The organism is Streptomyces sp. NPDC017529 (assembly GCF_044329785.1).
Taxonomy (GTDB): domain Bacteria; phylum Actinomycetota; class Actinomycetes; order Streptomycetales; family Streptomycetaceae; genus Streptomyces.
In genome coordinates, this window is sequence record NZ_JBIRJY010000001.1 from 763,895 (window position 1) to 819,751 (window position 55,857).

General features: G+C 73.6%; 52 protein-coding genes and 2 pseudogenes (2 of these 54 only partly in view). 27 read left to right on the forward strand and 27 right to left on the reverse strand.

Going from position 1 to position 55,857, the window contains the following annotated elements; translation table 11 throughout:
• On the forward strand, window positions 1-111 hold the end of the coding sequence (locus ACH4K4_RS02960; protein ID WP_398164319.1) for an MBL fold metallo-hydrolase. Its footprint begins 702 nt before the window's first position; 111 of the gene's 813 nt are visible here — the last part of the coding sequence; the start codon falls outside the window, past its left edge; the stop codon is at window positions 109-111.
• A 20-nt stretch (window positions 112-131) separates the two neighbouring features.
• The gene (locus ACH4K4_RS02965) at window positions 132-725 is read left to right on the forward strand and encodes a DedA family protein (protein ID WP_398164321.1); all 594 of its coding nucleotides are present in this window, start codon (window positions 132-134) and stop codon (window positions 723-725) included.
• Here the strand turns inward: ACH4K4_RS02965 and ACH4K4_RS02970 are convergent.
• The 3 genes from ACH4K4_RS02970 to ACH4K4_RS02980 form a co-directional block, all read right to left on the reverse strand.
• Window positions 722-1,798 (reverse strand): MBL fold metallo-hydrolase, encoded by a 1,077-nt coding sequence (locus tag ACH4K4_RS02970; RefSeq protein WP_398164322.1) that lies wholly within the window; start codon window positions 1,796-1,798, stop codon window positions 722-724. The two genes, ACH4K4_RS02965 and ACH4K4_RS02970, sit on opposite strands and share 4 nt — an antisense overlap.
• Window positions 1,799-1,908: 110 nt before the next feature.
• Window positions 1,909-3,117, reverse strand: coding sequence for an aminotransferase class I/II-fold pyridoxal phosphate-dependent enzyme (locus ACH4K4_RS02975; RefSeq protein ID WP_398164323.1), 1,209 nt, complete (start codon window positions 3,115-3,117; stop codon window positions 1,909-1,911).
• A 185-nt stretch (window positions 3,118-3,302) separates the two neighbouring features.
• Window positions 3,303-4,109, reverse strand: a complete 807-nt coding sequence (locus tag ACH4K4_RS02980) for an ANTAR domain-containing response regulator (protein WP_398164325.1) — start codon at window positions 4,107-4,109, stop codon at window positions 3,303-3,305.
• Between the two features lie 194 nt (window positions 4,110-4,303).
• On the opposite strand from ACH4K4_RS02980, the gene ACH4K4_RS02985 reads away from it, so the two are divergent.
• The gene (locus ACH4K4_RS02985) at window positions 4,304-5,536 is read left to right on the forward strand and encodes a PAS domain-containing protein (protein ID WP_398164327.1); all 1,233 of its coding nucleotides are present in this window, start codon (window positions 4,304-4,306) and stop codon (window positions 5,534-5,536) included.
• Window positions 5,537-5,551: 15 nt separating this feature from the next.
• Here the strand turns inward: ACH4K4_RS02985 and ACH4K4_RS02990 are convergent, their stop codons facing one another.
• Window positions 5,552-6,367 carry a SigB/SigF/SigG family RNA polymerase sigma factor gene (locus ACH4K4_RS02990; protein ID WP_398164329.1) on the reverse strand — a complete coding sequence of 272 codons (816 nt, stop codon included), beginning with the start codon at window positions 6,365-6,367 and terminating at the stop codon, window positions 5,552-5,554.
• Between the two features lie 314 nt (window positions 6,368-6,681).
• Here ACH4K4_RS02990 and ACH4K4_RS02995 point away from each other — a divergent pair, with 314 nt between their 5' ends.
• The 3 genes from ACH4K4_RS02995 to ACH4K4_RS03005 all read left to right on the forward strand — a co-directional run bounded on the left by ACH4K4_RS02995 (window position 6,682) and on the right by ACH4K4_RS03005 (window position 9,973).
• Window positions 6,682-7,773, forward strand: a complete 1,092-nt coding sequence (locus ACH4K4_RS02995) for an enolase C-terminal domain-like protein (RefSeq protein WP_398164330.1) — start codon at window positions 6,682-6,684, stop codon at window positions 7,771-7,773.
• A gap of 202 nt (window positions 7,774-7,975) precedes the next feature.
• The gene (locus tag ACH4K4_RS03000; protein ID WP_398164332.1) at window positions 7,976-9,064 is read left to right on the forward strand and encodes a cyclase; all 1,089 of its coding nucleotides are present in this window, start codon (window positions 7,976-7,978) and stop codon (window positions 9,062-9,064) included.
• A gap of 33 nt (window positions 9,065-9,097) precedes the next feature.
• The gene (locus tag ACH4K4_RS03005) at window positions 9,098-9,973 is read left to right on the forward strand and encodes a geranyl diphosphate 2-C-methyltransferase (RefSeq protein WP_398164334.1); all 876 of its coding nucleotides are present in this window, start codon (window positions 9,098-9,100) and stop codon (window positions 9,971-9,973) included.
• A 36-nt stretch (window positions 9,974-10,009) separates the two neighbouring features.
• Here ACH4K4_RS03005 and ACH4K4_RS03010 read toward each other — a convergent pair whose 3' ends face one another.
• From ACH4K4_RS03010 to ACH4K4_RS03020, 3 genes are all read right to left on the reverse strand, one after another.
• Window positions 10,010-10,411 (reverse strand): phage holin family protein, encoded by a 402-nt coding sequence (locus ACH4K4_RS03010; RefSeq protein WP_398164336.1) that lies wholly within the window; start codon window positions 10,409-10,411, stop codon window positions 10,010-10,012.
• 149 nt (window positions 10,412-10,560) lie between these two features.
• Window positions 10,561-10,962: a hypothetical protein gene (locus ACH4K4_RS03015; RefSeq protein ID WP_398164338.1), complete on the reverse strand. Its 402-nt coding sequence runs from the start codon at window positions 10,960-10,962 to the stop codon at window positions 10,561-10,563.
• A gap of 504 nt (window positions 10,963-11,466) precedes the next feature.
• On the reverse strand, window positions 11,467-11,748 hold the full coding sequence (locus ACH4K4_RS03020; RefSeq protein WP_398164339.1) for a DUF6158 family protein: 282 nt from the start codon (window positions 11,746-11,748) through the stop codon (window positions 11,467-11,469).
• A 106-nt stretch (window positions 11,749-11,854) separates the two neighbouring features.
• Here ACH4K4_RS03020 and ACH4K4_RS03025 point away from each other — a divergent pair, with 106 nt between their 5' ends.
• From ACH4K4_RS03025 to ACH4K4_RS03055, 7 genes are all read left to right on the forward strand, one after another.
• Entirely contained in the window at window positions 11,855-12,175 is a 321-nt protein-coding gene (locus tag ACH4K4_RS03025) for a DUF2795 domain-containing protein (RefSeq protein ID WP_398164341.1), read from the forward strand.
• Window positions 12,176-12,261: 86 nt separating this feature from the next.
• A complete protein-coding gene (locus tag ACH4K4_RS03030) occupies window positions 12,262-12,690 on the forward strand; it encodes a CBS domain-containing protein (protein WP_398164342.1) in 429 nt (142 codons plus the stop codon).
• Window positions 12,691-12,772: 82 nt separating this feature from the next.
• Complete coding sequence (locus ACH4K4_RS03035) at window positions 12,773-14,254, forward strand: bifunctional phosphatase PAP2/diacylglycerol kinase family protein (protein WP_398164343.1); 1,482 nt, start codon at window positions 12,773-12,775, stop codon at window positions 14,252-14,254.
• Between the two features lie 80 nt (window positions 14,255-14,334).
• Window positions 14,335-15,150, forward strand: coding sequence for a class I SAM-dependent methyltransferase (locus tag ACH4K4_RS03040; RefSeq protein WP_398164344.1), 816 nt, complete (start codon window positions 14,335-14,337; stop codon window positions 15,148-15,150).
• 54 nt (window positions 15,151-15,204) lie between these two features.
• Entirely contained in the window at window positions 15,205-16,383 is a 1,179-nt protein-coding gene (locus ACH4K4_RS03045; protein WP_398164346.1) for a CapA family protein, read from the forward strand.
• A gap of 66 nt (window positions 16,384-16,449) precedes the next feature.
• On the forward strand, window positions 16,450-16,800 hold the full coding sequence (locus ACH4K4_RS03050) for a VOC family protein (RefSeq protein WP_398164348.1): 351 nt from the start codon (window positions 16,450-16,452) through the stop codon (window positions 16,798-16,800).
• Window positions 16,800-17,402, forward strand: coding sequence for a TIGR03086 family metal-binding protein (locus ACH4K4_RS03055; protein ID WP_398164349.1), 603 nt, complete (start codon window positions 16,800-16,802; stop codon window positions 17,400-17,402). Before ACH4K4_RS03050 ends, ACH4K4_RS03055 begins: the two co-directional genes overlap by 1 nt.
• A 20-nt stretch (window positions 17,403-17,422) precedes the next feature.
• Here the strand turns inward: ACH4K4_RS03055 and ACH4K4_RS03060 are convergent, their stop codons facing one another.
• The 3 genes from ACH4K4_RS03060 to ACH4K4_RS03070 all read right to left on the reverse strand — a co-directional run bounded on the left by ACH4K4_RS03060 (window position 17,423) and on the right by ACH4K4_RS03070 (window position 21,466).
• Window positions 17,423-18,346: an NADP-dependent oxidoreductase gene (locus tag ACH4K4_RS03060; RefSeq protein WP_398164351.1), complete on the reverse strand. Its 924-nt coding sequence runs from the start codon at window positions 18,344-18,346 to the stop codon at window positions 17,423-17,425.
• A gap of 90 nt (window positions 18,347-18,436) precedes the next feature.
• Entirely contained in the window at window positions 18,437-20,440 is a 2,004-nt protein-coding gene (locus ACH4K4_RS03065) for a DUF5107 domain-containing protein (protein ID WP_398164352.1), read from the reverse strand.
• Window positions 20,441-20,560: 120 nt separating this feature from the next.
• On the reverse strand, window positions 20,561-21,466 hold the full coding sequence (locus ACH4K4_RS03070) for an arginase family protein (protein ID WP_398164354.1): 906 nt from the start codon (window positions 21,464-21,466) through the stop codon (window positions 20,561-20,563).
• Between the two features lie 148 nt (window positions 21,467-21,614).
• Between ACH4K4_RS03070 and ACH4K4_RS03075 the strand changes: the two genes are divergently transcribed.
• Window positions 21,615-21,950, forward strand: coding sequence for a DUF6204 family protein (locus ACH4K4_RS03075; protein ID WP_398164356.1), 336 nt, complete (start codon window positions 21,615-21,617; stop codon window positions 21,948-21,950).
• Between the two features lie 4 nt (window positions 21,951-21,954).
• On the opposite strand, the gene ACH4K4_RS03080 is transcribed toward ACH4K4_RS03075, so the two are convergent.
• From ACH4K4_RS03080 to ACH4K4_RS03095, 4 genes are all read right to left on the reverse strand, one after another.
• Window positions 21,955-22,332, reverse strand: a complete 378-nt coding sequence (locus ACH4K4_RS03080; RefSeq protein ID WP_398164358.1) for a glyoxalase superfamily protein — start codon at window positions 22,330-22,332, stop codon at window positions 21,955-21,957.
• Entirely contained in the window at window positions 22,332-22,874 is a 543-nt protein-coding gene (locus ACH4K4_RS03085) for a GNAT family N-acetyltransferase (RefSeq protein ID WP_398164360.1), read from the reverse strand. The genes ACH4K4_RS03080 and ACH4K4_RS03085 overlap by 1 nt, the downstream gene beginning before the upstream one ends.
• Before the next feature lie 101 nt (window positions 22,875-22,975).
• Window positions 22,976-23,734 (reverse strand): 4'-phosphopantetheinyl transferase family protein, encoded by a 759-nt coding sequence (locus ACH4K4_RS03090; RefSeq protein WP_398164361.1) that lies wholly within the window; start codon window positions 23,732-23,734, stop codon window positions 22,976-22,978.
• Between the two features lie 64 nt (window positions 23,735-23,798).
• Window positions 23,799-24,764 (reverse strand): DUF2867 domain-containing protein, encoded by a 966-nt coding sequence (locus ACH4K4_RS03095; protein WP_398164362.1) that lies wholly within the window; start codon window positions 24,762-24,764, stop codon window positions 23,799-23,801.
• 51 nt (window positions 24,765-24,815) lie between these two features.
• Here ACH4K4_RS03095 and ACH4K4_RS03100 point away from each other — a divergent pair, with 51 nt between their 5' ends.
• The 3 genes from ACH4K4_RS03100 (at window position 24,816) to ACH4K4_RS03110 (ending at window position 27,124) form a co-directional block, all read left to right on the forward strand.
• A complete protein-coding gene (locus ACH4K4_RS03100) occupies window positions 24,816-25,529 on the forward strand; it encodes a TetR/AcrR family transcriptional regulator (RefSeq protein WP_398164363.1) in 714 nt (237 codons plus the stop codon).
• A 150-nt stretch (window positions 25,530-25,679) separates the two neighbouring features.
• The gene (locus tag ACH4K4_RS03105; RefSeq protein WP_398164365.1) at window positions 25,680-26,867 is read left to right on the forward strand and encodes a cytochrome P450; all 1,188 of its coding nucleotides are present in this window, start codon (window positions 25,680-25,682) and stop codon (window positions 26,865-26,867) included.
• A 56-nt stretch (window positions 26,868-26,923) separates the two neighbouring features.
• Complete coding sequence (locus tag ACH4K4_RS03110; RefSeq protein ID WP_398164367.1) at window positions 26,924-27,124, forward strand: ferredoxin; 201 nt, start codon at window positions 26,924-26,926, stop codon at window positions 27,122-27,124.
• Window positions 27,125-27,184: 60 nt separating this feature from the next.
• Here ACH4K4_RS03110 and ACH4K4_RS03115 read toward each other — a convergent pair whose 3' ends face one another.
• Entirely contained in the window at window positions 27,185-28,147 is a 963-nt protein-coding gene (locus tag ACH4K4_RS03115) for a helix-turn-helix domain-containing protein (protein ID WP_398164369.1), read from the reverse strand.
• Between the two features lie 75 nt (window positions 28,148-28,222).
• On the opposite strand from ACH4K4_RS03115, the gene ACH4K4_RS03120 reads away from it, so the two are divergent.
• Window positions 28,223-28,705 (forward strand): nuclear transport factor 2 family protein, encoded by a 483-nt coding sequence (locus tag ACH4K4_RS03120; RefSeq protein ID WP_398164371.1) that lies wholly within the window; start codon window positions 28,223-28,225, stop codon window positions 28,703-28,705.
• Between the two features lie 54 nt (window positions 28,706-28,759).
• Here the strand turns inward: ACH4K4_RS03120 and ACH4K4_RS03125 are convergent, their stop codons facing one another.
• The 9 genes from ACH4K4_RS03125 to ACH4K4_RS03165 all read right to left on the reverse strand — a co-directional run bounded on the left by ACH4K4_RS03125 (window position 28,760) and on the right by ACH4K4_RS03165 (window position 40,581).
• Window positions 28,760-30,637 carry a CocE/NonD family hydrolase gene (locus ACH4K4_RS03125; protein WP_398164373.1) on the reverse strand — a complete coding sequence of 626 codons (1,878 nt, stop codon included), beginning with the start codon at window positions 30,635-30,637 and terminating at the stop codon, window positions 28,760-28,762.
• 270 nt (window positions 30,638-30,907) lie between these two features.
• Entirely contained in the window at window positions 30,908-31,591 is a 684-nt protein-coding gene (locus ACH4K4_RS03130; protein ID WP_398164374.1) for a lipoprotein, read from the reverse strand.
• 107 nt (window positions 31,592-31,698) lie between these two features.
• Window positions 31,699-31,941, reverse strand: a complete 243-nt coding sequence (locus ACH4K4_RS03135; RefSeq protein ID WP_398164375.1) for a DUF6059 family protein — start codon at window positions 31,939-31,941, stop codon at window positions 31,699-31,701.
• Window positions 31,942-32,093: 152 nt separating this feature from the next.
• Window positions 32,094-34,085, reverse strand: coding sequence for a prolyl oligopeptidase family serine peptidase (locus tag ACH4K4_RS03140; protein WP_398164377.1), 1,992 nt, complete (start codon window positions 34,083-34,085; stop codon window positions 32,094-32,096).
• Window positions 34,086-34,242: 157 nt separating this feature from the next.
• On the reverse strand, window positions 34,243-35,622 hold the full coding sequence (locus ACH4K4_RS03145; protein ID WP_398164378.1) for a M20/M25/M40 family metallo-hydrolase: 1,380 nt from the start codon (window positions 35,620-35,622) through the stop codon (window positions 34,243-34,245).
• The gene (locus tag ACH4K4_RS03150) at window positions 35,615-36,448 is read right to left on the reverse strand and encodes a M55 family metallopeptidase (protein ID WP_398164523.1); all 834 of its coding nucleotides are present in this window, start codon (window positions 36,446-36,448) and stop codon (window positions 35,615-35,617) included. The genes ACH4K4_RS03145 and ACH4K4_RS03150 overlap by 8 nt, the downstream gene beginning before the upstream one ends.
• 210 nt (window positions 36,449-36,658) lie before the next feature.
• Window positions 36,659-37,039 (reverse strand): hypothetical protein, encoded by a 381-nt coding sequence (locus ACH4K4_RS03155; protein ID WP_398164379.1) that lies wholly within the window; start codon window positions 37,037-37,039, stop codon window positions 36,659-36,661.
• A gap of 229 nt (window positions 37,040-37,268) precedes the next feature.
• A complete protein-coding gene (locus tag ACH4K4_RS03160; RefSeq protein WP_398164381.1) occupies window positions 37,269-38,000 on the reverse strand; it encodes a class I SAM-dependent methyltransferase in 732 nt (243 codons plus the stop codon).
• A gap of 52 nt (window positions 38,001-38,052) precedes the next feature.
• A complete protein-coding gene (locus ACH4K4_RS03165; RefSeq protein ID WP_398164383.1) occupies window positions 38,053-40,581 on the reverse strand; it encodes a SpoIIE family protein phosphatase in 2,529 nt (842 codons plus the stop codon).
• 372 nt (window positions 40,582-40,953) lie between these two features.
• Here ACH4K4_RS03165 and ACH4K4_RS03170 point away from each other — a divergent pair, with 372 nt between their 5' ends.
• Window positions 40,954-41,880, forward strand: coding sequence for an AraC family transcriptional regulator (locus ACH4K4_RS03170; RefSeq protein WP_398164524.1), 927 nt, complete (start codon window positions 40,954-40,956; stop codon window positions 41,878-41,880).
• 104 nt (window positions 41,881-41,984) lie between these two features.
• Entirely contained in the window at window positions 41,985-42,848 is an 864-nt protein-coding gene (locus tag ACH4K4_RS03175; protein WP_398164384.1) for a carbohydrate-binding protein, read from the forward strand.
• Between the two features lie 54 nt (window positions 42,849-42,902).
• Here ACH4K4_RS03175 and ACH4K4_RS03180 read toward each other — a convergent pair whose 3' ends face one another.
• Window positions 42,903-45,374, reverse strand: coding sequence for an MFS transporter (locus ACH4K4_RS03180; RefSeq protein WP_398164385.1), 2,472 nt, complete (start codon window positions 45,372-45,374; stop codon window positions 42,903-42,905).
• Between the two features lie 270 nt (window positions 45,375-45,644).
• Window positions 45,645-46,088, reverse strand: coding sequence for an SRPBCC family protein (locus ACH4K4_RS03185; RefSeq protein WP_398164386.1), 444 nt, complete (start codon window positions 46,086-46,088; stop codon window positions 45,645-45,647).
• Between the two features lie 121 nt (window positions 46,089-46,209).
• Between ACH4K4_RS03185 and ACH4K4_RS03190 the strand changes: the two are divergent.
• Window positions 46,210-46,812, forward strand: a pseudogene (locus ACH4K4_RS03190) (radical SAM protein); the annotation flags it as partial.
• On the opposite strand, the gene ACH4K4_RS03195 reads toward ACH4K4_RS03190, so the two are convergent.
• Complete coding sequence (locus tag ACH4K4_RS03195) at window positions 46,803-47,429, reverse strand: HEAT repeat domain-containing protein (RefSeq protein ID WP_398164387.1); 627 nt, start codon at window positions 47,427-47,429, stop codon at window positions 46,803-46,805. The pseudogene ACH4K4_RS03190 and the gene ACH4K4_RS03195 overlap by 10 nt on opposite strands.
• Window positions 47,430-47,787: 358 nt before the next feature.
• Between ACH4K4_RS03195 and ACH4K4_RS03200 the strand changes: the two genes are divergently transcribed.
• The 6 genes and pseudogenes from ACH4K4_RS03200 to ACH4K4_RS03225 form a co-directional block, all read left to right on the forward strand.
• Window positions 47,788-49,659, forward strand: a complete 1,872-nt coding sequence (locus ACH4K4_RS03200; RefSeq protein WP_398164388.1) for a 3-hydroxyacyl-CoA dehydrogenase family protein — start codon at window positions 47,788-47,790, stop codon at window positions 49,657-49,659.
• Between the two features lie 139 nt (window positions 49,660-49,798).
• Window positions 49,799-50,611 (forward strand): TetR family transcriptional regulator, encoded by an 813-nt coding sequence (locus tag ACH4K4_RS03205; RefSeq protein ID WP_398164390.1) that lies wholly within the window; start codon window positions 49,799-49,801, stop codon window positions 50,609-50,611.
• A gap of 418 nt (window positions 50,612-51,029) precedes the next feature.
• Window positions 51,030-52,367, forward strand: a complete 1,338-nt coding sequence (gene ccrA, locus ACH4K4_RS03210) for a crotonyl-CoA carboxylase/reductase (protein ID WP_398164392.1) — start codon at window positions 51,030-51,032, stop codon at window positions 52,365-52,367.
• A gap of 16 nt (window positions 52,368-52,383) precedes the next feature.
• A pseudogene (locus ACH4K4_RS03215) lies at window positions 52,384-54,414 on the forward strand (protein meaA); the annotation flags it as partial.
• Window positions 54,411-55,373, forward strand: coding sequence for a CoA ester lyase (locus ACH4K4_RS03220; protein ID WP_360123943.1), 963 nt, complete (start codon window positions 54,411-54,413; stop codon window positions 55,371-55,373). The pseudogene ACH4K4_RS03215 and the gene ACH4K4_RS03220, both read left to right, overlap by 4 nt.
• 5 nt (window positions 55,374-55,378) lie before the next feature.
• Window positions 55,379-55,857 carry the 5' portion of a MaoC family dehydratase gene (locus tag ACH4K4_RS03225; protein WP_398164526.1) on the forward strand. It continues 43 nt past the right edge of the window, so the window shows 479 of its 522 coding nt (coding positions 1-479); the start codon lies at window positions 55,379-55,381; its stop codon lies beyond the right edge, outside the window.

Sequence of the window (55,857 nt, forward strand, 5' to 3'; positions counted from 1 at the left end):
TTCCACTCGCCGGGCGACGAGTTCGCCCGGCAGGCCGGGCTGCTGGCGCCGGGGGTGGCGGTGCACCGGCTCGCGCACGGCGAGTCCGTACGGCTGGCGGGCGCGCGGTGATCGGCGGCCTGGCGGGCGGTGTGCCCGCCGAGACGCAGCAGGTGGTGGGCTATCCGTCGCTGTTCCTGCTGGTTGTGGTGGGGTCGCTGGTGCCGGTGGTGCCCACCGGCGCGGTGGTCAGCTCGGCCGCGGTGGTGGCCTTCCACCAGGACGCGCCGTGGGCGCTGCCGGCGGTCTTCGGGGTCGCCGCGCTCGCCGCCTTCCTCGGGGACCTGGGCCTGTACTGGTTCGGGCGGCGCGGTGTGCGCTCCAGGAACGGGACGCGGTGGCTGGAGCGGCTGCGCGACCGCGCCACGCCGGAGCGGCTGGCGCGGGCGCAGACCAAGCTGCGCGAGCACGGGGTGCTGGTGCTCGTGCTGTCCCGGCTGGTGCCCGCCGGGCGGATCCCGGTGATGCTGGCGTGCCTGCTGTCGCGGATGCCGGTACGGACCTTCGCCCGCGGCGACCTGCCGGCCTGCCTGGCCTGGGCGGTGACGTACCAGCTCATCGGCCTGCTGGGCGGTTCGCTGTGCAGCGAGCCGTGGCAGGGGGTGGCCGCGGCGGTCGGGCTGACGCTGGTGATCAGCACGGCCCCCGCGGTGTGGCGCCGGCTGCGCCGCGGACCGCTTCCCTAGCCCTCGTCCGCGCTTGCCGCCGGCCCGCCGTCCAGGAAGCGCGACGCGCCCACCGCCAGGTCCCACAGTTCCTCGCGCGGGCGGCCGGTGGCCTCCCAGGCGGCACGCACGCGGCGCAGCGGTTCCAAGGGCGCCTCGGCGGACAGCAGGAACGTGGACCAGTGCATCGGGGCCATCGCGCGGGCGCCGAGGTCCTGGCAGGCGCGTACCGCCTCCTCGGGGTCGGTGTGCACCGGGCGCAGCATCCAGCGCGGGTCGTACGCGCCGATCGGCAGCAGCGCCAGGTCGATGCCCGGGAACCGGCCGCCGATCTCCTCGAACCAGTGGCCGTAGCCGGTGTCGCCCGCGAAGTACACCCGGCGCCCGTCCGGGGCGGTCAGCACCCAGCCGCCCCACAGGGAGCGGCAGGTGTCGGTGAGGGTGCGCTTGCTCCAGTGGTGGGCGGGCACGAAGTCGAAGCGGACCGGGCCCTCGGGCCCCGGCAGTTCGGCCGCCTCCCACCAGTCCAGGTCGGTGACGTGGGTGAAGCGGCGGCGGCGCGCCCAGCGGGCGAGGCCGGCGGGCATCAGGAGCGGGGTGTCGGGCGGCAGGCGTTTCAGGGTGGGCGCGTCGAGGTGGTCGTAGTGGTTGTGGCTGACGACGACCGCGTCGACCGGCGGCAGGTCCTGCCAGCGGACGCCGACCGGGGTGACCCGGGCCGGGGTGCCCAGGATCTTGCGGGACCACACGGGGTCGGTGAGTACGGTCAGGCCGCCGATGCGCAGGACCCAGCTGGCGTGGCCCGCCCAGGTCACGGCGATGTCCCGGGGGCCGGCCTGGGGCATCGGGCCGGGTTCGAAGGGGAGGTCGGGGATGCCGAGGAGCGCTTCGGCGGACGGCCGCAGTTTGCCTTCGCGGGCGATCCGGGCCAGGGCGCGGACGCCGGGCAGCGGGGCGGTGAGCCGGTCGGTGAAGTCGCGCGGCCACGTCCTGACCTCGTTCAGGGGGCGGACCGGTGCGGGCGGGTGCCGGTACGGGTGGGGTCCTGGGGGCGGGAGAGGCTCGGTGAGGGAACGTTCGGTCTGTTCGGTCATCGAGGAGCTCCATTCGGTGGGCATGACCGGTGGTGGTGCCGGGCGGGGTCGGTGGCCGCGGCGCGGGCGGCCGGCGCGACGGCGCGCGGGCCCGCGGCGTGGCCGGCCGGCTACGAGGGGCCGGGGACCGCGAGGGCGGCGAGCGTGGCGGACAGGGAACTCAGCGCCTCGGTGACGTGCGGGAGCCGGAGGGGGTCGCCGGCGTCCAGGACGCGCTGCCGGTGCGCGGTGCCGGTGCCGAGCAGCGCCTCGGTGCCCAGCCGTACCCGCAGCGCGTGCGGATCGTCGCCGAAGCGGTGGCCGCCGCGGGCCGACCAGGGCGCCAGCTCGGCTTCCAGCTGCGCGGGACCGGTGACGCCCCGGGCGGCGAGGGCGGGGCGCAGCGGTTCGAAGTCCGCGTAGAGGTGGCTGCCCGCGTGCGGCGGGCGGCAGACGGCGCCGCCCTCGGTGAGCGTGTGGTGCAGCGCCCCGGCGAGCACGCCGTGCAGCCGGGCCGCGGCGGCGGTGCGGGCGCGTACGGCCGCCGGCTCGCCGAGGGCGTGGGTGACGGCGCGGGCGACCGGGCCGGCCATCGGGGTGCGCAGGGCCGCCAGCCGCTCCAGTACCGCGGCGCGCAGCGTGGCGCCGCGCCCGGTGGCGGGGAAGCGGGCCAGCGCGGCGGGCCAGGAGGCCGGTACGAGGGTGGCCCGCAGGTCGGCCAGGACGACGACGTCGTCCGGCAGCATCTCCGCCGGGCTCAGCACGACCGTGTCGTGCGGGTCGTGCAGCAGGTCGCGGCCGGTCTCGTCGCTGATGATCCACAGGCCGTCCGCCGCGGCCGCCTCGCACACCTCGTGCACCAGCTCGGGCGGCGGGCAGGTGCCGCTGGGGTCGTCGGCGACGGAGAGCAGCAGGACCCGCGGCCCCTCGCCGGCCAGCCGGGCCCGGCGCACGGTCTCCAGCAGCACGAACGCGTCCGGAACGCCGCCTGATTCGGCCGGTACGGGAGTGGGGTGCACCTCCAGGCCGAGCAGCCGGGCGGCCGGCGCGTACCACTCGGCGCAGGGGCGGGGCAGCAGGACCCCGCCGCCGGCCGCGGCGAGCAGCGCCAGGAGCAGGGCGGGCGCGCCCGGCGCGGCGAGCACGCGGTCCGGACCGGTCTCCAGGCCGCGGCGCTCCCAGTAGGCGCAGGCGGCGGCGCGCAGCGGCGGGGAGCCGCCGGGCGGTTCGGGGTCCGTGCGGCCCGAGGCGGCGGACAGGTGCGCGGCGAGTTCCGGGAGGACCGGCAGCCCCGCCGGGGGATCCGGCTCCGGGGCCGGATCCAGGGCCGTCCGCTGCATCCGTACCTCCACACTCCGCGGCAGGTCGATCGTGGGCCCATCACATGAGTGCGGGCCCCGACCACCTTTGCAGATCGCGGCGGTCCGGGCGCGGGGCGACACGTCACCGGTCGGCTGAGAGCGGGTGCCCCGGCGCGCGCCGGGGCACCGGACGGCCGTGGGGCCGGGGCGCGGCCGCGGGGTGCCTACGCCTCCCGGCCGGTGCCCGGCGCGGTGCCGGGGCCGGGGTCCGCCGGGTCGTGCGGGGCGCCCGCGCGGCGCGCTTGACGGGGGTTCCCGCCGAGGCACCGCAGCTCCGCCTCCAGCCCGTGCCCGCGGGTGCGGACCAGGGCGCCGGCGAGGTCCGACAGTTTGCGATTGGTGCGCTGCGACAGCCGGCGCAGCGCGTCGAACGCGGTGTCCGCGTCGCACCCCAGCACGTACATGAGGATGCCGCATGCCTGGTCGACGACCGGCCGGGTGCGCAGGGCGGTGTCGAGCTGGTCCACCTCGACGAGGACCTCGCGGTAGCGGCGCTCGCGGGCCAGCCCGGTCGCGGCCAGCTCACCGAGCACGTCGGTGGCCGTACAGCCCTTCTCGACCTTCAGGCCGGGCCGGAAGCCGTAGACGGTGATGGTGAGGGCGATGCCGTCCCTGCGGTACGGGAGGGTGGCGCTGGAGCGTACCCCGGCCTCCAGCGCCTTGGCCCGGTACTCGGGCCAGCGGCTCTCGTGCAGGAGGTCGTCGGCGCCGGTGGCCCGGCCGGTGTCCAGGGCCGCGGGAATCGGGCCTTCGCCGGACTCCCACTGCACGCTGACCAGGGCCGACAGGTCCGGGTGGGTGACGGCGGCCGGTGCTTCGGCGGCGTCGCCGCCGGTGCCGACCGTCGCGGCGGCGCCGCAACTGTCCGGGGTGCACCGGGCGGCCTGTTCGGCGAGGTGCGCGAGACTGCGGGCGGACGGCCCCTCGGCGAGGTCGGGCGCCCCGGTCGCGAAGAGGGTGTGGGTGGGCATCGCTGCGTCCAATTCCTGTCAGTCCCTTCGGGCCCGTAGACGGGCTGCCGTGGGCCCCATACCGGTTCGGCTGCCCGGTGGGCGAGGGCAAAAACGCCTGTTTCACGTCGAGTTCCGGTGCTTGTGGCGTCGGCGGCCGGTCGGCTTGCCACCTCGGGGGGCCGGTCCCGCGGCACACCGGATAGCGTGAAGGCATGGCCGAGGTCGAACGCGTAGCGGCGGAACTCACCGATTTCCGCAGACGAGTCGAAGAGCTGCGCGCCGCCCGCGCCCTGCCTTCCACGGAGCGGCTGTCCGTCCTGGACGCCGCTCTCTTCGAGCTCCAGCACGTCGTCGACGTGATCCTGCCGCGCTTCGAACGGGGTGCCCCCGCGGAGCGGGACAACGGCGCCCGGCGCGCCGCCGACGAACAGCAGCTGCTGCGGGCGCTGTTCCAGCGGATGCCGTTCGCGGTCGCGCTGCTGGGCCCCGACGCGGTGATACGGCGGCTCAACTTCGCCGGTACCCGCCTGTTCGGCATGCGCGCCGGTTACGCCGCCGGCCGCCCGATCACCGCCTCGCTCGCCCCCGAGGCGCGGGCCGCCTTCCGCTCCCAGGTGGCCGCGGTCTCCCGCAACGAGGGCGACCGCAGCCTGGTGGTGCGGCTGCTGCCGCCCCCGGACGGGGCCCGGCGGGAGGGCGAGTCGCTGCGCGCGACGATGACGGCGCTGCGCCCCCAGGGCGAGCCGGGCACGTCCGTGCTCACGGTCTTCCACACCGGCCCCGACACGCTCGCAGCGGACCGCCGGGACGGCGCCCGGCGGGTGGGCACGCCGCGGCCCGGCCTGTCCGAGGTGACGCGCAACGCCGAGCTGATGGACCTCCTGGACGACATGACCATGGCGCTCCTGGAGTCGCCGCGCGAGCCCGCCTCCGTACTCGACCGGGCGGCCCGCGTCCTGGGCGGCCGGTTCGCCGACTGGGTGATAGCCGACCTGGTGGCCGGCAGCGGCGGCCCGCTGCTGCGGGTGGCGGTGTACGGGGCCGGGGGGTCCGGGCAGCGCACCCCGTACGACGGCGACGACGCGTACGACGACGGTACGGAGAAGACCACGGCCCCGGACGGGACGGACGCCCTGACCGCGACGCTCGCCTCGCAGCCTCCCGGTGACTGCCCTGTCGTGGTCGAGGCGGCCCGCGCGGGCAACGCCAACCTCCAGGTGCGTCCGGAGGACCTGGGCGCGTTCGGGCACGACGCCGAGGGCGCGCCGGTACTGGCCCGCGCCGAGGTGACCTCGCTGCTGTGCGTCCCGCTCCGGACGGAGTCGGGTCCCGTGCGGGGCGTCCTGACGCTGCTGCGCACGGGCGGGCGCCGGGCCTTCAGCATGGCGGAGGCGGGCGCCGTCGACCGGATGGCCCGCCACCTGGGGCGCGCGCTGCACCCCTGATGGCGCTGCCGTCGGTCACGCCGCCTCGCTGCCGCCCGCCTGGGCGCACAGCCGCGTGCAGGTGCGGTTGATCAGCCGCGAGACGTGCATCTGCGAGATGCCGAGCCGGTCGGCGATCCGGCTCTGCGTCATGTCGCAGAAGAACCGCAGGTAGAGGATCTGCCGCTCGCGCTCGGGCAGCATCCGTAACTTGGTGCGGACCGCCTCGCGGTCGACGACGAGGTCGAATCCGGGCTCCGGGCCGCCGAGGGTGTCGACGAGCGCGTACCCGTCGTCGGCGCCGGGCAGTTCGGCGTCCAGGGAGAGCGTCGAGTAACTCTCCAGCGCCTCCAGGCCGAGCAGCACCTCTTCCAGCGTCATGCCGGTGTGCCGGGAGATGTCCCGGGCGGCGGGGCGGTGGTCGTCGGGCGCGTGGGTGAGTTCCTGGGTGGCCGCGCGGACGCGGTTGCGCAGTTCCTGGACGCGCCGGGGCACGTGCAGGCCCCACATGTGGTCGCGGAAGTGCCGCTTGACCTCGCCGACGATCGTCGGCACGGCGAAGCTCTCGAAGGCGCTGCCCCGGTCCGGGTCGTAGCGGTCGACGGCCTTGACCAGGCCGAGTGCGGCGACCTGGGTCAGGTCCTCGGTGGTCTCGCCGCGGTTGCGGAACTGCCGCGCGAGGCGTTCGGCCATCGGGATCCAGGCGCAGACGATGCTCTGGCGCAGCGCGTCGCGCTCCGGCCCCTCGGGAAGCGCCGCCAGCCTGCGGAAGTCCGCGCTGGTATCGGGGGCATCGTCGTGCGGGTGCTTGTTCTGGGTGCCCGGTCGGTGCTCGGTAAGTACAGAGGGCATGGTCTCGGCTCCCTGATCGGTGGACGGGGGTGTCCCCTGTGGGAGCGCAGCCGGGGTGCACACTCGGAGAGCAGGTCCGCTCCCACGGGCGTGCCTCCGGTCCGAAGCACACGGGTCGCGTGCCCGTCACCGGTGCCGGTAAACGCCCCGCGGGACGAATCGGCCGCCCGGCCGACAGGTTTCCGGTCCGCGTGGCCGGTAACCCGTCCGGCACGGCCGCTGACTGCCGGTCACGAACCGGCGCCCACCGGGTCACACCGGCACCGGCACCCACGGGCGGACCGCGCCGAGACCGCAGAGGAGCCACCCACCACATGAACGTCGAGCGGCTGGACGTCACCGCCTACACCGTCCCCACCGATGCCCCCGAAGCCGACGGCACGCTCGCCTGGGACACCACCACCCTCATCGTCGTCGAGGCCAGATCGGGTACGACCACCGGCCTGGGCTGGACCTACGCCGCCGCGGACGCGGGCTCGGTGGTGCGCGACCTGCTCACCCGGCCGGTCCTCGGCCGTAGCGCGCTGGACGTCCAGGGCGCGTACGAGGCCATGAGCCGGACGGTGCGCAACGCGGGGCGCCCCGGCATGGTCGCCTGCGCGCTGTCCGCGGTGGACATCGCCCTGTGGGACCTCAAGGCGCGGCTGCTGGGGCTGCCGCTGATGCATCTGATCGGCGCCGTGCGCAGCGCGGTGCCGGTGTACGGGTCCGGGGGGTTCACCACCTACCACGACACCCACCTGGCCACGCAGTTGAACGGGTGGGTGCACGGACAGGGCATCGGCCGGGTCAAGATCAAGATCGGCGAGGAGTGGGGCCGGGCCGTCGAACGCGACCTGTCCCGCGTACGCAACGCCCGCCGCGCCATCGGTCCGCGCGCCGAACTGTACGTGGACGCCAACGGCGCCTACACCCGCAAGCAGGCCGTACGGGTCGGGCAGGTGCTGGCCGACCAGGGCGTGGGCTGGTTCGAGGAGCCGGTGTCCTCCGACGACCTCGCGGGTCTGGCGGTCGTCCGCGACCTGGTGGTCTGCGACGTGGCGGCCGGCGAGTACGGGTACGACCTGCCGTACTTCGCGCGGATGGCGCCGGTCGTGGACTGCCTCCAGGTCGACGCCACCCGGTGCGGCGGCCTGACCGTCTGGCTGCGCGCCGCGGCCCTCGCCGAGGCGCACGGCCTGGAGGTCTCCGCCCACTGCGCGCCGCACGTCCACGCCCACCCGGCCGCCTGCGTGCCGAACCTGCGGCACATCGAGTGGTTCCATGACCACGTGCGCATCGAGTCCATGCTCTTCGACGGCGGACTCGACCCTTCGGGCGGCACCATCCGGCCCGGCGCCAAGCACCTCCCGGGCCACGGCCTCGAATTCCGCCACGAGGAGGCGACCACATACCGGGTGCTGTGACGCGCCGTCACCCGGCGCGCGACGGCACGGCCGTGCGCCGTCCTGCTTCGTCACGGGGTTTGTGCATCCCGAACGCGAAGGCGCCCCCCTTCACGCCGTACCGGCGTGCACTCCCGCCTGTTTGGCTTGTTGCCGCGCACGGTCACCTCATGCATCAACGGCCGTACGCGTCACTCCTGTTCGCGCCCCCCGGGAGGAATCCGTGTCCGTACCGGACCGTGTCGCCGGCCCCGCCGAGGAACCCGCCCTCCGGCCCACCGCCTTCTCGCTGCCCGGTCCGCCGAGCCTCGTCCGCGCCCGGCCGACCCGGCGCGGCGGCACCGTCCCCGGGCTGCGGTACCGGCCCGCCGCCCCCGCCGACCCGGAGAAGGCCGCGGAGGTCGACCGCAGACTGGAGGACTGGGCCCGCCGGCTGGACCTGTTCCCCGCGGCGTGGTCCGGTGACTTCGCGGAGTTCCGGTTCGGCCGGGCCGTCGTCCTGCAGCACCCGGCGGCCGCCGACCTCGACCGCCTCACCGTCGCCGGCGAGTTCCTGCTGGCCGAGAACATCGTCGACAGCTGCTACTGCGAGGAGGACGAGGGCAGGGGCGGCGCGCGCCGCGGCCTGGGCGGCCGCCTGATCATGGCCCAGTCGGCCCTCGACCCGTTCCACGGCACCCCGGAGACGGAGGAGGAGTGGCGCAGCGGCGTACAGGCCGACGGGCCGCTGCGCGCGTACTACTGGGCGATGCAGGACTACGCGGCTCTCGCCACCCCCAGCCAGGCCAACCGGTTCGTCCACGACATGGCCCGGCTGCACCTCGGCTATCTCGCCGAGGCGTCCTGGGCGCAGACGCGGCACGTGCCGAAGGTCGGTGAGTACCTGGTGATGCGGCAGTTCAACAACTTCCGCCCCTGCCTGTCCGTCGTCGACGCCGTGGACGGCTACGAACTGCCCGAGGCGGTCTACGCCCGCCCCGAGATCCAGCGGATCACCGCGCTGGCCTGCAACGCCACCACCATCGTCAACGACCTGTACTCCTTCACCAAGGAACTGGCGAGCGACCCCGACCACCTGAACCTGCCGCAAGTGGTCGCCGCCAACGACGGGCGCGGCCTGAAGGCCGCCTACCTGAAGAGCGTCGAGATCCACAACCAGGTCATGGAGGCGTACGAGACGGAGTCGGCCGTGCTGGCCGCCGCCTCGCCCCTCGTGGAGCGGTACACCCGGAGCCTGTCCGACTGGGTGGCCGGCAACCACGAGTGGCACGCCACCAACTCCGACCGCTACCACCTGCCCAACTACTGGTAGACCGAACCAGCGCAGCACAGCAAGGAGCCACCGTTGACCACCGCGCACATCGGCACCGCACGCTCTGAGGTGCCGACCCAGTCCACGTACCAGTCCCGCGTCGCGGACTACTGGAACGCCGAGGAGAACCCGGTCAACCTCGAACTCGGAAAGATCGACGACCTCTACCACCACCACTACGGCATCGGGGACGCCGACCGGTCGGTGCTGGACGAGCGGGACCCCGTGCGGCGCCGCGAACGGGTCACCGGCGAACTGCACCGGCTGGAGCACGCCCAGGCCGAGCTGCTCGCCTCCCACCTCGGTGTCCTCTCCCCCGCCGACCGCGTCTTCGACGCCGGGTGCGGGCGCGGCGGCGGCAGCGTGGTCGCGCACCTGCGCCACGGCTGTCACGCCGACGGGGCCACCATCTCCGCCAAGCAGGCCGACTTCGCCAACGAGCAGGCCCGCAAGCGCGGCATCGACGACAAGGTGCGCTACCACCACCGCAACATGCTCGACACCGGCTTCGCCTCCGGCGCGTACGCGGCGTCCTGGAACAACGAGTCGACCATGTACGTCGAGCTGGACCTGCTGTTCGCCGAGCACGCGCGGCTGCTGCGGCGCGGCGGGCGCTATGTGGTGATCACCGGCTGCTACAACGACGCCTACGGGCGGGCCTCCCGCGAGGTGTCCCTCATCAACGCCCACTACATCTGCGACATCCATCCCCGCTCGGCGTACTTCCGCGCCATGGCCCGCCACCGGCTCGTCCCCGTGCACGTCCAGGACCTGACGGAGGCCGCGCTGCCCTACTGGGAATTGCGGCGGCAGGCCGACCACCTGGTCACGGGCATTGAGGAAACCTTTCTGACGGCGTACCGCAACGGCAGCTTCCAGTACCTGCTGATCGCCGCCGACCGCGTGTGAGGCCCGCGGTGGCGGCGGCGGTCCGGGCCGCCGCCGCTACCGCTGCCCGACCGGCCGGCGCGGGCGCTCCGGGCGGCCGTGGAAGCCGAGGAGGTCGTGGTGGTCGTGGTGGCGGCGCGGGCGGCGGCCCGCGGCGTTCTTCAGGACCACGGCCAGGGCGCCGAGCATCACGGTGACGACCAGGGCCGCCACCCAGGCGGGCACGGCGAGGCCGGCGGCCAGCACCAGGAAGACGGTGAACGTGCCGCCGCCGTACAGCGCGGCGACCGCGGCACCGCCGTACATCCGCAGGCTGCGCTGCCGCGTCTGCTCACGCAGCTCGTTGCGCAGTTCCTCGCGGATCAGGCCCGCCTCATGGTGGATCTCTTCCCGTACCGCCCGCACGACCGGTTCCGCGAGTCCGCCGATGGTGGTGTTCTCAGTGGTCTTGTCGGTCATGGCGCGGCGGGTACCCCGGGGCGCGCGCCTGTAACTGGCGCGCCGGCGCCGGGCAGTTCCCCTGCTCGCCCAGCAGCCTCATACCAGCCCCAGTGCGACCGGCAGGGCGGCAACGCCGGCAGGTCTGGCCGTGGCCCGTACGAGCTTCTTCATCTGTAGTCCTCCGGATGCCCTTGCATCCACTCGTTGACGCGCTTCATGGTCTGCACGATTTCCGCCTCGTGCTTCACGATGGCCCCGCCGGAGTGGTCAGGGACCTTCTCCTGCATCTCCTTGATCCACTTCACTGGTGCGGCGAAGTGATCAGCACCTTTAGGATCCTCGTTCATCGCCCGCAGCAGGAAGTCCAGGTTTTCCACGGAGCTGTCGAGATAGCTCGCGCAATACTCCTTCGATTGACCGCAGCCTTCGTAAAGACGTGCTTGCATTCGCGCGAAGGCGTTACGGACCTCGATCTTCGGCTTCGCGGAGGCCCCGCTCCCACCGTCCGGTGGTGACGTAGCGGAGCAGGCGGAGGAGAGAAGAGCCGCCGCGACGACGAATGCGAGCACGACAGCGTTGCGGCCGCATTTCGCAGCACGAAGGGCGGCAGGTGACACATTTCTCCGATCCGGGCCGGTAACAGGCCGCGTACGCGAGACGGGCGTTCCGGGCGCGGGACTCGTAACTCCGCGGGCATGCGGGAGAGTTGCGCTGAACAGAGCAGGTCTGGACCATAGCAATGAGACTGCACATGCCACAAGGAACGGGGATCGGCCCCCAAGCCCCTATTTCCCGCAATCAGGCGGCCCGGGCCTCGCCTCCGGTGACTCAGCACGGCACCGCCACTGAAGTGCGCTCACCTTTGGCAGGTCCCGGGCCGCACAAGAAAACGACAAGCCCCCACGCAGCAGTTCGGGCGCGGGACCCCACATCCCGCGCCCGAACGCCCTGCCCACTTACCCCTTTTCCGGTGCCCGTTCCCCGTGCTTTCCTCCGTGGCCGCTCGGCCTGGGGACCGGGTACCTGCTCCGCGCGGCGTCAAACATCCGATGTGACGAGAGTGTGCGGGCCGCTCATCCGGTGCGGGCCCGGGCGCCCGAGCGGGTACGTCCGGGGGCCACCCGGCGCCGGGGATGACGGCGCAGGTACTCGCCTTCCAGTTCCGCCATGCGCGCGTTGTGTGTGGCGAGCGCGTCGGGCGAACCGTGCAGCAGGGTGTCGTGGCGGGTGCGGTGGATGGTTTCCAGCTCGCGCAGCAGCTGCTGTTCGTCCAGCCGTGCGGGCGGGACGCCCGGGGTGGTGTCCTTCGTCTCCACGGACCGCGCGGGGTCCGAGGACGTGTCGTGGGTCGGCATCAGGATCTCTCCCTCCGTGTCGGGTGCGTCCCTTCGGGTACCCGCCGCGGCACAACCACCCGGACACGTCCGGCGGAAGTCCCGGAGCAAGCCCCCGGAGGGAGACATGGAACCCGCATTCCTCACCCCACTCACCACCAGGCCGGGCCCCGGCTCCGCGGGCCGTTCCGGCGCCCCGGGCTCCCCGGGCCGCCCGGCGCGGCCGTACCCCGGCCGCTGGGACACGAGGGAGCTGCTGCGTTTCGAACTGGCGCGGCACCTGGAGCGCGAGCGGTTCCCCGCGAAGCGGCGGGCGCTGGTGCGCGAGCTGCTGGCGCGGCGGGCACCGGACCAGCTGGTGCAGGCGTTACGGGCGCTGCCGCCGGACGAGCTGTTCCGCGACGTGCCGGATGTGGTCAGCGCGCTCCTGGACGACGCCCCGGGCTGACGGGCCCGGGGCGCTCGTGTGCCCCGGGCCGCCCGGCCGTCACCGCAGCGCCCACCACCGGCCCCAACGAGAGAAGGCGAACAGCAATGGCACAGTTGGTAAGGGACGTCATGACCCCGGCCGTTGCGGCGGTCCTGCCGGATGCCTCGCTCGTCGAGGCGGCGCAGCTGATGCGCGCGCAGGACATCGGCGACGTCCTGGTGGCGGAGGACGGCGTCCTGCTGGGCGTGGTCACCGACCGCGACATCACCCTGCGCGCGGTGGCCGACGGCGTCGATCCGCTCGCCGTGTCCTGCCGCTCGGTGTGCACGCCGGAGCCCGTCTGCGTCGGCCCGGACGAGCACATCAGCGCGGCGGTGACGCTGATGCGCACGAACGCGGTCCGGCGGCTGCCGGTGGTCGAGAACGGGACGCCGGTGGGGGTGGTCAGCATCGGCGACCTGGCCAGGGCCCAGGACCCGGACTCGGCGCTCGCGGACATCAGCCGGGCCCGACCGTCCGGTTTATTACGATAGGAGCCAGTTGCGGATGAGGCGGACGACGCCGGGCACGGTGGGGCTGCTGTCTGCGCCCCGCCCTTTGGGGTACAGGTGGCGCATGCGAAAGCTGCTGAGCACCTGGGACCGCGAGATTTTCGACAGCATCGCGTCACGGCACTGGCCGGGCGCGCAGCGCGTGCTGCCACGGCTGACCCGCACCGCCGACCACGGACTCCTGTGGATGGGGATCGCGGCGGGCGCGGCCGCCCTCGGCGGGCGGCCCGTGCGGCGGGCCGCGCTGCGCGGGGTGGCGTCGCTGGCGGCGGCGTCGGCGACGGTGAACACTCTGGGCAAGCGCTCCGTACGGCGCGACCGGCCGCTGCTGGACGCCGTGCCGGTCATACGGCAGCTGAGCCGCCAGCCGTTCACCACGTCCTTCCCCTCCGGCCACGCCGCCTCCGCCGCGGCCTTCGCCACCGGCGTCGCCTTCGAGAACAAGTGGTGGGGCCTGGCGCTGGCCCCGGTCGCCGCCTCGGTGGCGTTCTCCCGCGTCTACACCGGCGTCCACTACCCCGGTGACGTACTGGCGGGGGCCGCGCTCGGCGTGGGCGCGGCCCTCGCGGTACGCGGCCTCGCGCCGACCAGGGCGCAGCTGGCGCCCCCGGCGCGGCCCGCGGCCGACGCGCCCTCGCTGCCCGGCGGCCGGGGGCTGTTCGTGGTGGCCAACCACGCGTCCGGGCAGCGCACGGGGTCGCGCCCCGACCGGGTGCAGGAGGTGCGCAACGTCCTGCCGAAGGCCGAGGTCGTGCTGTGCGGCGACCCGGAGTCCCCGCCGATCGACAAGGCGCTGGAGGAGGCCGCGGAGCAGGCCAAGCAGGCCGGTGGTGCGCTGGGCGTACTGGGCGGCGACGGCACGGTCAACGCCGCGGCGGTGGTCGCGGCACGGCACGGCCTGCCGCTGGCGGTGCTCCCGGGCGGCACCCGCAACCACTTCGCGTACGACCTGGGCGTCGAGACGCTCGGGGACGCCGCGCGCGCGGTGGAGACCGGGGAGGCGGTCGCGGTGGACCTGGCCGGGTTCCGCACCACGCCGGGCGGCGAGCCGAGCTACTTCCTGAACACGTTCTCCGTCGGCGCGTACCCGGAACTGGTGCGCGTACGGGAGGAGTGGGCGGGCCGGATCGGCGCCTGGCCCGCCGGGGTGCTGGCCGCCTGGAAGGTGCTGCGCACGGCCGACCCGGTGACGCTGGAGGTCAACGGGAAGCGCCGGGAGCTGTGGCTGCTGTTCGCGGGCAACTGCGCGTACCGCGGGCTCGGCCTGGCGCCGGTGCGCCGGCACGACCTGGCGGACGGCGTGCTCGACGTACGCGTGGTGCACGGCGGGCGGCTGGCCCGTACGCGGCTGCTGACCGCGGCCCTGACGGGTGCGCTGCGGCACTCCCCCGTCCTGAGCGAGTCCCGGGTGCGGTCGGTGCGGATCGGCGGCCTGGCGGAGGGCAGCGTGCTCGCGTACGACGGCGAAGTGGCGCCGGCGCCGCGCGAGTTGACGATCTGCAAGGAGAACGAGGCGCTGACGGTCTACCGCCTTCTGCCCGAATAACGAGACGGCATTCTCAGGATACGATCACCCGGCGTACGGTTTCCCCACCACCGACCGGGAGCGCGAAGGAGCCGTCCGCCATGCCGCACGAGTCCGCCGTCTACACCCATGGCCACCACGAGTCCGTCCTGCGCTCGCACACCTGGCGCACCGCCGCCAACTCGGCGGCGTACCTGCTGGACGCGCTCGAACCGGACATGGAGGTCCTGGACGTCGGCTGCGGCCCCGGCACCATCACGGCCGACCTGGCCGCGCTGGTGCCGGACGGGCGGGTGACCGGGCTGGAGCACGCCCCGGACGTACTGGAGCAGGCGCGGGCCACCGCCGCGGGGCGCGGCCTGGACAACGTCCGCTTCGTGACCGGTGACGTCCACGCACTGGACTTCCCCGACGCCTCCTTCTCCGTCGTCCACGCCCACCAAGTGCTCCAGCACGTGGGCGACCCGGTCCGGGCGCTGCGCGAGATGCGGCGCGTCACCGCGCCGGGCGGGATCGTCGCCGTCCGCGACGCGGACTACGCGGCCATGACCTGGTACCCGGCGGTCGACGGCATGGACGGCTGGCTGGATCTGTACCGCCGGGTGGCCCGCGCCAACGGCGGCGAGCCGGACGCGGGCCGGCGGCTGCGCGCCTGGGCCCGCCAGGCCGGCTTCGCCGACTCCGCGATCACCTCGTCCGCCACCGCGTGGTGCTACGCGACGCCCGGGGAGCGCGCCTGGTGGAGCGGGCTCTGGGCGGACCGGACCGTCGCCTCCGCGTACGCCGGGCTGGCGGTCGACGGCGGCCACGCCACCACGGGCGAGCTGGCGCGGATCGCGGACGCGTGGCGGGAGTGGGGCGCGCGGGAGGACGCCTGGTTCGGCATCCTGCACGGCGAGATCCTCTGCCGGGTCTGACCCGAACGCCCGCATATTTCCGTATCACCCCCTATATCGCTGTATGAAGGGTTCGTGACACGAACGCACGGACCGGCCGTCCTGGCCGCCCTGGCGGCGGTGACGCTCCTGGCGGCGGGCTGCGGCCCCCAGCAGCCCGCCGCGGGACGGCCCGGCGCCGGCGCCGCTTCCCGGCCCCCCGCCAAGGCCGCCGTTCCCGGCGGCTTCACCCTCCTGGCCACCGGCGACGTGCTCCCGCACACCGAGATCATCGAGCAGGCCCGCAAGGACGCGCACGGCAGCGGCCACGACTTCGGCCCCATGCTCGCCGGGGTCCGTCCCCTGGTCACCGACGCCGACCTGGCGATCTGCCACATGGAGACGGTGTACGGCGAGGACGGCGGCCCCTTCACCGGCTACCCCGCCTTCATGTCGCCGCCGCAGGTCGCCGCCGCCCTCAAGGCCACCGGCTACGACTCCTGCTCCACCGCCTCCAACCACACCCTGGACGCCGGAGCAGCCGGGGTGCGCCGCACCCTCGACGCCCTGGACGCGGCCGGCGTGCGGCACGCCGGCTCCGCCCGCTCCGCCTCCGAGGCCGCCCGCCCCGCCCTCCTCAAGGCCGGCCGCGCGACGGTCGCACAACTCGCCTACACCTACGGCACCAACGGCATCGCCCTGCCCGAAGGGCAGCCCTGGGCGGTCGGCCTCATCGACCGGGACAGGATCCTCGCCGACGCGCGGGCCGCCCGCCGCGCGGGGGCCGACGTCGTCGTGGTCAGCCTCCACTGGGGCACCGAATGGCAGCAGGAACCCGACGAGCAGCAGCGCACCCTCTCCCGCGCCCTCACCGCCGCCCGGACCGGCGGCCGCCCCGACATCGACCTGATCCTCGGCACCCACGCCCACGTGCCGCAGGCGTACGAGAAGGTCAACGGCACGTGGGTGGTGTACGGCATGGGCGACCAGCTCGCCGGCTACATGTACAACCCGCAGGGCGCGGTGGACTCCCGCGGCAACCAGAGTTCGATGGCCCGCTTCACCTTCGCGCCGCCCGGCGCTGCGGGCAGGCGCTGGACCGTGGCCAAGGCGGAGTTCGTCCCCCAGCTCACCGACGTCGGCAACGCGTTCCGCGTCGTCCCGCTGCGCCCGGACGCGCCGCGCGGCAGCGCGCACGCGCGGGCCCGCGACGCGATCCGCGAGACCGTCCTGTCGCGCGGCGCCGCCGCCGACGGCCTCGCGATGACCGGTTGACGCCGCCCGGTGACGTAATTCCCCAACTGATCGCGTCGCGGAGGCACCCCAACTACGCTCGTTCCCATGGACATTCTGGGGACCTCCTTGCGGGTGTGCGTGACCGACCTCGACGCCGCGATCGGCGTGTACGAACGGCTGACCGGCTCGGAGGCGGTGCGCTTCCGGCACGGCGGCGTCTCGGTCGCGGCCGTCGGCTGCTTCTTCCTGATGAGCGGCCCGGAGGCGCAGCTGTCGGTGCTCAGCAAGATCACCGCCACCCTCGCCGTCAAGGACGTGGACGACGCGGTGGCCGATCTGACGGCGGTCGGCGCGCAGATCATCGCGGGCCCGCTGCCGACGTCGATCGGCCGCAACCTCGTCGCCCGCCACCCCGACGGCTCGGTCTTCGAGTACGTCGACCGGAAAGCGGCCTGATGTCCGGCGACATACGCCCGCAGCACCGGGCCGTCATGGCCACCGTCACCGAGATCGTGGGACGGGTACGCGCGGAGCACGCCGGGCTGCCCACCCCGTGCGCCGCGTGGAACCTCGGGCAGCTGACAGCCCACATGACGGGCCAGAACCACGGTTTCGCGGCCGCCGCGCGCGGCCAGGCCGTCTCGGCCGCCGACTTCGCGCCGCGGCCGGCGGGCGGCGCGCCCGGCGAGCAGTTCGCGGCGTCGGCGCGCGAGGTGCTCGCCGCGTTCGCCGAACCCGGCATATCTGAGCGCCGGTTCGCGCTGCCCGAGCTGGGACCGGACGTCACGGTCCGGGCCCAGCGGGGCATCGGCTTCCATTTCGTGGACAACGTCGTGCACGCCTGGGACGTGGCCAGGGCCCTCGGGACGAGCGTTGCCTTCGCCCCGGAGATCCTGGCGATCGCCCTGGACATCGCCCGCGCGGTACCCGGCGGCGAGGTGCGCGAGGGGCCGGACGCCGCCTTCGGTCCCGTACGGGCCGCACCCGGCACCGCGCCCGCCCTGGACCGGGTGCTGTCCCTCCTCGGCCGCTCCCCCGCCTGGCCGGGCGGCGCCTGACGGCCGGCGCCGCCCACCCGTCAGGAGACCTCCAGCACGATCTTCCCGCGCGTGCGGCCCTCCTGGCTGCGGCGGAACGCCTCCGCCGCCTCGGACAGCGGCAGCGCCGTGTCGACGTGCACGGTGAGCTTCCCGGCGTCGGCGAGGTCCGCCAGCGCGGACAGACCGGCACTGTCCGGCCGCACCCACACCAGGTGCCCGCCCTTCTTGCGCACATCGCCTTCGACGATGGAGGCGACCCGGGAGGTGTCCCGCAGCAGCTCCTGCGAGACGTCGACGGCGCCGTCGCCGACGAAGTCCAGGGCCGCGTCGATCCCGTCGGGCGCCAGCTCCCGCACCCGCTCGGCCAGGCCGTCGCCGTACGTCACCGGCTCGGCGCCGAGAGAACGCAGGAAGTCGTGGTTGCGCTCGCTGGCCGTACCGATGACGCGGGCGCCGCGGGCCACCGCGATCTGCACACCGAGCGAGCCGACGCCGCCCGCCGCGGCGTGCACCAGGACGGTCTCGCCCGCGGTGACGCCGACCCGGTCGAGCGCCTGGTAGGCGGTGAGCCCGGCGAGCGGCAGCCCGGCGGCCTGCTGCCAGTCGAGCGCGGCCGGCTTGCGCGCCAGGGTCCGCACGGGTGCGGCGACCAGTTCGGCGAACGTGCCCTGCTGCACCGCGTCCTTGCGTACGTACCCGATCACCTCGTCGCCGACCGCGAACTCGGTCGCGTCCTCGCCGCGCGCCTCGACCACCCCCGCCACGTCCCAGCCGGGGATCAGCGGGAAGTGCACGTCCATGATCGGGTCCAGGTAGCCCGCCAGCACCTTCCAGTCGACGGGGTTGACCCCGGCCGCCTTGACCCGCACCAGCACCGAGTCCGGCGCGACCTTGGGGTCGGGCCGGTCGGTGTAGTGGAGTTGGCCGGGGTCGCCGTAGCTGTTCGCGATAACTGCCTTCATGCGCGTTCCAACGAGCGACCGCACCGGATCATTCCGCGAGGCACCCGATCGGCGCAGGCAGACGGGTTGCGGCGGGGTGTACGGGCCGCCTCACACCGCCCGCATCCGGAAGTCGTAGTGCTCCGGCAGCGGATGCCGCCTGCGGGCCTCGGCGCGGACGGCTTCGGTGACGGGGCCAGGGCCCGCCGTGAGGCGTTCGGCGACGGCGGACCAGGTGTCGCCGAGGATCTCGTCGCCCTCTCGGAGGTCGGGGACCTCGAAGCCGCGGTCGAAGAGGGCGCGGGCGGCGGCGGCGTCGCCCCTGGCGAGGGCCACTCGGGCCGCCAGGAGGGCGAAGCGGCCGTCGGCGCGGGTGTCCTGGGGCAGGCGGTCGAGGGCGGCGGCGGCTTCGTCGGCGCGGCCCGCGGCGAGCAGGGCGGGGACGGCTTCGCGTACCAGGGCCGGCAGGAGGGCACCGGCCGCCCCGCCGTCCTCTTCGCCGTGCGAAGCGCAGGCGAGCGCCTCCGCGAAGCGCTGGGCCGCGCGTGCCGTTTCGCCCGCGGTTTCCTCGGCGACGGCGAGGCAGTACAGGGGACGGCAGTCGGTGCCGTGGGCCAGGGCGCGTTCCCAGCTGCGGACGGCCTGGGCGCGGTCGCCCGCGTGCCACTGGGCGATGCCCAGGTGGTAGTCGGTGGCCGGGCCGGGCGGCGCGGACTCCAGCAGGTCGCGCCACGGCGCGGCGACCAGCGGGGCGACCGGCACGCCGCCGCCGCGCGGGAAGTCGCCGGTGTGCAGCAGCGCCAGCCAGGGCTGCTGCTCGGGGCCGATGGTGGATGCGGCGAAGGGGGTGCCGGGCAGGTCGTGGCCGGTGCGGGCGCATTCCAGGGCGCCCCAGCCGGAGCCGGTGGCCAGCGTCTCCTTGGGTTCGAGGTCGGCGTACGGCCGCCAGGCCTCGTAGGCCGCGTCGATCCGCTCGTGCGGCAGCCGCGCTTCGAGCCGGTCGCCGACCTCGCGAAGGGCCGCCGGCCAGTCCGCGCCGTGCACCGCCACGGGGTCGGCGGCGAGCGGCCCGTACGCCTCCAGCCAGGCGAACTCCGCGCCGCCTTCGAGCCGTACGTGCTCCAGCTGGGTACGGGCCAGGCCCGCCTGGATCTCCGCGTAACCGCCGCTGCCGGGCTCGGTGAGCCACTGCTGCCAGCGGCGGCCCGCGCGGCCCGCGCCCCACAGGAACAGCTTGCGGCCGCGCAGCGTGTCGGTGGAGGTGTGCACGAGGCCGTGGCCCGTGGCGTCGAGCGAGGCGATCCAGCGGCGTTCGCCGTCCGGGATGTCGTAGAAGTGGTCGGCGGGGAACTCGCTGCGCAGCGGGTACGTACGGTCGGCGCCCTCGGATTCGGGGACGGGGACACGGCGCAGCGTGTGCTCGTACCCGAAGTGCCAGGCCGCGTCGGCGGGCGCGAGGACGCGGGTGTGCTCGTCCTCGGGCACGGCGATGTTGGTCCACCAGTAGGCGGGGGCCGCGTTCAGGTGGGGGTTGCGGACGCGGACGCCGGCGTAGAGGAAGTCGGAGCCTTCCGGGAGCCACAGGTCCACCTGGAAGGGGAGGTCCCGCAGTCGTTCCCACTCCCACAGGCGCAGCATCTCGCCGCCGTCGGGCGCCGGTACGGTCGCGGCGTGCACCGGGGCGCAGGAGAGGGTGGTGTGTCCGGTGGCACCGGTGTTCCACTCGATGCCGCCGGAGAACCAGGCGCCGTTGAGCGCGAAGTTGGCGGGCTGGAGGACGGGGTTGCGGTACAGCAGCTCGCGGTCGGTGGGCTTGTGGTGGAGCGAGTACACCCGGCCGCCGAGGCCGGGCAGGACGGTGGCGCGCAGCCGGTCGTTCTCGATGACGAGGGCATCGAGGGCCGTTGCGGAACGCGCGCGTCCGTAGCCGTCGCGGAGGCCCACGGGCAGCAGGGAGTCCAGCGGCTCGTACGCGAACTGGCGGGCCATGTCGGGCGGCAGGTCCGTGCCTTCGGGCAGCGTGACACGGTGGACGTCGCGCGGGGCGCGCACGGCGGGCAGCGGATTGACCGGCCCGACGGGCGCCGCGGGAAGGGTCAGGGTCGTGCGTCGCACACTCGTGGCCACGGCTGCCTCGCATGGTTGTACCGGGCCGCCTCGGGTGCGGCGGCCGCCTGTTGACCATGGAACCCTGTCGGCGCGCGCCTGAACAGGGCCACTTGTGGCCAGGTGTGGTCAAAGCCCCACAAGAACGCTTTCGAGAAGGTCGGCCAGCAGCTTCGCGCCGGTACCTTCGGGATCGAGGTCCGGGTCGTAGATGGTGAGGTCGAGGCCCGCGCAGCGCGGGGAGGCCGCCAACGGGGCGAGCAGTTCGTACAGTTCCCCGGTGCGCAGGCCGCCGGGGTCGGGGCTGTCGACGGCGGGCAGCACGGACGGGTCGAGCACGTCCGCGTCCAGGTGGATCCAGAAGCCGTCCGGTGCCGTGCTCTGGAGGTCGCGCAGGACCTTGCGGGCAACGGCGTCCGGGCCCTGTTCCCGGATCTCGCCTGCCGTGCGGTTGCCTATGCCGAGCGAGGCCAGTTCGGGCCGGTCCTCGTCGTCGTCGCGGATGCCGAGGATGTGCAGGTCGGTGTCGCGCACGTACGGTGCCAGGCCGTCGATGCCGGTGAGGTCGGCCTGGCCGCGGCCGGTGATCTGGGCGGCGCCCTCGCCGGCGGCGGCGCCCAGCGGGCCGGTGCGGTCGGTGTTGCCCGGGTGCCGGAAGTCGCCGTGCCCGTCGAGGTAGGCGACGCCGTATCGGCCGGTACGGCGCAGGCCCAGTACGGCGCCGAGCAGGATGGAGCAGTCGCCGCCCAGCAGGACCGGGAACTCCCCCGCCCGCACGTGCGCCTCCACGCGGCCGGCGAGGCGGCGGGTGTAGTCCGCGATGGCGGCGGCGTTGAAGTCGCCGTCGCCCTCCCGCCAGCCGCCCAGGTCGTAGCGCGGCGGCGTCACGACCCCGCCCTCCAGGGCGCCGAGCCGCCGCAGCAGGCCCTGTTCGCGCAGCGCGCCCGCCAGCTTGTAGCAGCCGGGTACGGTGCCGGGCGCGGGCGGGCGCAGGCCGAGGTTGGAGGGGGCGTCGAGGAGCACGATGCGGCGCATGCCGCCATCTCACCTCACCGGCGCCCGGTCTTCAACAGGACGCGGGCAGGGGGGCGGGCGGGTGCCGCGCCGCCGCATGACGTACCGTTGCAAGCGCATCGGTACGGCGAAGGACGGCGGACCGGCGACCGGGACGAGGGGAACGGCGATGACGACGAAGCACACCTACCGGGTGATCGTGCGCGGCACGTGGCACGGCCTGACGGACCGGGCCAGGGCCGCGCTGCTGGCCGAGGCGGACGACCACGGCCTGGCGCAGCACCGGTTCACCCCCGAGGGAGCGCTCGCCTACGACACCGCGCTGCGCTCGTTCACGTACCGGTACGAGATCGTCTCGGACGCGGCGGACGGCGAGGAATTGGCGGCCGCCCTCGCCGAGGAGAAGGCGGAGGCGGCGCTGACGGCGGCCGGGTACGGCTACCGCGACCTGCGGTCCTCCGCCACCGACATGGACACCATGAAGATCAACAGGAAGGGCCGCTGACGGCTCACGCCGCGGGCGGCTCGGTGCACCGCAGCTGGTTGCCGAACGGGTCGGTGAGGGTCAGCGTCAGCCCGATCTCGCCGTCCTCCTCCAGTCCTGGCTGCAGGAACGGGTAGTCCTTGGCGGCCAGTTCGGCGTGCAGCGCCCGTACGCCGCCCAGTTCGGCGTACACCACCGTTCCCGGCGTCCCGTCCCCGTAGTGCTCGGACAGGTGCAGGACGAGGCCGCCGCGCGACACCTGCGTGTACAACGGCAGTTCCGGCGCGAAGCGGTGCTCCCAGTCGACGGTGCAGCCCAGGTAACCGAGGTAGAACTCGTGTGCCTTGGCCACGTCGAACACGCGGAGCACCGGTACGGGGTGACGGAAGGTGATCTCGGACATCAGGCCGCCTCGAACATGTCACTGGTGATGGCCCAGCGTTCGTGGTCACGCCAGGCGCCGTCGATGAACAGGAAGTCGGGCGAGCAGCCCTCCAGCCGGCAGCCCGCGCGCCTGACCAGGGCGATCGAGCGTTCGTTGGCCGGCTGAACGTTGATCTCCAGGCGGTGCAGCCCCAGCGCGCCGAAGGCGTACCCCATGGCGAGCCGCAGCCCCTCGCTCATGAGCCCCCGCCCCGCGGCGTGCGCGAAGGCGCCGTAGCCGACCGCCCCGCAGCGGAACGCGCCGTAGACGATGTTGTTGATCGTCAGGAAGCCCGCGATCCGGCCGGTCTGGTTCGCGCAGACCAAGAACCCCTCGCGGGTCGGTTCCCGCAGCTTGGCGAGGTAGCCGTCGTACGCCGCGGCGGTGGTCGGCGGCGAGAGCCACGGCCGGTGCAGGGACACGCTCTCCCGCGCCCGCGCCGTGAACTCGTCCCGGTCCGCGGCCGAGAAGTGCCGCAGCGCCACCCGCGGCCCCATGGCGAGATAGTGATCGTCGGCCATCGTCCGATCCTATGGAGCCACGGAGGCGGGCGCCAGGCGATACGGACATGTGCGCGAGCCGCGCCGTCCCCCGCGCCGCGGTACCGGGCCGCCGGCGCCGGTCACGGCGCGGCGGCCGTGCGGGTCGCGCAGGCCGCCGTGTAACCCTCCGGCACCGACACGTCCGCCATGTGCCAGCCCGGCACCGCGACCGGGCTCGGTCCCGCGCCGACCAGGGTGGTGGTCATCAGGTCGCCCGCCAGGCCGCTTCCCGTGCCCTTCAGGTAGGCCTCCTTGCGCGTCCAGCAGCGGGCGAAGGCGGCGGGCCGCCCGTCCTCCGGGAGGGCGTCCAGCGTCGCGCGCTCCTGCGGGTGGAGCATGCCCGACACCTCGGCCACGGTCCGGGGCGACGCCGGCCTCTCGATGTCCACGCCCACGGGCGTGGGGGCGAACCCCAGCAGGGCCATGTCGCCGGTGTGGGAGAGCGAGAAGTGCAAGGGGATTTCGGCGCCGGCCAGCGCGGGGCGGCCGTGCGGCTCGTCGCAGCAGGGGCAGGGTTCGCGTACGAACCGGAGCTCTGCCGGGTCGCGGTCGAGGTACGCGCCGAGCAGGCGGCGCAGCGCGCCGTGGGAGGTGGCGTACGTGTCGCGGTCGCCGGGCCGTACGAACGCGGCGGTCCGCTTGCGCTCGGTCTCGTCCAGCACGGCGGTGTCGTGCAGCCCGGCCTCGGGCACGGTGCGGACCAGCCACAGCGACACCGGCTGCCCGCCCCCCGCCGGCAGCGGGTCCGGCAGCGCGGCCGCGTCGTACACCTCGGGTATCAAGGCGGGCCGCACGGCGCCACGCTCCTCGCTCGGGGCCCAGGTATCGCCCGTGGTCATCGGTCGCACTCCCTCGTCCTGTTTCTCGCGCGCCCGTCCGGAGCCGGCCGGCGCGGCCGTCCGGTTACGGCCGTACCCGGTGACCGTACCCGGACTGCGGGGCGCGCGCGGCCAACTCGCGCTCCCCGGCGCTCGGAGCGGCCAGGGCCAGGCGGCGGTGGGTACGGCGGAGCATCGCACGGGCGAGGACGGGGTGCACGCGGCGGACCACCGCGAAGTAGAGCCGCCCGCCCGTGTTGTGGGTCCGTACGACCGTGCTCAGCGTCACCCGGCCCTCGTGGCCCGTGGTCCGCTCCCCCGTCCCGGGGCTCTCGACCAGGATCGACGCCCGGAAGTCCAGGTGCCGGGCGTCCTGGCCGAGCAGGATCTCCCCGCCGTCCGCGGTCTCCGCGCGGCCCAGCTCGGGGAACGCGCCGCGCAGCACCCCCTTCCAGGCCGCGGGGTCGCGCGGCATCCCGGGCGGCAGCGGCAGCTGCCAGGCGTCCTGGAAGTCCGTACGGGCGAAGGCATTGCGGGCCAGGCGGGCGCCCGAGGGGACGGCGACGGCGGTGGGGCGCTCCCACAGGAGCCGGTTCAGCAGCCGCACCCACCGCGACCGGCGGGCGGGGGCCCGGAGCGTGCCGGTGGCGGCCAGCTCGACGTTGTCGAGGGCTTCTTCGACGACGGTGTCGTGCAGCCACCGGACGGCGATCGGCCACGCCGCCCGCCGGGCGCCCCGGAACCGCCCCTCCAGGACGTGGGTCACCCGGCAGTGGTCCGCGTCGAGCGGTGTCACCTCGAAGGCGTGGTAGCCGCCTTCGGGGAAGTCGAACCGGACGCGGCGGCCCGGCTCGTAGGCGGTGACGCGGTACCGGACGAAGCCGTGGCCGCCGGTCGCGCCGACGCCCAGCGGGCGGTCGAAGCGCATCGCGGGCCAGCCGGGCACCGGGAAGAGCGGGTCGTCGTCGCCGGCCAGCCGGTCGAGCAGGGCTCCGACCGCCGCGGCGGACGCTCGGACGGTGCGTGCGTGGACATCGTGGACCGTGCGCATCGGGCATCTCCATACGGTGGCGTATGTTCAACCGTACGGTAGCGTACGGACATGGCGCAACGGCGAACGGACCACCCGGCGGACGGCACGGACAACGGCACGCGAAACGGCCGCGAACAGGGCACCGGGGCCGGGCGCGGCAGCCGGGCGGCAGCGAAGAGCGGCGGCACCCGCCGGCGCCTGACCGCCGAGGACTGGGCCGACGCCGCCCTCGCCGCCCTCGGCGAAGGCGGCCTGGCGGCGGTGGCCGTGGAGCCGATCGCCACCCGCCTCGGCACCACCAAGGGCAGCTTCTACTGGCACTTCGCCAGCCGGGACGCCCTGGTCGAGGCCGCGTTGGAACGCTGGGAGCAGTCGTGCACCGAAGCGGTCATCACCGCGGTGGAGGCGGAAACCGACCCGGAACGGCGGCTGCGCGCGCTGTTCGCGTACGCGACCGCGGCGGCGACCGACGATCCCCTGGAAGTCTCCCTCCTGGCGACGGCGGCCGACTCCCGTGTCGCGGCGGTCCTGCGCCGGGTGACCGACCGCCGCGTCGGCTACCTCGCCGGGCTCTTCGCCGAACTGGGCTTCCCCGAGGCCGAGGCACACCGCCGTGGGCTGCTCGCGTACACGGCGTACCTCGGCCACGCCCAGCTGGGGCACGCCGTGCCGCAGAACCTGCCCGGCCGCGCGGACCGCGACCGCTACCTGGACTCGGTGATCGGCACCCTGCTCCACCGGGAGCACACCGGAGCCCGCCGGACCGGCGTCGAAGCGGAATGACCGCTGCCGCGGCCGGCCGTACGGAAAACGACAACCAGGCCGACCACCTGCCCTCCGCCCCCTTATCTCCCCCTGACCCGCCTTCCGCCAACCTGACACCAGGAGTTCATCGACTACACCGACCGCGCAGTCCTCTCTCCGGGGGTCCTCATGACCGAGACGCTGCCCTTCCCGCAGGACCGCACCTGTCCCTACCACCCGCCCACCGGATACCAACCCCTGCGTGAAAAGCGCCCGTTGACGCGGGTGACGCTCTACAACGGGCGCACGGCCTGGGTGGTGACCGGCCATGCCGAGGCGCGGGCCCTGCTCACCGACCCGCGGCTGTCCGCCGACCGGCAGAACCCGGCGTTCCCCGCGCCCGCACCGCGCTTCGAAGCGCTGCGCGCCGTGCGGACACCGCTGCTCGGCGTCGACGACCCCGAGCACAACACGCAGCGCCGGATGCTGATACCGAGCTTCAGCCTCAAGCGTGCCGCCGCGCTGCGCCCGCAGATCCAGCGGACCGTCGACCGGCTCCTGGACGCCATGGAGGAACAGGGCCCGCCGGCCGACCTGGTGCCGGCCTTCGCGCTGCCCGTGCCGTCCATGGTCATCTGCGCGCTCCTCGGCGTGCCCTACGCCGACCACGAGTTCTTCGAGGCCGAGTCCCGCACGGTCCTGCAGAGCACCGAGCCGCAGGGCGCGCTCACGGCGCGCCGGCGGCTGGAGGAATACTTCACGGACCTGGTGGCCCACAAGCGGGAGCACCCGGGCGACGGCCTGCTGGACGAACTGATCGCCGAGCGGCTGGCGACCGGCGAGATGCGGCACGAGGAACTGGTGAGCACGGCCATGCTCCTGCTGGTCGCCGGCCACGAGACCACCTCCAACATGCTCTCGCTGGGCACCTTCACCCTGCTGGAGCACCCGGAACAGCTCGCCGCGCTGCGCGCCGACCCCTCGCGCGTCCCGGACGCGGTCGAGGAGTTGCTGCGGTTCCTGTCGATCGCCGACGGGATGGTGCGGGTGGCGACCGAGGACATCGAGGTGGGCGGTGCGACGATCCGGGCGGACGACGGCGTCATCTTCTCGACGTCGGTCGTCAACCGGGACGGCGCGGCCTACGCCTCGCCGGACACCCTGGACTGGGACCGTTCCGCGCGTCACCACGTGGCCTTCGGCTTCGGCGTCCACCAGTGCCTGGGCCAGAACCTGGCCCGCGCGGAGATGGAGATCGCCTTCACCTCGCTCTTCGCCCGCTTCCCCGGCCTGCGCCTGGCGGTGCCCGCCGCCGAGGTGCCCGCCAAGCCGGGACACACGCTCCAGGGCCTGGTCGAACTGCCCGTCACCTGGTAGCCGTACGGCTGCCCGCGCCACCGTGGAAGTACCCCGAACGAACGGAAGAGAGCCCTATGAAGATCGACATCGACACGTCCGTGTGCATCGGCTCGGGACAGTGCGCGCTGACCGCCCCCGGCGTCTTCACCCAGGACGACGACGGCCTCAGCGCCCTGCTGCCCGGCCGGGAGGACGGCGCCGGCGACCCGCTCGTACGGGAAGCCGCCCGCGCCTGCCCGGTCCAGGCCATTACGGTCTCCGACGACACGCCCTGAGCAGCTGTTCGCGTCCCCGGTTCTGAGCAGCCTGGAGGCCACGTACGGTCGGTTCCGAGTTCACGGACAGCGGCCAGTGAGGGAACGCAGATTGCGCTCCACACCAGGGGGGACGTCATCCCTGCACGGGTGCCGAGCGGTGCGTACCGGGTGGGGCGGGGTGTCGGCCCGTCTCGCCGACGCGGTGTCTGCCCACGCGATGTCGTCCACCACCAGACCTGGCTCGCGGGCCATGGCCGCCGGAGTCACCCCGGTGAACTCCAGGACGTCGCGATGCAGGTGGGACTGGTCGGCGTAGCCGCTGTCCGCCGCGATCCGGGCCGCGTCCTCGCCCGCCGCCAGGCGGCGGACGGCATGGTCGAAGCGGACCAGTTTCGCGGCGCGCTTGGGCGGGAGACCGGTCTGCGCCAGGAACCTGGACCACAGACGTTTGCGGCTCCACCTGACCTCGGCTGCCAGCGCGTCGATCCGGACCCGGCCGCGGCTGCCGACGATCCGGTCCCAGGACCAGGCCACCTGGGGGTCCGCGGACGGCCCCGTCTCTGCCCGGCGGGCGAGCAAGGCGTCCGTCAGGGCGAAACGGTCCTGCCACGAGCGGGCTTCGCTCAGTTGCTCCCGGATCCGTGACGCGCCCCGGCCCCACAGGTCGTCGAGGCTCACCACGTGCTCCAGCTCCGCCGGGGAGGTGCCCAGCGCCGCGTACGCGACCAACGGGGACAGGCGCACCTCCACGCACTCGATCGTCTCGCCCCGCACGCGGAGAGCGCCGTGCGTGAACCCGGCGACAAGGCTGCTCAGCTGCTGCCGGTCCGTGGCGGTATCGACAACGAGCGGACCGCCGCCGAACTCCAGGACCAGTGTGACGGCCGGGTGCGGGACCACCCGCATGTCGACCGGGCCGACGTCGAGGTCGCGGAATCCTGCCAGGCCGACACCGGCTGTCCGGCTGGGCCGTGGCGGTCTGGCCACGGCCCACCTGGCCACCGCCTCACGCTCGCGTCCAGGGCATCGCGTGGATCGCATCACCCCATGCTAAGCGGGGACCGAAGGGAACATTCCTCCAATACGCCGTCACGTGCCGAAGGCGACAGTGGGTCCATGAGCCACAACATTGTCCAGAACGCCTTCCAGGCATTCGCCAGTAACGACCCGGACCAGATCTCCGCGGTCCTCACCGAGGACGCCGAATGGCTGTCGCCCCCTGGGAACGCCACTGCCGCCGCGCTCGGGAGGACCAACCACATGGTGGGCAGGGACGCGATCGTGCGCTTCTTCGCCCAGGACTTCCCCCGCTTGTATGCGCGTGACGTCGCCGTCACCTTCCACGGCGTGCTCGCCGACGGCGAGCGGGTGGCCGTGGAGGCGACCATGACGGCGACGCTCGCCAACGGCAATCCCTACAGCAACGACCACTGCTTCGTCTTCGAGCTGCGGGACCAACTGATCCACCGGGTCCGCGAGTACGCGGACACGGCCCGCGGTCTCCGCATGGTCTTCGGCGAAGTCCCGCAGCAGTTGTCCCCCGATCCGGCCTGCGGACCTACCCCGGCGCCCCCGGCACACGACCAGCCGGGCACCTGACATCGACAGCCACCACACTAAGTGATCACTGGCGGCCAGGTGTCTCCACAGACCCTATGTGCCGCCGACGACCACGGGGAGTTCGAGCATCCCGGTCTTCTCGCGCGTGCTGCGCACCGTCACCGGTTTGATCCCGCGGTTGCCGAAGTACGCGGTGTCGCTGGCGGCCACCACGAAGCGCAGCCGGTGCCCCCGCTCGAAGCGGTGCACGATCGCGGGCAGGTCGACGGTGAACTCCCGGGTGACGTCGGGCACCCTGACCGGGGCCACCTGGCGGTGGATCAGCGTCTTGCCGCCGTTCGGGGCGATGTCGTAGAGCTTGAGGAACAGGACCAGCCGGTCGGCCGCGTCGCCGGAGCCCTGCGTCCGCTCGGCGGCGGGAGAGTCGACTTCGAGGGTGGCCCGCGGCGCGCCGACCACGTCCACGGCACGCCCGCCGACCGGCTGCGACGTCCAGTCCAGGTAGGTGCCCCGGGTGTCGTACGGCTTGCGGTTCGGCAGCTTCAGCAGTTCGGCCAGCGAGCTTTCCGAATGGCTCGACGCCAGCCGCCAGTTGCGGTACTGGCGGCTGCCGGGGACCACGTCCGCCGGGCTGTCCACGAGCCTGCCGTCACCGGACAGGTACAACCGGCGCGGGACGCCGCCGGGGAAGACCTCCGACGTGGCGTACGCCGGCCCCCGGCGCACCCAGTCCCGGTAGTAAGCGAAGGCCGGGCCGGTGTCCGTCTCCCACCTCTGGCGCAGGTAGCGGCCGAACCAGGCGAGGACGCGCCGCCCGACGTAACTGCTCTCGAAATCGCCCTTGGCGAGGTCGAGTTCACCCTCCGCCGGATCGGTCATGCCGCCGCTGTGGCCCCAGGCCTGCCAGATCATCTTCGTTTCGGTGCCCTGCGCCCGGAGGGCTTCGTACGTGGCGGCCGCCTCGTTGAGGTTGAAGAGGGTGTCCGCCTGCCCCTGGACCAGCAGAGTGGGGGCCCGTACCGCGCCGAGGTAGGAGACCGGGGAGAGGCCGCGCAGGTAGCCGAGCACGGCGTCCGTGCGGGCCGCCGGGTAACGCCCCGAGTTCAGCAGTTTCTTGGCCTCGCACGCCCGCGCCACGAAGTGCACGCACCCGGCGCCGCCCTGCCCCGACTTGTCGAGACGCGGGTGGAGCAGCCCCTGCGCCTCGCCGATGAGGTAGAAGCCGTTGGTCCACTGGTACTTGTACACGCCGGGCCACGGGCCGGACGTGCCGGCGGTGCGGTCAGCGCCGTTGGGGGCCATGGAGTAGGCCAGGTCGTGCCAGGTGATCAGCGGGACCAGCGCGTCCACCCGCTGGTCCACCGATGCGGTGGCCAGCTGGATGGCGCCGCCGTACGAGCCGCCGAACATCCCCACCCGCGGGTCCCCCGGGCCGTCCGCGGTGACGAAGTCGACCCGGGTCCCGTCCTTCGCCGGCCGGGTGCCGGCCAGGAAGTCGAGAATCCGGCTCGCCGCCCGCCCGTCGACCTGCGGGTCGTCGAGGGAGATCGGGCAGCCGGTCCGGCCGAAGCCCAGGCCCGAGTAGGCCAGGGCGGCGTAGCCGCGGGAGGCGAAGGCGCGTGCGATGGCGTCCGTGGAGCCGTCCGACTTGCTGCCGCCGAAACCGTTGGTGGTCAGGACGGCCGGGGCCGGGTGCGCGGCGTCCACGCCCTTGGGGCGGTAGAGGTCGGCGTCCAGGGTGCAGTCCCGGCCGCCGGCCCGCACGGTCAGCTTCACGGTCTGGACGGTGTACGGGGGCTTCCCCTTCCGGGCCGCCGCGGCCGTCCCGGCGGCGGTGAGCGGTCCGATGAGGGCGGCGCACGCCGCGAGGCACACGGTGACGGTGACGGGCAGGCGGACGGAGCGGGTGCGCGACGCGCGCCGGACGGGTCGGTACTCGGCACCGGACAGGGCTCGGGACACGCTGGGCACGCAGACCTCCACAACGGCATGCCGTACCAAGCGGTCGGTACCGGCCGGCTCATGGTGTGACACGGGTAACAAACGTGTCAACACTCGCAAAGGGGATTGTCCCCCTGCCCGGCCAGGACCATCCGGACGGCTCCGCCCGTACCACTCGTTGGGCTGCACGAACAGCGGAGCGCCGCCCCGCCGGACCACCCGTACGAGACCGGCGGCAGCGCGGCTGACGGGCGCGGCGGTCGCTCGTTGGAGTGGCGGCCGGCGGCGCACACCCGGCGGTCAGGAAACCGGGGCCACCGTCTTCTTGGCCAGCTCGTACGCCGGGAGCATCTCCTTGTGCTCGGTGTTGTCGAACCCGCCGAGGTGGACGACGGTCGCGCCCTTCGGCGTCACCACCGCGAACGCCCGTTCCTGCTGGGGCTCGTCCCGGATCGGGCTCTTCACCGTGTAGGCGACCTCGGCGGCGGGCAGGTCGCCGGCCTTGATGTCGCTGATCTCCTTCTTGTCGACGCCCTTCTCCTCGGCCGTGAAGGCCTCCAGGACCTGGCGCGGCGACTTCTGCGTGCCGTCCGCGGTCCACACGCGGATGAACCCGATGTTGCCCGCCGGCTTGGCGTCGATCTCGCACGCGCCCCTGACCGACGTACGGCCCATCAGCTTGCCGAGCAGTTCCCCGTCCTCGGCCGAGAGCCCCTTGGGCTTCCACGCCTTCGCCACGTCGAACGACACCGGCAGCTCGCAGGCCGTCCCGGCGGCCCCGATCCGGGTGCCCTTCTTCCACGCGTCGGCGTTGCCGGCCTTCGCCTTCTCGTCACCCTTCGCCGCGTTCGCCGGAGCCGAGGCCGCCGCCGAGGGCGAGGCCTCCTTGGCGGCGTCGCCGCCCTTGTCGGCAGTGGACGAGCAACCGGCGAGCACACCGATCGCGAGCACGGCGGACACCGCGCCCCATTTGCCCTTACGCATACAGGCTTCCCCCCATAAATAGGACTACAGCGCGGTAACTTAACCCGACGACCGTGAAGTGCCCAAACCGTTATGCGAACGGGGAGATTCCCGAGAAATGGCGGTGGTCACGGGCCGGTGCCCCGGGCCCAGCCCTTCTCCAGGGCCTGCCACTGGGCGCGTTCTCGACGGCTCAGCCCCGACGGCGGCACCAGCCGCTCCGGGTGCGCGTCTCCGGGCCCGGTCTCATCCGCAAGGGCCGGCGCCGGGAATTCCGTCACCGAAACGCTCCACCAGCAGCACTGGCCCAAGGCCGCCAGCCCCGACCATGCCGCGTGGACGAAGCGCCACAGACTCCGCCCGCTCCGCATGCTCCGCCCTCCTCGTCCGGCCTCGCGCGCTCCGAGAACGAGCACCGCGTACCGCGCACCGCGTCAGCCGTGTGCAGTATGCGGATCCGTCCTTGAGCGCGCTTGGAGCCCGACGCAGGCGGCTCCTGCCGGCCGGGGGCGGCCGTGCGCCGCTACTTCGTCAAATCCAGTACGGCGACATCCGGTCGGCTGACGCCGAAGGTCTGGGCGTACAGGGAAAGTTCCGCTTCGAGGGCGCGGACGATGGTGTCCTCGCGGCGGAAGCCGTGGCCCTCGCCCTCGAAGGCGAGGTAGGCGTGGGGGGGGCCCTGGCCGGCGACCTTCGCGAGGAACCGTTCGCACTGCGCGGGCGGGCAGACCACGTCGTCCAGTCCCTGGAGGAGCAGGAAGGGCGCGGAGATACGGTCCGCGTGGTGCAGCGGGGAGCGGTCGCGGTAGCGGTCGGGCACCTCGTCGCGCGGGCCGATCAGGCTTTCCAGGTACTGCGACTCGAAGTCGTGGGTGCCGTCCTCGGCCCAGCCCACCAGGTCGAGGACCGGGTAGCTGATCGTGCCGCAGGCGTACAGGCCGGTCGTGGTGAGCGAGGCCGCGGCCGTCCAGCCGCCGGCGCTGCCGCCGCGGATGGCCAGCCGGTGCCGGTCGGCGGTGCCCTCGTCGGCCAGCGCCTCGGCGACGGCCGCGCAGTCCTCGACGTCCACCACGCCCCACTGCTCGCGCAGCCGTTCGCGGTACTCCCGCCCGTACCCCGTCGAACCGCCGTAGTTGACCTCGGCGACGCCGATGCCGCGCGAGGTGAAGTAGGCGATCTCCAGGTCCAGTACGAGCGGGGCGTGGCCGGTCGGGCCGCCGTGCGCCCAGACGACGTACGGCGGCAGCTCGCCGTCGGGCGCACGGTGCCCCGGGCTGTGCGGCGGGTAGATGTGGGCGTGGATGTCGCGGCCGTCGGGGCCGGTGAACGTGCGGATCTGCGGCTCGGGGTAGTGGACGGGGTCCACGGCGTCGGCGTGCCGGGCCGCGATCACCCGGGACCGGCCCGTACAGGTGTCCAGTTCCACGATCTCGTACGCGCTGCGCGGGCTGGCGGCGACGCCGACCACCCGGCTGCCGTGCACGGCCAGCGAGGGCGCCCACTCCGTCCACGGCCCGGCCGCGTCCACCAGTTCGCCGGTGACCGGGTCGAGGATGCCCAGCGCGGTGGCGCCGCGGCCGTGCACCACCGCGATCGTGCCGCCCTCCAGCGGCAGGAACCAGCGCAGTCCGAGCTTCCACAGCGGGCCGCCGAACTCCTCCTGCCTCGGCCGGCACAGGCGCCTGCCCGGCGTCCCGGCCGCGTCCGGGTCGGCGCGCCGCAGCTCCCACCAGCCGTCGGCGTCCGAGACGTACAGCAGCGTGCCGTCCGCGTCCCACTCCACCTGCGCGACGGATTCGCCGGCGCCGCCGGCCAGTTCCCGTACGCCGGTGAACCGCCCTTCGCCGGTGACGTCGGCGAGCAGGACGACCGTGCCGTCCCACGGCATCCGCGGGTGGTCCCAGGCGATCCACGCCGCCCGCCGCCCGTCCGGCGAGACCCGCGGGCCCGTCACGAAGCGGTGCCGGTCGTCGCTCAGCTCGCGTACCGCCGCGCGGTCGCCGGCCGCCGAGCCGTCCAGCGGCACGGCCGCGAACACCCGGCGCAGGTCGGCCGGTCCGGGCCCGGTGAACTCCTCCAGGACGCACCACACCTCGCCGCGGTCCAGGCGCAGCACCGGGTCGGCCCAGCGCAGTCCGCCGCCGACGGGCGAGACAGGGGTCAGGGGGCGGGGCGCCGCCTCGCCGTCCGGCTCGAACACGTACAGCCGCTGGTCGGCGAAGTCGCAGAAGACGGCCACCGTGCGGCCGTCCGTGCCCACCGCCCCGGCCCAGGGCTGGCCGCCGTATTCGATGACCCGGCTGCGCACGTTCCAGGGCGCGGGCAGCACCGGCTGTTCCGTGCCGTCGGAGCGCCTGCGGACCAGCGCGCGCCGGCCACCCTCCGCGGGGCGGGGTTCGGTCCACCACACCTCGTCACCGACCACGCCGACGAACTCGGGGCGGCCGTCGTGCACGGCGACCATCCGGGCGTCTATCGGGGACGGCCAGGCTCCGTAGGGGGCCGTGGTCACCATGGTGGCGTTCCTCCTTAGGCGTGGGAGCCGCTAAGCCTGTCGTACACGGGGCCGGGCATCAACCCGTTCGGTGCGTCACCGTGGTCCGGTGGTGGCCGGAAAGGGACGGTTTCGCGCGGGGCACGCGGGCGGCGTGCTCCAACGTTCCGCCACCTGCTCACGCACGGCCCGGCCGCCCCGTCGTCGACGTCAGGAAGTGGTCCAGGACCCGCACGCCGAAGTGCAGCGCCTCCACCGGGACACACTCGTCGACCCCGTGGAACAGGGCCTGGTAGTCGAAGCCCGGGGGCAGCTTGAGCGGCGAGAAGCCGTATCCGGCGATGCCCAGCCGGGAGAACTGCTTGGCGTCCGTACCGCCCGACATGCAGTACGGGACGACGTGCCCGGCCGGGTCGAACCGCTCGATGGCGGCCCGCATCGCGGCGTACGCCGGGGAGGCGACCGGGGCCTGGAGCGCCACCTCGCCGTGGTCGTACGCCCAGGACACCTCGGGCCCGGTCAGCCGGTCCATGGTGGTACGGAACTCCGCCTCGCCGCCGGGCACCACCCGGCCGTCCACGTGGGCGACGGCGTTGCCCGGGATGACGTTGACCTTGTAACCGGCCTCCAGCATCGTGGGGTTGGCGCTGTTGCGCACCGTCGGCTCGACCAGCGCCGCGGACGGCCCCAGCTTGCTGAGCAGCGTGTCCACGTCGAAGTCCGGCGCGTCCACGTTGGTCTCGATGCCGTGCAGGGCGGCCAGTTCGGTGAGCGCGGCGCGCACGGTGTCGGTGATCCGGACGGGCCACCGGTGCTCGCCGATGCGGGCCACGGCAGCGGCGAGCCGGCTGACGGCGTTGGCGCGGTTGACCTTGGAGCCGTGTCCCGCCTTGCCCTCGGCGGTCAGTTTCAGCCACGCGGTGCCCCGCTCCCCCGCCGCGACCGGGTACAGCCGCATCCCGCCGCCCGCGTGGAAGGTGAACGCCCCCGACTCGCTGATGCCCTCCGTACAGCCCTCGAAGAGGCCGGGGTGGTGGTCGGCGAGGAAACCCGAGCCGTCCACGGCGCTGGCCTCCTCGTCGGCCGTGAACGCCAGCACCACGTCCCGCCGGGGGCGTACGCCGGTACGCGCCCATTCCCTGACGACGGCGAGCACCATCGCGTCCATGTTCTTCATGTCGACGGCTCCGCGGCCCCACACGACGCCGTCCGCGACGTCCCCGGAGAACGGGTGCCTGCTCCAGTCGGCAGGCTCGGCGGGCACCACGTCCAGGTGCCCGTGCACAAGCAGGGCCGCCGCGCCCGGGTCGGTGCCCTCGACGCGCGCGACGACATTAGTACGGCCCGGACTGCGCTCCAGGAGGACGGGCTCCAGGCCGGCTTCGGCGAGCCGCTCCGCGACGTACTCCGCGGCCGGGCGCTCCCGGCAGTCGCCGCCGCCGCGGTTGGTGGTGTCGATGCGGATCAGATCGGACGTGAACCGCACGACCTCGTCGAGGGCCTGCCGGCCCACCGTGTCGTCCGGGCGGTCCGCCATGTCGCCGGCGCTGTCAGCCATATTGCTCCTCCACCGCCGACGACACGACGGTGGTGACCGTCTTGAAGCAGCGGATCGCTTCGTACATGTTCTCGCTGGTATACGCGACGCGGCGCTCCCCGGTTCGCTCGACACCCGGCACACACGTCGCCTGGCCCACCAGGTGCTCGGCGTCGAACTCCATCGCGACGGTGAACGGGCCGCCGTGCACCGGGTCGGTGCGCACCGCGAGCGCCGCCGCCTCGCACGCCGCCGCTCTGATGTCGGCGGCCGTGCGGGCCGGTGTCCGGCACACGGCCGCGTACCGGGACACGTAGTCCTTGACGGCCACGGCCCGCGCCCGGGGCGCGTACCCGGCGGCGTCCTCGCAGGTCCGGTCGTCGCCGGTGACCAGCACCACCGGCACCCCGTACTCGGCCACCACCAGCGAGTTGAGGTACCCCTCGCTGGCCCGTGTGCCGTTCACCCACACGCCGGTCAGGGAGTTGGCAAGGTACGTGTGGGCCAGCACGCCCTCCGTTCCGGCGCCCGTGTGGTACCCGACGAACGCGACGCCGTCCACGTCGCCGTACTGGACGCCCTCGACCATGCTGAGCGCCTTGTGCTTGCCGCTGAGCAGCTGCGCCCGCTCGTCGAGCTGCTCCAGCAGCAGGTTGCGCATGGACCAGTGGGCCTCGTTGACCAAGACCTCGTCGGCGCCGCCGTCGAAGAACCCGGCGATCGCCGCGTTGACGTCCGAGGTGAACACCGGCCGGAACCGCTGCCACTGGGCGTGGCCGGGCAGGACGTCGTCCGGCCACGTCACCCCGGTGGCGCCCTCCATGTCCGCGGAAATGAGGATCTTCACCATGCACCCGTCCCATCGCAGGCAGGAGGCAGTCCGCTCCCGCACGGCTCCGGCGGGCCGCGCCGTGGCGCACCCCGCCGGGCAGGCTTCCCACCATAGCCAGGACCGGCCGCCGCGCTCCCGGCCTCGGCACGAGTGCGCCCGATCGCCGCAACCCGGCACCGGGCGCCGCGCCACACCCCCGTGGCGGCACGGCGCCCGTCCCGGGACTCAGCCCTGGGCGGCCGGGCGGGGCGGCATCCAGTGCCGGACCTTGAAGCCGCCCTTCGCCAGGGTTTCGAACGGGGCGCTGCTCTGGCCCCACTTCCCGTCCACGTGGTGGCCGGCGGAGAACGTGCCGCCCGCCTTGTCGGCGAAACCGCGTGCGTCGAAGGCGAAGTGGACGTCGTCGCCCGGCCGGCGCTTCAGCTGGCCCGCCCCGGTGAGCGACGGTTCACCGGTGGTGCTGCCGGCGGCCAGGGGTGCCGGGACCGGTGCCGTCGCCGCCGGAGCCGCCATCGCCGGGACCTGTATGCCCAGTGTCAGCGCGGTCCCGGCGCACAGGGCCAGGGCCGCGGCCGCGGCGACGCGAAGGGGACGGGAACGGAGCATGCTTCCTCCTGGGGCGTGGGCGTCCGGTGGCGGACCACCGGCCGGCCGGCTGTCCGGCCGTGCACCACGGTGCCGTCCGCCGCTCTCGCCCCACATCGCGCTCGGGGCCGGGCCGCCTCCGCCGTACGGGGGAAGCACGGGGGTACCCACGGCCGATGCGCGGTCGGCCGCGGGCCCTCGGAGGCCGTTCCCCGGCGCCCGGACCGTCCGTACCGGCCGGGCAAAAACGTTACGTCCGACCGTCCGCCGCCCCCGCCACCAGCCAGTTCGTGGGAATCTCGATCCGCGAGCCGTCCGCCCGGTACTCGGTCGTCATCAGCGGCAGCCGGCCGGTGGCGATCACCCGCAGGCCGTAGGCGGCCAGCAGCTCGGGGACGACCGAGTCGGCCATCTCGCCGGGCGCGATGCCGTGCGCGAGCACGGCCAGCAGCTTGCCGGGCGGGCCCTCGGGGCTCTGGGCCAGCGACACGAACACGTCCCTGGACGCCTCGGCCGGTTCGACGGCGAAGATCCGGCCACGGCGGCCCAGCAGCGTCGCGATGTTCTCCACGATCCGGGGCCGGTCCTTCGGCACGCACTGGTGGAGCACGCCGCGCAGGTACACGTTGGCGTCGCCCAGCTCGCCGTGCAGGGCGCGCACGGCCACCGGGTCGGCCGCGTCCAGGCGCCGGTACTCGGCCGCCCCCGACGGGTCGTCGGCGCGGGCGCGCCCGACGGCCGCCTCCGAGAGGTCGACGCCGATCGCGCGGGGGTACCGCCCGGCCAGGAAGCGGGTCTGGGTGCCGTTGCCGCAGCCCAGGTCGACGACCGGGAGCGCGGCATCGAAGTGGTCCGCGAACAGCGGCAGGTGGAGTTCGGCCGTCAGTGACGGGTCGGAGTCCCAGAAGACCTCGCCCTCGCCCTCCGGCGCGTCACGCCAGAAGCCTTCCCAGGCCCGCAGATAGTGGCTTGAAGCGCTCATGGCCAATTGCTACTGCCGCACCCGGCCTCCCGCAAGCCCGGCAACCGTTCTTTCACGCGGTGTTCGAGCCCCGCGTACGCCCGTTGCGCGGCTGGTTGCTTCCCGTACGCGGCAGGTTCTGCTCGAACCAGACCGTCTTGCCGGTCGCCGTCCGGCTCGTGCCCCACTCCCGGGCGAGCCTGCTGACCACCCGCAGCCCGCGCCCGAACTCGTCGTCGTCCTTCGCGCTCAGCATCTGCGGCAGCGCGTGGTCGTCGTCCGAGACCTCGCACAGCAGCGCTTCCGTCCGCACCAGCCGCAGCAGTACGTGCTGGGTGTGCGCATGCCGTACCGCATTGGTGACGACCTCGCTGACGAGCAGCTCGGCGGTCTCCGAGGCCGCCGCGAGCCCCCAGCGCGCGAGCTGGCCGCGGACCAGCCGGCGGGCGCGGGCGGCCTCCCGCGCCTCGATGGCCAGCCGCCACTCGGCGACGTCCTCGGGCGCGATCCCGTTGAGCCGCGCCATCAGCAGCGCCACGTCGTCCTTGCGGCCGCCGCGCACGTTCAGCGCGCGGATGATGGCGTCGCAGGCGTCGTCCATGGACGCGGCCGGGTGGGCGGCGGACTCCGCGAGCGCCGCCAGGCCCACCCCTATGTCCTCGCCCCGCACCTCCACCAGGCCGTCCGTGCACAGCACCAGCCGGTCGCCCGCCGCCACCGGGACCGTGACCGCCTCGAAAGGCACCCCGCCGACGCCGACGGGCGCACCGGTCGGCAGCTCCAGCAGCTCGCTGCGGCCGTCCACGGCCCGTACCAGGACGGGCGGGATGTGTCCGGCGTTGGCGATCGTCAGCTGCTGCCCGATCGGGTCGTAGACCGCGTACAGGCAGGTCGCGAGGTAGTTGTCGCCCAGCCGCTGCGCGAGGTCGTCCAGGCTGCGCAGCAGCTGGGCAGGGTGCATGTCGATGGCGGCCATGGTCTGCACGGCCGTACGCAGCTGGCCCATCATCGCGGCCGAGTTCAGGCCGTGCCCCATCACGTCGCCGACGACGAGGGCGGTGCGCGAGCCGGGCAGCTTGATGGTGTCGAACCAGTCGCCGCCGACCCGGCCGAGGCGGGCACCGGGCAGGTAGCGGGTGGCCGTGTCGCAGCCGGCCATGCGCGGTTCGATGTGCGGGAGCATGCTGTCCTGGAGCGTCTCGGCGACGTTCTCCTGGTACGTGTACATGCGGGCGTTGTCCAGGACGAGGCCGGCGCGGGCGGCCAGTTCGGCGCCCGTCACCCGGTCCATGTCGTTGAACTCCATGCGCTCCGGGTGGCGCAGCAGGATCATGAAGCCCAGCACCACGTTGCGCGCCTTGAGCGGCACCACCAGCAGCGACCGCCGGTTGATCAGCGGGCTGATGTCCCGCTTCTCGAACTGCGCGGCGATCGCGTTCCCCAGCTCCTCGCTGATGCGCGGGATCAGCACCGGCTCGCCGGTGGTCATGCACTGGAAGAACGGCGTGTGCACGGGGAAGGGCATCGACTCGCCGACCGGCACCACGTCGTCCCACCGGCCCGGCTCGTCGTTGTGCTCGACCGCGACGCGGTGCCACATGGTCGTGGCGTCCGGCGGGCCGTCGGGGAACCCCTCGCCCGCGATGACCTGTTCGCGCAGGTAGGTGCCGGCCACGTCGGTGAAGCGCGGCACTACGGCCTCGCTGACCTCCTGGATGGTGTGGGACAGGTCCAGGGACGAGCCGATCCGGCCGCTGACCTCGTTCAGGAACTCCAGCCGCTCGCGGACGGCGGCGTATTCGAGGTCGGACTCCAGCTCCGCGGCGGCCTCGGCGGCGGACTGCGCGTCGGCCCCCGGGTCCTCTGCCGTCCGCAGCAGCCGGGCCCGCCGCTCCACCCGGCGCGGCACGCCCCAGTCCGGTGTGACGGGGAAGCGCGCCTGCTGGCTGATCTCCAGCACCGGATAGCCCAGCTCCAGCACCTGGGAGACGATCCGGGCGCTCTCCCGGGGGCTCATGCTCGGCAGGATCTGCGGCAGTTGGGCGGCCAGCACCTCGGAGCCCTCGAAGTCCGTGTGCAGCGCGAAGCCGGGCGCGAACCGCTCGTCCTCCCCGGTGCCGGTGCCTTCCGCATCGCCGTGGCCGTGCAACTGGTCGGCGTCCGCCGCCAGCACGAGGAGCCGTTCCGCGCCGGGGCCGACCAGCGGGTACGCCCACCACAGGATGTCGACCGTGCCGCGCTCCACGTCCGCCATCCGGGCGCGGCCCGCGGTGGGGTAGCCGGACCGGCCGCCCAACGACGCTTCCAGGTCGGGGCCGTTGCACCGCTCGCCCTCGGGGGCGCCGCCCCAGCCTGGCCCCGACCACTCGTCCTCGCCCAGCGCGCCGGAGACCGGCATCAGGTCGACGGCGGGCGTCCCCACCGCTTCCTCCCTGGCGGGCCCGAAGAGCCTGCGCGCACCCGTGCTCCAGTGGGAGACCAGTCCGTCGGCGTCCACCAGCACGACGGCGAGCGGTATCCGCCCGGGCACGGTGTCCCGTGGCGCCGGCACCCGAGGCACCGCGCCCACCCTGTCGTCGCCGTGCGACGGGCCACGCTCCATGGGCGGTTGCTCCTTCGTACACCGATCTTGCACCACCGCTACCACGGTACGACCGCGGGGTGACAGTGCGGGCGGCATTCACCGAATAGGTGGTGCGCCCCGCGTGAACGACCATGGCGCAAGCCGATCGGTCGTTCCGCCCGCCGGGGCCGCCTCCCCCGGGCCGCCGGCACCGGCCGCCGCGTACGGAACACGCCGCCCCGGATACGGTCTTGCGCGCGCCCGTATGGTGAGGGCGTGACCGGACGGACCGAGCAGGTGACCGAACGGACCCGGCGGACCAAGGCCTCCCGCGGCGGGCGGCGGGCGGGCCCCGCACCGGACGTCTTCGCCCCGCGCGGCGGCAACGACCAGGCCGAAGGCCCCGTGCCGCTGCACCGGCTCGACGTTCCGGCCCCCCACCTCCTGCCCTTCGCCATCGGCTCGTTCGACACCATCGGCCCCCTCTCGCGGGCCGGCTTCCCGCACCGGCACTCCTTCCACGAGATCGTGTACGTGACGGGCGGCGCCGGCACCCACGTCCTCGACCTCGCCCGCCTGCCGCTGCGCCCGCCCCACCTGTGCTTCATCACGCCGGGCCAGGTGCACTACTGGGACCGCGTCTCCGGCCTGCGCGGCTGGGTGATCCTGTTCACCGACGACTTCCTGCTGGCCCACCCCGGCGACCGGGACGCGCTGGCGGAGCTGGGCGAACGCCCGTGGATACACCCCGGGCCCGGCGACGCGGCGCGGCTGACCGGCCTGGTGGGCGAGATGCTGCGGGAGTACGGGGAGCGGGCGCCGTCGTTCGTCTCGGTCCTCCAGGCGCAGCTGCACATCCTGATCGCCCGCGCGTTACGGCTGTCCGCACCGGACGGCACGCCGGGCCCGCGCGGCACGGGCGGCGCAGGCGGGTCGGGCGAGGCGGGCGGCCGGCCCGCCCTGGTGGCGCGGGAGTTCACCCGGCTGTTGGCACAACACGGCCCCGGAGGCCGCACCGTCCGTTCCTACGCCGACGAACTGGGCGTCTCTGTAGGGCATCTGGCCGATCTGGTCAAGCGCAGCACCGGCCGGACTCCGGGCGCCCTGATCCGGCACGCGCAGACCGTGGAGGCCAAGCGGCTGCTGTCCGGTACGCAGCTGACCGTGGCCCAGGTGGCCCGGCGGACGGGCTTCGCCGACCCGGCGTACTTCTGCCGCTTCTTCCGCAGGGAGACGGGGCTGAGCCCCGGCGACTTCCGCCGCACGGCGGGCGGCACCGGAGGAATTCACCATGACCCCCGCGCCGAGTCCATCGAAGCCCCGCCGCGGCCCGAATAGCGTCTGTCGCCGTCAGCCAGCCCCACCGGCGAGGACGGCACCCGGCTCCTGCCACCCCGTACCGGGGCCCTCCTCGCCCCCTTCCCCCGGCTCAGGAGCGCACGATGGAAGACGGACGCACAGACGGCACCGACAGCGCCGAGAGAGACACCGACGGCGGTACACGCAGAGGGATCACCCGTAAGAACGTGCTCAGGGCGGCCGTCGCGGCGGTGCCGCTGCCGCTGCTGCTCGGCGGGGCCGCCCTGGCCCGCGACACGAAGCCCGCCGAGGGCGGCACGCTCACCCCCACCCCGTACTGCGAGGACACCGACGACCCGACCCCGTCCCAGACCGAGGGCCCGTACTTCAAGCCGAACTCGCCGCTGCGGGACTCGCTGATCGAGGCGGGCACCCAGGGCACGCGGCTCACCGTGAGCGGCTACGTCTTCGGGCTGACCTGCCAGCCGCTGTCCCGCGTTCTGCTGGACTGGTGGCAGGCGGACGCCAACGGCGCCTACGACAACGCCGGGTTCCGGTTCCGCGGGCACCAGTTCACCGACGCGCGCGGCGCGTTCAAGCTCACCACGATCGTGCCGGGCCTCTACCCGGGCCGCACCCGGCACCTGCACGTCAAGGTCCAGGCACCGAACCAGCCGATCCTCACCACGCAGCTCTACTTCCCCGGCGAGCCGCGCAACAACACCGACCCGATCTTCAACCCCGCGCTGCTGATGAATGTGCGGCAGAACGGGCAGACCAAGGAGGCGACGTTCGACTTCGTCCTCCGGGTGAAGGGCTCGCCCTCCCCCACCCCGACGCCCACGGGCAAGCCGACCGAGCCCGGCGGCAGCTGGGCCGCCGGCACCGAGTACCGGGCGGGTGACCAGGTCACCTACGGAGGCGCCTCGTACGCGTGCCTCCAGGCGCACACGGCGCGCGACGGATGGGAGCCGCCGGCCGTACCGGCCCTGTGGCGCCGCACCTGATCCGGGACGGCGGAATGCCGTCCTCCGGGTGTCCGGCGCCGGGCGGGCGTGCGGTCAGTCCTCGTACCCGAGCTGGAGATCGTGCTCGGTACGGCCGGCGCCCGCGACCTGGAGGACGGCCGCCACCGGCGGGTAGCCCGCCGCGACGACGGTGTACTCGCCGTCCGGCAGCTCCACGAAGCGGAACCGCCCGTCAGGGCCCGTGGTCGTGGTGTCCATGACGCTGTCGTCCGCGTCCAGCAGTGTGACCCGGGCGTTCTCGACGGGGTGCCCGCCGCCGGCCCGCACGGTCCCGCGCAGCACCGTGCCGCCCGACAGCTCGACGTCCTGCCGGGTCTCCCGGTCCGCCCGCACGGCCACCGGCAGCGCGGTGGGCCGGTAGGTGGGGGCACTGGCGGCGAGGGTGTACGCGCCGACCACCACTTCCGGGAGGACGTAGCCGCCCTCGCGCCCGCTGCGGGTGGTGGCGGCGACGTCGCCGCGCTCGTCCGTGAGCGTGACCACGGCGTCGCGTACGGGCGTGCCGTGGGCGGTGGCGACGGTGCCGGCCAGCCGTCCGGCGCCGCCGAGCACCACGTCGACGCCGAACGCCCGGTCGCCGACGGTGACGTCGACCGCCTGCGGCTGGTGTCCGCCGGCGGCCGCGACCAGCACGTACGAACCGGCGCCCGGCGCGCCGAGGGTGTACCGGCCGTCCTCGCCGGTCGTCCCGCGCGCCACCTGGCGGCCACCGGTGTCGATGAGCGTGAGAGTGGCGCGGGACACCGGACTGCCGTCGTGGTGCCGGGCCTCGCCGTACACCTCGACGACGGGGCCGGACCGGCGGCCGGAGTGCGGCGGGCGGTCCGGGCCCCGGCGCTCCGGCGGGCAGGGCCCGGCCACCGTCCCGGTGCGGGCCTGCGGCAGGGAGACCTTCTCCCAGGGCGGTGGGGCCGCGGGGGCGGAGAGGTACGGGTCCCACGGTTCGTCCTTCAAGAAGACGGCGAGCAGCAGGCCCAGGAGAAGGGCGGGGAGGAGGAAGAGGAAGACGCGCGGTACGAAGTCCGCGTAGCCGGCGGCCGGGCTGTCGCGCAGCGCGTCGGGCATGGCGCCGACCAGCCTGGGGACCAGCGATTCGGGCACGGCGGCCCGGTGTGCGGACGCCGGCGGGCCGCCGAGGTGCCCGGCCAGCCGGTCGGCGAGGAAGGTGCCGAAGAGGGCCGCGCCGACGGTGCCGCCGAGCCGCCGGAGCGTGCCGTGGGTGCCGGCGTCCGCCGTCGCGGCACCGGCGGCGGGTCCGGTGCGGCGTACGGAGTCGCGTACGGCCAGCACGAGCGCCGGCAGCACGCAGCCGATGCCCAGGCCCAGGGCGGCCGTGCCGAGGCTGTGGGCGGGCCGCCCGGCGTCCTGCGGCACCCGGCACAGCAGCCACATCGCACAGGCCGCCAGCGCGCAGCCCAGCACCGCGCACCCGCGGTGGCGACCGGTGCGGCGGACCAGGTGTCCGCAGCCGGTCGCGCCGAGCGCGAGGCCGCCCGCCAGCGGCAGCATCAGCAGCCCGGACCTGGTGGGAGAAGCGCCGTCGGTCACCGGCAGGAAGGTCGGCAGGTACGCGGCGGCGCCGAAGAGCGCGACGCCCAGGGCCGCGCCGACCAGCCCGGGGACGGCGAACACCGTGTCGCGGAAGCGGCGCAGCGGCAGCAGGGGGTCGGTGACGAAGTACTCGACGGCGACGAACATCAGGCCGGTGCCGAGCACGCCCAGCGCGAGCCCGAGCACGGTCCGCGAGGTCCAGGCGTACTCCGTACCGCCCACGCCGGCCAGCAGGACGAGGCCGGTGGCGAACGCGGCGAGCAGCAGCGCGCCGCCCGGGTCCGTCCCGGGGCGCACCGCGGGCCTGGGCGGCGTCGGCACGAAGGCGGCCACGATCAGCGCGAGAACGCCGAACGGCGCACCGGCGAGGAAGCACCAGCGCCAGGAGGCGTGGTCGGTGAGGTAGCCGCCGAGCAGCGGGCCGGCCGCGCAGGCCAGCGCGCAGGCGGTGCCCAGCAGCGCCAGGGAGCGGCCGCGTACGCGCGGCGGCACGAGGCCGGTGACGACCGCCTGGACGCCGATCACCAGTCCGCCCGCTCCGGCGCCCTGGAGGGCGCGGAAGGCGGTCAGTTCGGCCGTCGAGTGCGACCGGCCCGCCAGCACCGAGCCCGCGGTGAACAGCAGCGCCGCGAGGACGAGCGCGGCCCTGCGGCCGAACGCGTCGCCCAGCTTGCCGTGCAGGGGCAGTCCGGCCGCGGCGGCGAACAGGTAGGCGGTCACCACCCAGGTCACCGGGGCCGGGCCCGGCAGGTCGCCGTCGATGCGCGGGAGCGCGGTGACGGCGATCGTCTGGCCGAGGGCCGCGGCGAGCGCGGCGGACAGCAGGCCGAGCAGGAGCGCGCGCGTCCCGCGCGTCCAGCGGGGCCGGCCGTCGTCGTCCGCGTCCTCCCAGGCCGCCCGCGCGCCCGGTACCGCCGCCCACCGCCCCTGTTCGGTCAGGGTGGTCCCGCCCACGTACTGCTCCCCTCGTCACGCCTGCGCCGCCGCCCCTTTCTCGCACCGGGCGACAAGGCGTTCAAGCGCGGCGAAAGGCGGCGCGGGAGGCGGGTCCGGGGCCAACCGCGGTGCCCGGGGCGGCCGCCGGGCGCCCATCAGGGGTTTCCCGGAGGAGGCGGGACGTTCCGGCACGGACGACGCGGCGACGGAAACCACCCGAACCGGTGAGCTTGCCGCGACCGTTGATGGTCGCGGCAGGCCCGTGCGGCGGCAGGCGGGAACGCCGCGCTACTTCTCCGTCTCCTTGGCGAGGTTGGCGAGCAGCGCGTCGTAGATGCGGCCCAGGCCCTTGGGCGCGAACGCCCGCTCGAAGAAGCCGCCGACGCCGCCCGCGCCCTGCCAGGTCGAGGTGACCACGACGTTGGCGCGGCCCTCGCCCGCCGGGGTGACCACCCAGGTCGTCACCATGGAGGAGTTGCGGTCCTTCTCCACCAGCTGCCCGTCGGTCGGCTCGTCGACCTCCAGCAGGCAGTCGCGCACCCGCTTGCTCGTGGCCTGGAGCTTCCAGTGGACGAGGGTGCCCTTGCCGTCGCCGCCCTCGCGCACCTCGTACTCGCTGAAGTGCTCGGGCAGCAGCTTTCGGCGCGTACCGCTGTAGTCGGCGAGCGCGTCGAACACGTCCTCCGGGTCCGCCGCGATCTCGCGCTGCGTGGTGGCCTCGACCTGGCCCATGTGTCTCTTCCTCCGGTGCTCGTCTGCTGTTCCCGCGGCCCGCGGGGCGTACCGGCCCCGCGCCGTGCCGCAGGAGCACCACCTTAGGCGCGGCCGGGCCCGCGCATGCCCGTGCGTCCAAGTGGCCCGGGCGGAGAATCCGGCCGGGCACTCCGCCGCGCTCTTCGGCACGGAAGCCGTCAGCCGCGCGGTCGGCACCCCGGAACCCCGGGGGATCACCTTCCACGAGGTACGCGCCCGGTCGATCGTCAACCGGGTCCCCGGCACCTCCCGGATGCCGTTCGAACGAACGGTGAACCCCTACCGTGACTGCGGTCACGCCTGCGTCTACTGTTTCACCCGCAAAACCCACACCTACCTGGACCTCGACACGGGCCCGGGCTTCGACTCGCAGATCGTGGTGAAGGCCAACGCGCCCGAGCTGCCGCGCGCGACGGTACGGGCCGTCGCGGCGGCCGGCGCGGCCTCCGAGGCGCCGCTCGTCCTGCACCTGCGGCCCGGCGCCCGCGAGTGGTTCATCGCGTGGCCGGCACGGCACCACCCGTATCCGGTGCGGCGGTACGAGCGGATGTACGCGGACGGCGCGTACGCCCCCAAGTAGTACCAGCGCCGGATCACGCGCCAGGCGCACGAGCTGGCGGCCGCCTACGGCATCGGCCCCGCGCGCCCCGGCGAGAACCGCCGCATCTCCGAACCGACGGCCGGCCCGCCCGCTCATGGCCCCGCCCGCTCCCCCGGTTCCTCCTGGACGCCGAGGCGGGCCAGGGAGGCGGCGGCCGCCGCCGCCAGGCGGGGGTGGTCGCGGGCCGCGGTGAGGGCCGGGACCGCGCGCCGGTCGCCCAGCGCGCCCAGGCCCTCCACGCAGGCGAGCGCCACCCGCCAGTACGGGTTGTGCGGGGTGAGCAGCCGTTCCAGGGTCGCGATCAGGGCCGGTACGGACTCGGGGGCGCGCAGCTCGGCGAGCAGCCGTACCGGGTGCAGGGCGTAGGCCGTGCGCAGCGGGTTGGTGGCGAGCGCGGCGGCGGCGCGGGCGGTGCGCGGGTCGCCGAGGCGGCCGAGGGCGTGTGCGGCGGTGGCGCAGCGGACCGGGTCGCGGTAGTTGAGCAGCAGGACGAGCGTCTCGAAGGCGCGGCGGTCGCCGGCGGTGCCCAGGACGAACGCCGCGATCTCGCGTGCCCACAGGGGGCGCTCGACGGCGGTGAGCACCCGGGCCAGTTCCTCGCGCCCCGCCGGGGTGTTCTTGCGCGCCAGCCCGAGGAGCCGCTCGTAGGCGACGAGGTCCTGCGGGGAGCGGAGTTCGGCACGCACCCGGTCCGTCAACTCGTGGAATTCGTCTTCCATTTGCCGCTCCCCTCCCGCGGATTTCTCACGGTACGTGCGACGTGGCCCGGGCCACAGCCTAAATCCCCGCGCCACCCCTGGCGCTCCTGGTTACCGGCGAGTTAATCTGCTGGGCACGGGCAGCACCCCTGCCCGGGCGGCCTGGTGACGCAGCCGCCACAGCGTGCAGTCGGTTCGGCGTCCAGCACGACGCTCACGGCGCGGCCCCGGGACAGGGCCCGCCGGCCCAACACCCGCCCCGCGCATGCCCCTCGCGCATGTGCCCGGCCCTCCTCAGTCGTCACTTCCCGCCTGCGCACCCGGGCCCCCGCTCCACGGGAACCCCGTCCGCACGGGATCCACTCTCTGGAGTCTCGCGATGGACCGTAAGTCCACCCCTGACCTCTCAACCGATGTCTCCACCGTCCCCAAGGTCTCCACTTCCTCCACCGGGTCTCCGCCCGCCAAGGCGCCCCAGGCCCTGGCCACCGTGGCCGTCGTCGGCCTCGGCACGATGGGCACCGGCATCGCCGAGGTGCTCGCCCGGGCCGGCCGCGAGGTGATCGGCATCGACATCGACGACGCCGCGGCGCGCCGGGCCGTCGCCGCGCTGGAGGCGTCCACCGCGCGGGCGGTGCGCCGGGAGCGCGTCACCGAGCGGGAACGCCAGGTCGTGCTGGCCCGGTTCCGTACCTTCCGCGACCTCCAGGCCGCCGCCGAGGCGGATCTCGTCATCGAGGTGGTGCCGGAGGAGTACGAGCTCAAGCGGCAGGTCCTCGCCGCGCTGGACGACATCGTGCGGCCCGACGCGATCCTCGCCACCGGCACCAACGCGCTGTCCGTGACCCGGCTGGCCGCCGACTCCCGGCACCCCGAACGCGTGCTGGGGCTGCACTTCTTCAACCCGGCGCCGGCCATGAAGCTGGTCGAGGTGGTCTCCTCGGTGCTCACCGCGCCGGCCGCCGTCGCGGCCGTCACCGGGCTCGCCCGCGAACTGGGCAAGGACCCGATCGCGGTCGGCGACCGGCCCGGGTTCGTCGCCGACGGGCTGCTGTTCGGCTACCTGAACCAGGCCGCCGCGATGTACGAGTCCAAGTACGCGACGCGCGAGGACATCGACGCCGCGATGAAGCTGGGCTGCGGCCTGCCCATGGGGCCGCTCGCGCTGCTCGACCTGATCGGCGTGGACACCGCCCGTACGGTCCTGGAGGCGATGTACGCCGCCTCCCGCGACCGGCTGCACGCGCCGGCGCCGGTCCTGGGCCAGCTCGCCGAGGCGGGGCTGACCGGCCGCAAGGCGGGCCGCGGCTTCTACACGTACGAGGCGCCGGGGAGCGCCGTGGTCGTGCCGGACGGCCAGACGCCCTCCGAGGCCCACGAGGCGGCCGCCGGGCGCACGGTGCGCAGCGTCGGGGTGGCCGGCTCCGGGACGATGGCGGGCGGGATCGCCGAGGTGTTCGCCAAGGCCGGTTTCCAGGTGGTGCTGGCGGCCCGCGGCCTGGAGAAGGCCGAGGCCGCCAAGGCCCGGATCGCCAAGTCCCTGGACCGCTCGGTCGCCAAGGGCCGGCTGACGGCCGGGGCGCGGGACACCGCGCTCGCCGCGATCACGCCCGCCGGTTCGCTGGACGCCTTCGCCGACGTGGACCTGGCGGTCGAGGCGGTCGCCGAGGACCTCCAGGTCAAGCAGCAGCTGTTCGCCGCCCTGGACAAGGTGTGCAAGCCGGGCGCCGTGCTGGCCACGACGACCTCCTCGCTGCCCGTGGTGGCCTGTGCGCGTGCCACCTCGCGTCCGCAGAACGTGATCGGCATGCACTTCTTCAACCCGGCGCCGGCCATGAAACTGGTCGAGGTCGTGCGTACGGTCCTGACGGCCGACGAGGTGCACGCGACCGTGCGCGCGGTGTGCGCCCGGGTCCGCAAGCACCCGGTGGACTGCGGCGACCGGGCCGGGTTCATCGTCAACGCGCTCCTGTTCCCGTACCTGAACAACGCGGTCAAGATGGTCCAGGAGCACTACGCGTCCCTGGACGACATCGACGCGGCGATGAAGCTGGGCGGCGGCTACCCGATGGGCCCGTTCGAACTGCTCGACGTGGTGGGGCTGGACGTGTCGCTGGCCATCGAGAAGGTGCTGCACGCCGAGTTCCGCGACCCGGGCCTGGCGCCGGCGCCGCTGCTGGAACATCTCGTCGCCGCGGGCTGCCTGGGCCGCAAGACCGGCCGCGGCTTCCGTGAGTACGCCCGGCGCTGACGCGTGGCGGAAGGACCGGCCGCCGGCCGGTGGCGGATGGGGCGGGCTGCTGGATCCCTCCGGCGGCCCGCGCCCGCGTCCGCGGGACCGTGCGTCGGCCGATGCCGCAGGCCGCGGGAATATGCAGTACCGTCCCCACATGTCCCAGCCCGCCCGTACGCAGCCGTCCGACGGATCCGAAGCCACCACCCCCGGCACCCGCCGGGCCGCCGCCCAACGACTGAAGATGCGCCGCGAACTGGCGGCCGCAGCGATGGAACTGTTCGCTGCCAAGGGCTACGAGGCGACGACGGTCGACGAGATCGCGGCCGCGGCCGGTGTCGCCCGCCGCACGTTCTTCCGCCACTTCCGCTCCAAGGAAGAGGCGATCTTCCCCGACCACGACGACACGCTCGTACGGGCCGAGTCCGTCCTGGACGCCGCGCCCTCGCACGAGCACCCGCTCGACACGGTCTGCCGCGGCATCAAGGAAGTCATGCGGATGTACGCGGCCTCCCCTGCCGTCTCCGTGGCGCGCTACCGGCTGACCCGCGAGGTGCCCACCCTCCGCGAAGCCGAGATCGCCTCGGTGGCCCGCTACGAACGTCTCTTCACGCGCTACCTCCTCGGCCACTTCGACGAGGGCGCCCACCACGAGGGCGACGACGACCCGCTGCTGGCGGAGGTCGCCGCCTCGGCGGTGGTCACCGCGCACAACCACGTCCTGCGGCGCTGGCTGCGGGCGGGCGCCGAGGGCGACGTGGAGGCGCAGCTCGACCACGCCTTCGCCATCGTCCGCGCGACCTTCGGCACGGGCATCGGCGCGGGCCGCGGCCCGGCCGGGACGAGCCGCCAGGAGCCCTCGGCGCGGGCGGCGAAGCAGGGCGAGGTCCTGGTGACGGTGGCCCGTACGGACGCGCCGCTCGACGAGGTCATGCGCACGATCGAGAAGGCGCTCAAGCAGCGGTCCTGAGATGACTGCGGGCCCCGGCACCAGGGGCGGCGTGCGTGCCGCCCGGTGCCGGGGTTGCGCATTTTCCTGTGCCCCCATAGGGCGACATTTCACCATTTCGCCAGATCACCGTGCCGCTCATGCGTAGCAGGCGGATGACATCTGAGAGAAATTGTTGGCACTCAGTGTCTTGTCGACTGGCACGCGGTGTCATACCTTGATGTTGTCCGGGCGGCCGGCGCACAGAGATCATCCGTGCGCCGGCTGTCCCAGCAAGCCACTCGTGCCTGCCCGCCCGGACGCCTGCGTCACAGGCACCCTCACCGCGCTCACCCGCGCTGCCGGAACACCCCTCAGCCGAACCGACGGCATCGCCTCTGCACCACCCCCGACGTTCCCTCAAGCCGTTTCCCTCGACTGGCTTCGCCGGAGGCACACCGTGAACCAGATACTTGACGCGATCATCGCGCCAGAGAGCACCCGCGAAGACTTCGCCGCTCTGCCCCTGCCCGACTCCTACCGCGCGGTGACCGTGCACAAGGACGAGGCCGACATGTTCGACGGCCTCGCCACCAAGGAGAAGGACCCCCGCAAGTCGCTGCACGTCGAGGAGGTGCCGGTGCCCGAACTGGGCCCCGGCGAGGCCCTGGTGGCCGTCATGGCCTCCTCGGTCAACTACAACAGCGTCTGGACCTCGATCTTCGAGCCGATGTCCACCTTCGGCTTCCTGGAGCGCTACGGCAAGCTGTCGCCGCTGACCAAGCGCCACGACCTGCCCTACCACGTCATCGGCTCCGACCTGGCCGGCGTCGTGCTGCGCACCGGCCCCGGCGTGAACTCCTGGAAGCCCGGCGACGAGGTCGTCGCGCACTGCCTGTCCGTCGAGCTGGAGTCCGCCGACGGGCACAACGACACGATGCTCGACCCCGAGCAGCGCATCTGGGGCTTCGAGACCAACTTCGGCGGCCTCGCCGAGATCGCGCTGGTCAAGTCCAACCAGCTGATGCCCAAGCCGGACCACCTCAGCTGGGAGGAGGCGGCCGCCCCCGGGCTGGTCAACTCCACCGCGTACCGCCAGCTCGTCTCGCGCAACGGCGCCGGCATGAAGCAGGGCGACAACGTGCTGATCTGGGGCGCCAGCGGCGGCCTCGGCTCCTACGCCACCCAGTTCGCGCTGGCCGGCGGCGCCAACCCGATCTGCGTGGTCTCCAGCGACCAGAAGGCGGAGATCTGCCGGAAGATGGGCGCCGAGGCGATCATCGACCGCAACGCCGAGGGCTACCGGTTCTGGAAGGACGAGCACCACCAGGACCAGCGCGAGTGGAAGCGCTTCGGCAAGCGCATCCGCGAGCTGACCGGCGGGGAGGACGTGGACATCGTCTTCGAGCACCCGGGCCGCGAGACGTTCGGCGCGAGCGTCTACGTCACGCGCAAGGGCGGCACGATCGTCACCTGCGCCTCCACCTCCGGCTACACCCACGAGTACGACAACCGCTACCTGTGGATGTCGCTCAAGCGCATCGTGGGCTCGCACTTCGCCAACTACCGCGAGGCGTGGGAGGCCAACCGCCTGATCGCCAAGGGCAAGATCCACCCGACGCTGTCCAAGACGTACACCCTGGAGGAGACCGGCCAGGCCGCGTACGACGTGCACCGCAACCTCCACCAGGGCAAGGTCGGCGTGCTGTGCCTGGCGCCCGAGGAGGGCATGGGCGTGCGCGACCAGGAGAAGCGCGCTCAGCACATCGACGCCATCAACCGGTTCCGGAACATCTGATCCGGACGGACGGACCCCGAAAGTACGGACCAACATGACCGAACGTCACAAGGATCGTCCGTGGCTGATGCGGACCTACGCCGGGCACTCCACCGCGGAGGCGTCCAACGCGCTCTACCGGCGCAACCTCGCCAAGGGCCAGACGGGCCTGTCGGTCGCCTTCGACCTGCCGACGCAGACCGGTTACGACCCGGACCACGTCCTCGCCCGCGGCGAGGTCGGCCGGGTCGGGGTCCCCGTCTCGCACCTCGGCGACATGCGCCGGCTGTTCCAGGACATCCCGCTGGAGCAGATGAACACCTCGATGACCATCAACGCCACCGCGATGTGGCTGCTGGCGCTGTACGAGGTGGTCGCCGAGGAGCAGGGCGCCGACATCGCGAAGCTGTCGGGTACGACGCAGAACGACATCGTCAAGGAGTACCTCTCGCGCGGGACGCACGTCTTCCCGCCGGGCCCGAGCCTGCGGCTGACCACCGACATGATCACGTACACGGTGGCGCACATCCCGAAGTGGAACCCGATCAACATCTGCAGCTACCACCTGCAGGAGGCGGGCGCCACGCCGGTGCAGGAGATCGCGTACGCGATGAGCACCGCGATCGCCGTGCTGGACGCCGTACGGGACTCGGGGCAGGTACCGCCGGAGAAGTTCGGCGACGTGGTCGCGCGGATCTCGTTCTTCGTCAACGCCGGGGTCCGGTTCGTCGAGGAGATGTGCAAGATGCGCGCCTTCGGTCGCATCTGGGAGCGGGTCACCCGTGAGCGGTACGGCGTGGAGAACCCCAAGCAGCGCCGCTTCCGCTACGGCGTCCAGGTCAACTCCCTGGGCCTGACCGAGGCGCAGCCGGAGAACAACGTCCAGCGGATCGTCCTGGAGATGCTGGCCGTCACCCTCTCCAAGGACGCGCGCGCCCGCGCCGTCCAACTCCCGGCCTGGAACGAGGCGTTGGGCCTGCCCAGGCCGTGGGACCAGCAGTGGTCGCTGCGCATCCAGCAGGTGCTGGCCCACGAGTCGGACCTGCTGGAGTACGACGACATCTTCGCCGGGTCGCACGTCATCGAGGCCAAGGTCGCCTCGCTGACCGAGGAGAGCCTGGCCGAGATGGCGCGGATCCAGGAGATGGGCGGGGCGATGGCCGCCGTCGAGTCCGGCTACCTGAAGTCGCAGCTGGTCTCCTCGCACGCCGAGCGGCGGGCCCGCATCGAGGCGGGCGAGGAGAAGATCGTCGGCGTCAACTGCTACGAGTCGACCGAGCCGAACCCGCTCACCGCCGACCTGGACACGGCCATCATGACCGTCGACCCGGACAACGAGGCGGGCGTGGTGCGGGCGCTGCACCGGTGGCGGGACAACCGCGACGAGGCGCGGGCGCAGGAGTCCCTGTCGGCGCTGAAGAAGGCCGCGGCGGGCGACACGAACCTGTTCGCCGCGACCCTCGAATGCGCCCGCGCGGGCGTGACCACCGGCGAGTGGGCCTGGGCCCTGCGGGACGTCTTCGGCGAGTTCCGGGCGCCGACCGGCGTCTCGGGCGCGCCGCTCGCCGTCACGGCGGAGGCGGGCACCCCGCTCGCCGCGGTCCGCGAGAAGGTCGAGCGGACCGCCGCCGACCTGGGCACCGGCCGGCTGCGACTACTGGTCGGCAAGCCGGGGCTGGACGGGCACAGCAACGGCGCCGAGCAGATCGCCGTACGGGCCAGGGACGCCGGCTTCGAGGTCGTCTACCAGGGCATCCGGCTGACGCCCGAGCAGATCGTCGCGGCGGCCGTCGCCGAGGACGTGCACTGCGTGGGCCTGTCGATCCTGTCCGGCTCGCACGCCGAGCTGGTGCCGGACGTACTGCGGCGCCTGCGCGAAAGCGGCGACAGCGACATTCCCGTCATCGTCGGCGGCATCATCCCCAACGCCGACGCGGCGGCCCTCCGGGAAGCCGGAGTGGCGGCCATCTTCACCCCGAAGGACTTCGGTATCACGGAGATCATCGGTCGTATCGTCGACGAGATCCGTACCGCGAACAAGCTCGACCCTCTGGAGGTCCCCGCATGAGTGGCGTCAACCGCCTTCGCCCCCGCCGTTCCTGCCTCGCCGTCCCCGGCAGCAACCCGCGCTTCCTGGAGAAGGCCCAGGGCCTCCCCGCCGACCAGGTCTTCCTGGACCTGGAGGACGCCTGCGCGCCGCTGGCCAAGGAAGGCGCCCGGCACACCATCGTGGACGCCCTGAACAACGGCGACTGGTCGGGCAAGACCCGCGTCGTGCGGGTCAACGACTGGACCACGCACTGGACGTACCGGGACGTCATCACCGTCGTCGAGGGCGCCGGGCAGAACCTGGACTGCATCATGCTGCCCAAGGTCCAGGACGCCCAGCAGATCGTCGCGCTGGACCTGCTGCTCACCCAGATCGAGACGACGATGGGCTTCGAGGCGGGCCGGATCGGCATCGAGGCGCAGATCGAGAACGCCAAGGGCCTGGTGAACGTGGACGCCATCGCCACCGCGTCGCCGCGCCTGGAGACCATCATCTTCGGCCCGGCCGACTTCATGGCCTCCATCAACATGAAGACGCTGGTCGTGGGCGAGCAGCCGCCCGGGTACGGCGCGGACGCGTACCACTACATCCTCATGCGCATCCTGATGGCGGCCCGCGCCAACGACCTCCAGGCGATCGACGGCCCCTACCTCCAGATCAAGAACGTGGACGGCTACCGGGAGGTCGCCGGGCGCGCCGCCGCGCTGGGCTTCGACGGCAAGTGGGTGCTGCACCCCGGCCAGGTCGAGGCGGCCAACGAGGTCTTCTCGCCCTCGCAGGAGGACTACGACCGCGCCGAGCTGATCCTCGACGCGTACGAGTGGCACACCTCCGAGGCGGGCGGCAAGAAGGGCTCCGCGATGCTCGGTGACGAAATGATCGACGAGGCCAGCCGCAAGATGGCGCTCGTCGTCAGCGGAAAGGGCCGCGCCGCCGGCATGACCCGTACCTCGAAGTTCGAAGCCCCGGAGGCGTGAGCGCGATGCAGTTCGGCCGTACCTATGAGGAATTCACCGTCGGGGACGTCTACAAGCACTGGCCGGGAAAGACCGTCACGGAATACGACGACCATCTCTTCTGCCTGCTCACGATGAATCACCACCCGCTGCACATGGACAGCAACTATGCGGAGCGGACCACCGACTTCGGCAAGAACGTCGTCGTCGGCAACTACGTCTACTCGCTGTTGCTGGGCATGTCGGTGCCGGATGTCTCGGGCAAGGCCATCGCGAATCTGGAAATCGAGTCGCTGAGGCACGTGGCGCCCACTTTTCACGGGGACACGCTCTACGGCGAGACGACGGTGCTCGACAAGACACCGTCAAAGTCCAAGAGTGACCGCGGCATCGTGTACGTGGAGACCAAGGGCTACAAGCAGGACGGCACCCTGGTGTGCGTCTTCCGGCGCAAGGTGATGGTGCCGACCGCCACGTACGTCAAGGAGCGCGGCGGGGAGCAGCC

Coding starts and splice junctions, on each gene's coding strand:
- ACH4K4_RS03145 (WP_398164378.1), bottom strand. CDS start 35,622: ATGGCTGACAGCGCCGGCGACATGGCGGACCGCCCGGACGACACGGTG.
- ACH4K4_RS03115 (WP_398164369.1), bottom strand. CDS start 28,147: ATGCGATCCACGCGATGCCCTGGACGCGAGCGTGAGGCGGTGGCCAGG.
- ACH4K4_RS03130 (WP_398164374.1), bottom strand. CDS start 31,591: ATGCGTAAGGGCAAATGGGGCGCGGTGTCCGCCGTGCTCGCGATCGGT.
- ACH4K4_RS02985 (WP_398164327.1), top strand. CDS start 4,304: ATGGCCGAGGTCGAACGCGTAGCGGCGGAACTCACCGATTTCCGCAGA.
- ACH4K4_RS02995 (WP_398164330.1), top strand. CDS start 6,682: ATGAACGTCGAGCGGCTGGACGTCACCGCCTACACCGTCCCCACCGAT.
- ACH4K4_RS03205 (WP_398164390.1), top strand. CDS start 49,799: ATGTCCCAGCCCGCCCGTACGCAGCCGTCCGACGGATCCGAAGCCACC.
- ACH4K4_RS03010 (WP_398164336.1), bottom strand. CDS start 10,411: ATGACCGACAAGACCACTGAGAACACCACCATCGGCGGACTCGCGGAA.
- ACH4K4_RS03055 (WP_398164349.1), top strand. CDS start 16,800: ATGTCCGGCGACATACGCCCGCAGCACCGGGCCGTCATGGCCACCGTC.
- ACH4K4_RS03195 (WP_398164387.1), bottom strand. CDS start 47,429: ATGGAAGACGAATTCCACGAGTTGACGGACCGGGTGCGTGCCGAACTC.
- ACH4K4_RS03050 (WP_398164348.1), top strand. CDS start 16,450: ATGGACATTCTGGGGACCTCCTTGCGGGTGTGCGTGACCGACCTCGAC.
- ACH4K4_RS03085 (WP_398164360.1), bottom strand. CDS start 22,874: ATGGCCGACGATCACTATCTCGCCATGGGGCCGCGGGTGGCGCTGCGG.
- ACH4K4_RS02980 (WP_398164325.1), bottom strand. CDS start 4,109: ATGCCCACCCACACCCTCTTCGCGACCGGGGCGCCCGACCTCGCCGAG.
- ACH4K4_RS03040 (WP_398164344.1), top strand. CDS start 14,335: ATGCCGCACGAGTCCGCCGTCTACACCCATGGCCACCACGAGTCCGTC.
- ACH4K4_RS03140 (WP_398164377.1), bottom strand. CDS start 34,085: ATGGTGACCACGGCCCCCTACGGAGCCTGGCCGTCCCCGATAGACGCC.
- ACH4K4_RS03030 (WP_398164342.1), top strand. CDS start 12,262: ATGGCACAGTTGGTAAGGGACGTCATGACCCCGGCCGTTGCGGCGGTC.
- ACH4K4_RS03110 (WP_398164367.1), top strand. CDS start 26,924: ATGAAGATCGACATCGACACGTCCGTGTGCATCGGCTCGGGACAGTGC.
- ACH4K4_RS03090 (WP_398164361.1), bottom strand. CDS start 23,734: ATGACCACGGGCGATACCTGGGCCCCGAGCGAGGAGCGTGGCGCCGTG.
- ACH4K4_RS03060 (WP_398164351.1), bottom strand. CDS start 18,346: ATGAAGGCAGTTATCGCGAACAGCTACGGCGACCCCGGCCAACTCCAC.
- ACH4K4_RS03120 (WP_398164371.1), top strand. CDS start 28,223: ATGAGCCACAACATTGTCCAGAACGCCTTCCAGGCATTCGCCAGTAAC.
- ACH4K4_RS03185 (WP_398164386.1), bottom strand. CDS start 46,088: ATGGGCCAGGTCGAGGCCACCACGCAGCGCGAGATCGCGGCGGACCCG.
- ACH4K4_RS02990 (WP_398164329.1), bottom strand. CDS start 6,367: ATGCCCTCTGTACTTACCGAGCACCGACCGGGCACCCAGAACAAGCAC.
- ACH4K4_RS03105 (WP_398164365.1), top strand. CDS start 25,680: ATGACCGAGACGCTGCCCTTCCCGCAGGACCGCACCTGTCCCTACCAC.
- ACH4K4_RS03095 (WP_398164362.1), bottom strand. CDS start 24,764: ATGCGCACGGTCCACGATGTCCACGCACGCACCGTCCGAGCGTCCGCC.
- ACH4K4_RS02975 (WP_398164323.1), bottom strand. CDS start 3,117: ATGCAGCGGACGGCCCTGGATCCGGCCCCGGAGCCGGATCCCCCGGCG.
- ACH4K4_RS03135 (WP_398164375.1), bottom strand. CDS start 31,941: ATGCGGAGCGGGCGGAGTCTGTGGCGCTTCGTCCACGCGGCATGGTCG.
- ACH4K4_RS03165 (WP_398164383.1), bottom strand. CDS start 40,581: ATGGAGCGTGGCCCGTCGCACGGCGACGACAGGGTGGGCGCGGTGCCT.
- ACH4K4_RS03175 (WP_398164384.1), top strand. CDS start 41,985: ATGGAAGACGGACGCACAGACGGCACCGACAGCGCCGAGAGAGACACC.
- ACH4K4_RS03200 (WP_398164388.1), top strand. CDS start 47,788: ATGGACCGTAAGTCCACCCCTGACCTCTCAACCGATGTCTCCACCGTC.
- ACH4K4_RS03070 (WP_398164354.1), bottom strand. CDS start 21,466: ATGCGCCGCATCGTGCTCCTCGACGCCCCCTCCAACCTCGGCCTGCGC.
- ACH4K4_RS02970 (WP_398164322.1), bottom strand. CDS start 1,798: ATGACCGAACAGACCGAACGTTCCCTCACCGAGCCTCTCCCGCCCCCA.
- ACH4K4_RS03155 (WP_398164379.1), bottom strand. CDS start 37,039: ATGCTCCGTTCCCGTCCCCTTCGCGTCGCCGCGGCCGCGGCCCTGGCC.
- ACH4K4_RS03020 (WP_398164339.1), bottom strand. CDS start 11,748: ATGCCGACCCACGACACGTCCTCGGACCCCGCGCGGTCCGTGGAGACG.
- ACH4K4_RS03220 (WP_360123943.1), top strand. CDS start 54,411: ATGAGTGGCGTCAACCGCCTTCGCCCCCGCCGTTCCTGCCTCGCCGTC.
- ACH4K4_RS03025 (WP_398164341.1), top strand. CDS start 11,855: ATGGAACCCGCATTCCTCACCCCACTCACCACCAGGCCGGGCCCCGGC.
- ACH4K4_RS03075 (WP_398164356.1), top strand. CDS start 21,615: ATGACGACGAAGCACACCTACCGGGTGATCGTGCGCGGCACGTGGCAC.
- ACH4K4_RS03080 (WP_398164358.1), bottom strand. CDS start 22,332: ATGTCCGAGATCACCTTCCGTCACCCCGTACCGGTGCTCCGCGTGTTC.
- ACH4K4_RS03035 (WP_398164343.1), top strand. CDS start 12,773: ATGCGAAAGCTGCTGAGCACCTGGGACCGCGAGATTTTCGACAGCATC.
- ACH4K4_RS03100 (WP_398164363.1), top strand. CDS start 24,816: ATGGCGCAACGGCGAACGGACCACCCGGCGGACGGCACGGACAACGGC.
- ACH4K4_RS03160 (WP_398164381.1), bottom strand. CDS start 38,000: ATGAGCGCTTCAAGCCACTATCTGCGGGCCTGGGAAGGCTTCTGGCGT.